Source organism: Neisseria polysaccharea (genome assembly GCF_963392925.1).
Taxonomy (GTDB): Bacteria; Pseudomonadota; Gammaproteobacteria; order Burkholderiales; family Neisseriaceae; genus Neisseria; species Neisseria polysaccharea.
In genome coordinates, this window is record NZ_CAUJNZ010000003.1 from 115,344 (window position 1) to 157,324 (window position 41,981).

A 41,981-nucleotide genomic window follows, 5' to 3' on the forward strand; every position below is an offset into this window, starting at 1 on the left:
TGATGAAGAATATCGGGTTTACGTTCATTAAAACAGCGCGCGAAACGGCGGCGGCGAAGAGGATGGGGACGGCGATGCGGCAGAGTTTCGGGTAGTCGAGCTTGGTAAAGCCGCTGTGCCACAGTCCGGCAGTCAGCCACACCATCATCACGCCGCCCGTCATACCGCCGAGGGTAATCAGATGCAATGGGGCGGAGGCGGGCAGGTTTTGCAGTTTCGCCGCGCCTGTCCACAAATAGCCTGCGGCGGCAAAGAGCTGGAGCAGGTAATAAGTGCGGACGTAGTGTTTGCGCAGGAGTTCGTGATGGTGAAGCTCACGCAGCTTGGCAAGCAGGATGAAGCCGACGGCGAGCGCGGTAAAACCGGCGGTTTGCGCAGGCAGCCAAAGTTCGGCGGCGGCGTGCAGCAGCAGGAAGGTGATGGCGATGTTTTTATAGACGGCGTTGGGGATGAATACGGGGTCTTTCAGACGGCATTCTTTCAACGCTTCCGCACCCAGCAAAACACTCACGCGTATGGAAACAAACATCACCGCCGCCATATTCAGATGCACTTGCGCACGCAACAGGTTCAAATCGCCGCTGACGGCATAGGCCGTCTGAAAAACTGTGAACGCGGCAAGCAGCATCAAGAGGGCGAAGTTGTCGGTGTTGCGGGCCAGCCAAATCAGCCAAGCACAGAACAGCAGCAATACCAGCCAATAGGCGGCAACGAAAAATGCGGCAAGTTGCGGTAAAAACGGCAATAAAACAGCCGCAACAAGCAACAACACCGCCATCAAAGTAGCGGCAGGTTTCAGGTTGCCCGAAAAACCCGTCCAATCCAACAAAGCCGCAGTCAAAAAACCGCCGTATGCCGCCGGCAGCATAAGTTCCAAGAAAATTTGGCGGTGCAGGACGATGGCGCCGGGGCTGATGAAAAACACCGACGCGCCGAGTATGGCAAGCACCGCCGCACCGACGAAAAACGGCCGCATGGGGTGGGTAAAAAATTTATTCATCGCTTGGCTTGATTCTGCATTGAAGATGCTTTCGGATTGCTTAATTGGCTTTGGGGAGTTTTAAGCCTGTGTACGTAATGTAATTAGGGTTTACTTACTCTAAAATATAATTAAATTTTTCTTCGAATCCATAATCCTCATCTTGTTTCTTAACTCTTTCTAGAACCTTTACTATTTCAATAAATATATTTTCTAATTGATTTTTTGAGAACATAGCATCTTTCCATACCAAAGTAATCGGTCGTTCTACATTTGTGCTTAATAAATCCCACAGAGCATCAAGATTGTTCCCATAATAATCTTGTATAGAAAATATTTTTGAAATTTGATTATGAAAATCTTGTTCCGTATAAATTTTACTACCGATAATCTCTAATTGCATAAGTTATACTCATATTTCCAAGTTCCAATTTGTATTGCAGAGATATAATAATCAGTTGTTATATATAGCAATCCATTATGGATTTATTGGGCGGACAGATTCGTACCTTTTACCGAAGAGGCAAGCCTGCGGTTTGCTTGCCCTCTCCCTAACCCTCTCCCACAGGGAGAGGGAATCGGGCTGTCGAGTCCGAGCATTCTCAGGTTTACCTGCCATCTAATTCCCAATCCTACGCGCCCTCTGATTTTCAGCAACCTGCTCCCCTCTCCCTGTGGGAGAGGGTTAGGGAGAGGGCAACGAACCGCAAGGTTCGTCAGATACTCAATGCCCGTATCATTCATATTATTGATATTATTGTTCGAATTGTATTATTTTCAATAATAATAAATAACCCTAAACCAATATAAATAACAGCCATTATCCAACGACTAAACTTCTCTACGATTTCACCAACACCTGAAATATTAGCCAATCTTTGTGCTGTATATACTAAAACAAAAATCAATATTAAAAATACAAGAAGAGTAACTAATAAGTCGACAAGATCTAAAGTCACAAAGTAAGGAACAAAAAGTCCAATATTATCTGCACCACAACTAGCAACTGTAACCAAAGCAACAATACCGACTAATTTTGACAACCCTTTTTCATCCAATTCTTTTTTAGCTCTTTTTTCGCCCTCACAATCGTCGTAAATAGCAACTTTAATACCTAAGTAAATCGGTATTAAACCTAATAAACCCAACACCCATTTTTCCGGAACATAATTTAAAACAAAAGCTAGAAATAAACTAACTAATATTAAAATTACAGAACCTAAATATTGTCCGATATAAATATCTCGATATTCTTTTCTAGTATTTGCTCTAGCAAAAAATATTAATAGTATTACCAACAAATCTACTGCTGTAGCAATATATAAAACAGCAGCAGTAATCACAGTCGAAAACATAAAGCACCTCATAATGAATCCCCTGCCCCCTTGGCACCACGCCTTCTTCAAAAGCCGAATCGCGTTCGGACAACAAATTCGTACCTTTCGCCGAAGAGGCAAGCCTACGGCTTACTTGCCCTCCCCCACGGGGCGAGGGGAATTGGGTTGTCAAACCCGAACATTTTCAGGTTTGCCTGCCATCCGATTCTCAATTCTACGGTTCTCTGATTTTCAGCAACCTGTTCCCCTCTCCCCGTGGGAGAGGGTTAGGGAGAGGGCGATTCGTCAGACACTCAAATCCCATCACTCATAATAATGAATCCCCTGAAACTTCCTTGCCACCACGGTTTCTTCAAAAGCCGAATCGCGTTCGGACAGCGGTGTGGGCAGGGTTATCACGTTTTGCACGTTCATGCCCTTAGTGGAAAGCAGCATGATTTCATGGCTCAGGCGTGAGGCTTCAAAGCGGTCGTGTGTTACCAGCATACACGCCATAGTCTGCCGCTCGATTTTTTCCACCAGCATGGCGACCAAAATATCGCGCAAATCGCGGTCCAAACCGACAAACGGCTCGTCCAGCAAGGCAAGGTCGCAGCCGCACAGCAGCAGGCGCAAAAACGCCACCCGTTTCGCCATACCGCCGGACAATTCGGTCGGATATTTGTTCAAATCGCCCGCAGTCAGCCCGACTTTCGCCGCCAGCGCGATGATTTCTCCTTCATCGGGTTTGTCCATAAAAATCGCGATATTCTGCATCGCGGTCAAGTTTTCCGGCAGGCGGTTTTCCTGAAACAGAAAACCCGTTTTGCGGAAAGTATTGCGTATCGTGCCCGATTTCGGCGTTTCCAAGCCCGCGATCAGCCGCAAAACCGTCGTCTTGCCGCAGCCGCTCGGCCCGAACAAGGCTTTCACTTCGCCATGTTGCAGGTTCAAACTGAAATCGCGCACGATGGGGTCGCGGAGAATTTCAAAACGCACGTTTTCAAGACAGAGCATCATCTCCTCCACGGCATAAACAAAATTTCCAAAGGCTTGGTAATCAGGTATTCAAACAGCGACACAAACACAATGACCAACACCACATAAGCCATCACCGTCGAAGTTTCCAACATCGCCCTCGCATCCGCAATCCGCGCCCCCACGCCTTCGCTCGCGCCCAAGAGTTCCGCCATAATCACCACCTTCACCCCCATCGCCGCCGCCACGCCGATACTGGAAATCACATAGCCCGTCAGGTGCGGGATATACAAATAACGGATTTTTTTCAGACGGCCCAATTTATAAGCGTCAAACAATTCCTCATGCTGCTTGTTCACGCTCGCCATCCCGACTGCCGCACTCGCAAACGTCAGCGGTGCAACCAACACAATGATGGTAAACAACACGCTCGGATTGCCGAAACCGAACCAAAACAGAGCCATTACCACCCAAATAATCGGCGGCATCGCCAACAAAATCGTAATCACAGGCTTAAGCAACGCCATCGCCGTCTTAAAACTGCCCGCTACCAGCCCCGCCGCCAATCCCGCCGCCAGCGCAACCGAAATCCCCACCACCGACCGCCACAGCGAAATCCCGATTTCGTTTTCCTGAAAATGTTTCAATAAATCCAAAGACTTTTGAAACACCTCCACCGGCTCAGGCAGCATAAACCCACCGAACACGGCACTGCCCCATGCCCACAACGCCACCACCACCATCGCCACACTCAGACCGGCAAAGCCGCTCCAAAGGTAGTCGATGATGTAAAACACCGCAGGCTGCGGTTTGCGGATTTTGTCGGTTTTAATCATGGTTTGGGTGTTGGTTTGTCGTTATGTTTTGGCAAGGATAGGCCGTCTGAAAAATCAGTTATCAGGATATTTGTATCCGACAGTTTGTTCAGCTATGCCGTAAAGTCGGATGCCGGAGTCTGACCCACGGTTACCACCCGCCGTCATTCCCGCGCAGGCGGGAATCCAGAAGTTTGACACTGCTGCAATTTTAAAACATTCCTGCAATATCAGAGACTGGATTCCCGCCTGCGCGGGAATGACGGCTTTTTGTGTACTGTTCTAACTATTATCTGATAGGCCGTCTGAAAAGAGTAGATCGGATACTCGTATCCGACAGCCCAGTTTAGCCGAAATATCGGATTCAAGAATCTGATCTACGCTGCTGATAATGTCCTTATAGCCCGTCTGAAAATGACAAGTCAGATTTCATGGTTACTCCACTATTTTCAGACGGCCTCTTTCCTCCTTTTAAGCCAAGAAGAACCCGTTATCCGGCAGCTTGCCGCCCAGAAGTTTCGGGTTGAACTGCATCAGGATTTCGTAAAACTTCAAAATCTCGTCCTTCACTTCGCTGCCTTTGGTTACCGTCAGCCGCGCACCGTCCAAGCCCATGACTAGGGCGGGTTCGGGGGCGGGGAGGTAGTTTTTGCCGATTTTCGCCGCGCTTTGGCGGTTGGCCAGTATCCAGTTGAGCGCGTTTTTCAAATCCTGATGGAAGAGTTCGAACTGCGCTTTGTGCGCGTGGAAATATTCTTCGTTGGCGATGATGCCTGCCATCGGAATCAGCGGTTTGGTGTCAAACGCCTGTCCCCATGCTTTTATCAAATCAAAGCCGCGCACGACGTTTACGCCCATGGTTTTGCCTTTGAGCAGGCTGGCGGTCGCCATCGGTTCGGGCAGGATGGCGGCGTGGTAGTCTTTGCTTAAAAACAGTCCGACTGCTTCGGGCGGCGTGGCGGTGTAAGTGATGCCGACTTTGTGTGCGTCGATTTTCAGTTTTTTCAACAAGGCTTGCAGCACGATGTCGGGCATATCGTTTTTAAACGGCACGAGGATTTTTTTGCCGACCAAGTCCTGCGGCGAGGCAATCGCGCTGCCTTTGCACATCAGTTGCGTGATGCCGTTGGTCAAAATATTTACCATACCGACTTTCTGCCCTTGGTTGCGCAGGTTTACACCGACATTGCTCGGACTCATCATCACTTTAAATTGCCCGCTCGCCACGCCCGCGCGCAGTTGGTCGGGCGAACGCCAGATTTTCAGCGACACGTCCGCCTGCTTTGCCAGCTTGCCTTGCAACGCCGCTACGGCGATGGTAACGCTGGGCATTGCCGGTGCGCCGTACACGGTAAATTGTTCTTTACCGGCAGCCAACAATGAAGGCGAAACGCCTGCGGCTGCCAGCGCGGCGGTCATTTTTAAGAAATCACGTCTTTTCAGTTCCATTTTTTATCTCCTAATTCTTAATAAGCCGGTGTGGCATTTTTTCAGACGGCATGGTTTTAAAATGCCGCGTGCAAACTCAACCAATATGTCCTGCCCGGTGCATACACCACGCTGGGCGACAGGGCGAGGACGTGGTCGCCGCTGATGTATTCGGCGTATTTTTTGTTGAACACGTTGTTCACACCCAAGCGCAAGCCGTATTTGTCTTTGATGTTCATGCCGGCATACACGTCGGCAACGGTAAAGCCTTTGGCGGCTTCGCGTTTATCTATGCCCAGACCGCTTGCGGCATCAAAATCGCCGCGCGTTTGTTTGGCGACAAAACGTGTTGCGGTGCCGATGTTGTAGCTGCCGTGGGCAAAGTAGTTTTTGTAGTCGGCTTGGACGGCTGCTTCAAACGGACGGATTTGATAGAGCGGCATGCCGTCGGTTTCGTTGTGCCCATAGTTGTAGGCGGCTTTGATGCCTGCCGCCCAATGCGGATTGAAGTTGTAACGCGCGTAGGCCTGCGCGGTAAACAATCGTGCGTCCACGTTGCGTGTGATGATGCCGCCGCCTTTGGAAGCAGTGCCGCTTTGTCCGTGTGCGCGGTCAAAAATAATCAGGTCTTTGACTTTGTCCGCCACAAGTGTGCCGCCCACGTTCCAGCCCGCGCCTGCGAGCGAGTTCATATAGCCGTTGTAGTAGTCGTTGCGGCTGTCGGCGGTGAGCTTGATGCGGTTGTGTTTTTCGGTTTTCAGCAGGGGATTGCCTGCGATGGCAGCGGTTGGGTTTGGGTTCATCAGCGCGCCGTTCATGCGGTTTTGTACGATGGCAGCAAGCGAGTTGAAGCGTTCGGTGTTGTCGCCGATGCGTTCTAAGTGAGCAAGGGAAACGCTGTATTTTTGCGTTTCAGACGGCGTGAAATCGTATTTGAGTTCGCCTGAGAAGGCATGACGGCGCACTTTGCCGTTGAAGTCGTAGCCGTAATGGGTTTTCCAGATTTGTTGTGATGAGGCGAAGGGGAAACCGGGTTTTATTGGGTTTTCAGGCTGTGCCGTATTTTTGCGAATGTCCGCTTCGTTGAGTTCGTAGCTTAAGCCCAAGCCCAGTTTGTGTCGGTCGTCAAACTTGTAAGACAGGGTATCGGCAATGCGCCAGCGGTCGAGGTGAACATCGGCGAAACGGTAGCCGTTGAGGAAGTCGCGCATGGGAGTGTGGGCGTTGCGCTCGCCGTTTTGGCTGTCGTTGCGGTAGCTGGCGGCGGCGGTGTTGTGGAATTTGCCGAAGTCTGCATCGTGTTTGAGCGAGAAGTCGTACACTTTGCGGTCAAGCTCTACGAACACTTGCTGCTGCGTATTGTTTTGACGCAGGGAGTAATTGTCGGCGCGGCGTTTGAGTTTGATGACGCCTGCTTCCGCGCTGACCGTATTGCTCAAATCGGCATTACCCCAACGCGCGTTGAGTTTGGCGATGTGGCGTTCGGTATCCAATGCGTCGTTGACGAACTGCGGCTGGCGGTCGTTGTTGATGTCGTTGTGCAGATAAGTGAGGCGGTATTCTTGATTTTCAGACGGCACGAAACCGAGTACCAAAGCCTGATTGAAGCGGCTGTATTTCCAATCGGTATCGCGCCCGCCGCCGTCTTTATAACCGTTGGCTTTGGTGTGATTGAGGTTGGTCACGCCGTAAATATTCGCCCCGCGTGCTTGCGCGGTAACGGAGTTGTAAAAACTTTTGCCGTAAAAGCCGCTGTTTGTCTTCAACGGACGGAAGGCTTGGTCTATGTTTTCGGTAACAAAGTAATGATCGCTGCGGTCGGTGCGGTCGAATTGGTTTTCGGGGAAATAGCCTTGCGCTGCGGTCAGGGCAATCGGTTTGGGAGGGGAGAAGGTTTTGACGGATTGTATTTCTTCAGTATTTGCCAGTTGTTCTGCCCAAGACGGAGCAACGGAAAAAACGGTCATCAAAGCCCATGTGAGAGTATTTAGTTTCATTTCTTATCTCATGATAATAATTATTATTTATTATCCTATTAAAAAAAATTTAAGTAAATAAGAAAATGATATAAAAAATTTCCAGATAACCGATACAACAGTTAGAACTTGGGCTTGGGAATATCACGGTAGATGAATTTGGAACCTCTGTCATGCTATTGTTTTTTATCGCAATTGAAAAAAACGCGAACCGAATAGTTCGCGTTTTTTCAGACGGCATCAATTATTTTTTGTCGTCTTTTACTTCTTCAAAGTCGGCATCTACGACGTCATCGTCTTTCTTTGCAGAAGCATTGGTTTGTGCGCTTTCACCTGCTTGGGCTTCGGCTTGCGCTTGAGCGTAAACCATTTCGCCCAGTTTTTGGCTGGCTGCACCCAAAGCTTCGGCTTTGGCATCGATAGCTGCTTTGTCGTCGCCTTTAACTGCTTCTTCGGCTTCTTTCAGCGCGGCTTCGATTTTTTCTTTCTCGGCTGCGTCGAGTTTGTCGCCGTAGTCGGCCAAAGATTTTTTCACAGAGTGAATCAGGGCTTCGGCTTGGTTGCGGGAAGCGACCAATTCAGTCAGCTTTTTATCTTCTTCGGCATTGGCTTCGGCATCTTTCACCATGCGTTCGATTTCTTCTTCGCTCAAACCTGAAGAACCTTGGATGGTAATGTTGGCCGCTTTGCCAGTGCCTTTGTCTTTGGCAGAAACGTGCAAGATACCGTTGGCGTCGATGTCGAAAGTAACTTCAATTTGCGGCACACCGCGAGGTGCGGGTGCGATGTCGCCCAAGTTGAACTGACCCAAAGATTTGTTGGCAGAAGCGCGTTCGCGTTCGCCTTGCAGTACGTGGATGGTTACTGCGCTTTGGTTGTCTTCGGCGGTAGAGAACACTTGCGACGCTTTGGTCGGGATGGTGGTGTTCTTCTGAATCAGTTTGGTCATCACGCCGCCCATGGTTTCGATACCCAAAGACAGAGGAGTTACGTCCAGTAGCAATACGTCGCTGCGGCCGCCGCTCAATACTTCGCCTTGGATCGCTGCGCCTACGGCAACGGCTTCGTCAGGGTTTACGTCTTTGCGCGGTTCTTTGCCGAAGAAGTCTTTAACGGCTTCTTGTACTTTCGGCATACGGGACTGACCGCCGACCAAAATCACGTCGTCGATGTCGCTGGTGCTCAAGCCTGCATCTTTCAATGCGGTGCGGCAAGGCTCGATAGAGCGGGCAATCAAGTCTTCAACCAGGCTTTCAAATTTGGCACGGGTGATTTTCATGGCCAAGTGTTTCGGACCGGTTGCGTCCATGGTGATGTACGGCAGGTTAATTTCGGTTTGCTGGCCGCTGGATAATTCGATTTTGGCTTTTTCGGCAGCTTCTTTCAGGCGTTGCAATGCCATCACGTCTTGTTTCAAATCAATGCCTTGCTCTTTTTTGAACTCAGCGATGATGTAATCAATGAGGCGTTGGTCGAAATCTTCGCCGCCCAAGAAGGTATCGCCGTTGGTTGCCAATACTTCGAATTGTTTGTCGCCGTCGAGGTTGGCGATTTCGATGATGGAAATATCAAAAGTACCGCCGCCCAAGTCATATACGGCTACTTTGCGGTCTTTGTTGTCGCCTTTGTCCATACCGAATGCCAAAGCGGCTGCGGTTGGTTCGTTGATGATGCGTTTTACGTCCAAACCGGCGATACGGCCTGCGTCTTTGGTAGCTTGACGTTGGCTGTCGTTGAAGTAGGCAGGGACGGTAATCACGGCTTCGGTTACTTTTTCGCCCAAGTAAGCTTCGGCGGCTTCTTTCATTTTACGCAGGACTTCTGCGGAAATTTGAGGAGGAGACAGCTCTTTGCCTTGTGCTTTTACCCATGCGTCGCCGTTGTTGGCTTTGATGATTTCGAAAGGCATGGATTCGATGTCGCGTTGGACTTCTTTGTCTTCAAATTTGTGGCCAATCAAACGTTTGGCAGCGTAAATAGTGTTTTTAGCGTTGGTTACCGCTTGGCGTTTTGCCGGTGCGCCGACGAGGATTTCGCCACCGTCCAGATAAGCGATAACGGATGGTGTGGTGCGTGCACCTTCTGCGTTTTCGATAACTTTGGTTTGACCGTTTTCGGAAATGGCCAAACAAGAGTTGGTTGTACCTAAGTCGATACCGATTACTTTTGCCATGTGGATACTCCTATTTGATTTTGCTTATTTTGAGAAATATGTTGGAACATTTTGTCCCGATGGGCTGTAAATAGGGCGGGCGGCGGGCTGTTTCAAGCTACAGCATGGTTATAAGTATATAACTTTATGAATATATTGGTTTTATATTTGATTTAATACATTTGGCTCCAATGCATTCAACATAATATTTCAAATGGCAGGCAGGTTTATTCATAGACGATGCCGGCGAGCATTTCCTGTTCGTTCAAGTTACCGTACTCTTTTTCCCAGTCGTGTGAAGACTCGATGATGTCGCATTCTTTGGAAAGGGAGACTTGTTCTGCATCCATATCTTTGGCGTTCAGCATGTTGAATTGTTCGCACAGGGATGCGGATAAAGTGATGTCGGGCTGTTTGGCTTCAGAACGGTTTTCTTGGAAGGCAAAGCAGAATGCGGTAAATGCCGCAGTATAGATAAGATATTTGACGGTTTTCTTCATTTTTCTATCCTTTTTCTGTCAATTCAGGATTAAACCTATAGAAAATCTGAAAAATTATGTATTGAGTAAGAAAAATCATACTTTAAATTCAGTTTATCATAGCTGTTCCGTTTTTGGGATAACTAAGGTAAAATATATTTCATGTTTACTTTAGATGATTGAATGAAGGGGAGTGGAAGGATATTTATGGAAACCTTTAAAGACAGACTGGTTTTTTTATGGAAAAGCGAAGCGAGGCAGGCAAAAATCGCATCCGATATTGAAATGACGATTGCGGGCTTCAGCAGGATATGGAATGAAGGTGGTCTGCCAAAGTCTGAAACATTGAAAAAAATCAAGCAGTTGAAGGGGTGTAGTATCGATTGGCTGTTGACCGGGGAGGGTAATCCGTTTCCGGATGAAGCCCCAAAAAAATCCCTTGCTTACGATACCTTGGGAAATGAAGTCGATACGGACGAGTTTGTCTTCGTGCCGAGATATGATATTCGGGCGGCTGCGGGATACGGGCAGTTTGTCGATCATGAGGAACCTGTATTTACAATGGCGTTCAGACGGCATTGGATTGAGAATTATGTTACCCGCGATACGAAAAACCTGTCTGTAATTTCCGTCAAGGGGGATTCTATGGAGGGGGTTTTGAATGACGGAGATTCGATTTTGGTCAATCATGGGGAAAATACGCCGAGGGATGGTCTGTATGTGTTGCGGATTAATGAAAACCTGTTGGTCAAACGCCTGCAAATCGTCCCCGGCGGGATAATCAACGTTATTTCCGCCAACGAGGCTTACCCTGCTTTTGAAATTAATTTGAATCATCCTGCCGATGATGTGGAAATCATCGGGCGGGTCGAGTGGTTCGGCAGGGCGGTTTGAGTCCGGGGCTTGAAATCGGGAGCGGTCAAACTTATCTGTAAGGCAGTTTCTTTTCAGGGAACAAGCCCCCGCTTGCCTTTGCAAGGGGTTTGAGAGAGAATGCGTAAATATTATATTAAGGAATCACACCATGTCGGACGAAAGCCCTATTATCTTTACTGACAGCTGCTGTACGAAAGTTGCCGATTTGATTGCCGAAGAAAACAACCCCGATTTGAAATTGCGGGTTTTTGTCAACGGCGGCGGCTGCTCGGGTTTCCAGTATGGATTTACTTTTGATGAAATTAAGAACGACGACGATTTTGAAATCGAGAAAAACGGTTTGGTCTTTTTGGTCGATCCGATGAGCTATCAATATCTGGTCGGTGCGGAAATCGACTATACGGAAAGTTTGCAGGGTTCGCAATTCGTCATCCGCAATCCGAATGCGGAAACAACCTGCGGTTGCGGATCGTCGTTTTCCGTATGACCGCTTGGTTTGTGTGATGCCGTCTGAACGTTCAGACGGCATTTTTACTTTTGGAAAATATATTATCGGGATGAATTCACATATAATCCGATTGTTTGAAGATGAATCGGGTTTCCCGAAAGGAACGGGCGGAACGGTATCAGGCGTATTTGTTCCCTTATGATTGAGATGAGTAAAGATTACCGAAACGATTTGTACGATGTATATGTTTCCTACCCGCCCCAAGTGGATCGCGGGCTTATCCGGGAGTGCCTCAGGGAGAATCTCGGCGAAGAAAAGGCGGAAGGATTGATCGAATCGCTCGATTCCAAGCCGCAAGTGCTGGTTGAGGAAAAATGCACTTGGGCGAAACGGGAAGAGTTGCATGATTATTTCAGCTATTTGGGTTTGGATATTATTACCCGGAGATATATGGAGTTGGAAACGGTCGTGCCGCCGGAGGAAGGAGAGGGCGAAGGAGAAGGCGCAGATGGGGAAATGCCCGAATATCTTGAACTTCATGGCGGGCGGGAAGATGATATTTCCGCACCTTCGCAACCCGAACCGCCGCCCCGCAATATCAAACCGCTGGTTTTCGGGCTGCTGATTGCCTTTTTGGGCTATCTGCTCGGTAAGATTTTTTGATTGTCCGATAAATGCTGTATTCGGGATTTTATATATGAAATGGTTGAAACGCCTGACGGTCATTGTCGGGACTCTTTACCGCTATCGGCTGGCAGGTTTGTGCGCTTCGCTGATGGGTAGCGGTTGGATATGCGCTCTGCTGAAAATGATGCCGCAGTCGTCCAAATTGAAAAACGAACCGCCCGCCGTCCGCCTGCGCCTTGCCTTGGAAAGCCTAGGGCCGATTTTCATCAAATTCGGACAGGTATTATCTACGCGCCCCGATTTGATTCCGCACGATTACGCCGTCGAACTGGCAAAGCTGCAAGACAAAGTGCCGCCTTTTGACGCGCGGCTTTCGCGTGAACAAATCGAAAAATCGCTGGGCCAGCCCATCGAAAAGCTGTATGCGGAATTTGAAACCGAGCCCGTCGCCAGCGCATCCATCGCCCAAGTACACAAAGCCCGCCTGCATTCGGGCGAACGAGTGGCTGTCAAAGTTTTGCGCCCCAACCTTTTGCCCCTTATCGAACAGGATTTGTCGCTGATGCGTTTCGGTGCGGCTTGGGTCGAACGCTTGTTTTCAGACGGCAGGCGTCTGAAGCCGCGCGAAGTGGTGGCGGAGTTCGACAAATACCTGCACGACGAGTTGGATTTGATGCGCGAAGCCGCCAATGCCGGACAGCTCGGACGTAATTTCCAAAACAGCAATATGCTGATTGTGCCCAAGGTGTTTTACGACTACTGCACCGGCGACGTGCTGACGATTGAATGGATGGACGGCACGCCGGTTGCCGACATCGCCAAACTCAAAGCAGACGGCATCGATTTGCACAAACTCGCCGATTACGGCGTGGAAATCTTCTTCACGCAAGTTTTCCGCGACGGTTTTTTCCACGCGGATATGCACCCCGGCAATATTCTGGTCGCCTCCGACAACCGCTACATCGCCCTTGATTTCGGCATCGTCGGCACGCTGACCGATTACGACAAACGCTATCTCGCCATCAACTTCCTCGCTTTTTTCAACCGCGATTACCACCGCGTCGCCACCGCCCACATCGAATCGGGCTGGGTGCCCGCCGACACGCGCGCGGAAGAGTTGGAAGCGGCTGTCCGCGCCGTGTGCGAACCGGTGTTCAACAAACCGATTTCGCAGATTTCCTTCGGCTTGGTGCTGATGCGCCTGTTTGAAGTCAGCCGCCGCTTCAATGTCGAAATCCAACCGCAGCTTGTGCTGCTGCAAAAAACGCTGCTCAACATCGAAGGCTTGGGTCGCCAGCTCAATCCCGATTTGGACTTGTGGAAAACCGCCAAACCGTTTTTGGTGAAATGGATGAACGGGCAGGTCGGTCCCAAAGCCCTTTGGCGCAACCTCAAAAACGAAGCCCCCGACTGGGCGCAAATCATTCCTTCATTGCCACGCAAAATCAATGACTTGGTCGATGAGGCGCGTCGGCAGGAAATGCGTGATGCTTATATTCATTTGGTCAAAGTGCAGCAACGGCAAAGCCTGTGGCTGGCGGCAATCGCGTTTGTTTTGCTGCTGATTTTGATTTTGAAATAGGCTTTGTCCGAATCATCGCCCGACTCCGCCCGTTTATAAGGAAACCGGTTATTTCCGGTTGCGTGGGAATCGGGTGTATCGAATAAAAGGCATTTTGTCCGACTGGCAAGTGCCGGCATCGGCGGCATATCAAGGCGCAGGCTTGAAGCGGGCAATGCCGTCTGAAGCCCGTTTGGCGTTTCAGACGGCATTGGTGCGGATATTCAAATCATAAAGTCGATTTCGGCAAACTGGATATTTTGATCCATATCCGCCGACGGGGTTTTGAGCGATCGCGCCACGGGTTTTGCGGGTACGCCGACAACCGTGATGGACGGCGGCACGTCTGAAACCACGACGCTGCCCGCCCCGATTTTGGCATTGCTGCCGATGCGGATATTGCCCAATATCGAGGCGTTTGCGCCGATCATCACGCCGTCGCCGATTTTAGGGTGGCGGTCGCCGCCTTCTTTGCCCGAACCGCCGAGCGTTACGCCGTGCAAAATCGAAATATTGTTGCCCAACACGGCGGTTTCGCCGGCAACAAAGCCGGTGGCGTGGTCAAGCATCAGTCCGTGTCCGAAATGCGCGGCGGGATGGATGTCCACCCCAAATACTTCAGACATCCGGTTTTGCAGGAAATAGGCCAGCGTTTTACGTCCGTTTAAGTATAGCCAGTGGTTGATGCGGTGTGCCTGAATCGCGTGAAAACCTTTGAAATATAAAAGCGGCAGCGAATATTCGTCGCAGGCGGGATCGCGTTCGTAGATGGCTTTTAAGTCTGCCTCGACGCATTTGCTGATTTGCTCATCGCTGCCCAATGCCTGCTGGTAGATTTCAAACAGCGCGCGCACGTCCATAATCGGGCTGCCGAGTTTGCTGGAAAGGTGGTAGGCAAGGACGGAGCCGAGGGACTCGTGGCGCAACACGGTTTGGTGCAAAAAACTTGCCAGCATCGGTTCGGCGGCGGCAGCAGCAGCGGTTTCTTCGCGGATGGTGTGCCAAAGGTCGAAACCGTTTGTGTTCAAATGGTTTTTTTTCATAATGGATGCCGTCTGAAAAGCATAAGGTCGGCGGTATCTTACCGTTTATATGGTTTTTGCGGTAGGGTATTCGGCGGCGGATGTGAAATTTCCTGCCTTTGCTTGAAGTTTCTTGAAAATGTCCTTATCTTGCGCGGGTAATAACCGGATTTTGATTTCCAATTTGTTTTAAGGGATACGATATGAGCGAACAGACACAGCAGCAAAACAGTGAAGAAGCGGTTGAAAATGTGGAGACGGTGGAAACCGTCGAGACAGTAGGAAATGCGGACGGTGTGCAGGAACAGGCTGCCGCCGAGCCGGCTTATGAGGATTTGCAGGCGCGGATTGCCGAGCTGGAAGCGCAGTTGAAAGACGAGCAGCTGCGTGCTTTGGCAAACGAGCAAAACCTGCGCCGCCGCCATCAGCAGGAAATTGCCGATACGCACAAGTTCGCCGGACAGAAGTTTGCCGTGGAAATGCTGCCGGTCAAGGATTATCTGGAAATGGCGCTTTTGGATCAGAGCGGCAATTTCGATGCGCTGAAAATGGGCGTGCAGATGACTTTGAACGAGTTGCAGAAAGCATTTGATGCCACGCAAATCAAGGAAATCAACCCTAAAGCGGGCGACAAGCTCAATCCGAATATCCATCAGGCGATGCAGGCGGTGGCCAGTGAGCAGGAACCCAATACCGTGGTCGGCGTGATGAAGAAGGGCTATACCCTGTCCGACCGCGTGTTGCGCCCGGCTATGGTTACGGTGGCACAGAAGGAAGCCTGAAGGCGTCTGGGGAATAATCTGATTTATTTCCTGAAGCGCGTTTTGCGTATGAACCGATTGAAGTAAAACGGCAATGCCGTCTGAACCCGCCTGTCGGGCTTCAGACGGCATTTTATAGTGGATTAAATTTAAATCAGGACAAGGCGACGAAGCCGCAGACAGTACAAATAGTACGGCAAGGCGAGGCAACGCTGTACTGGTTTAAATTTAATCCACTATATTCCGGCGTTAACGGTCAACCCGTATGCCGCCTGCCTGTTTTTCTTCATCCAGCTTTTTTTGCAGGGTGTCGCAAGGTGTGTCGCAGTCGCACATTTTTTTCATACCTAAAGCGGTAATGCCGCCGCAACTGCCTTTGATGGTGCGTTTGGAGAAAATATAGCCGACCGCCATACCGATGATGACGGTCAGGAAGATGCCGAAGGTGAGGAGCAGGGTTTTCATGGTGGTTCCTAATCGGTTTGTATGTTTAGCGGAGCAGTTTTTCAAATTCGGAAGACATCGCGGTGCGGTAGCCGCCTTTATCCCGGACAATCAGGAAAACGGCGAGTTTTTCGCGCTCTGCCAGCTTCAGGGCTTCGGTTTCGCCTAAAACAAATAATCCTGTGGATAAGCCGTCCGCCGTCATTGCACTGTCTGCGACCACGCTGATGGAGGCGAGGTTGTGGCTGATGGGCCGTTTGTTGTTCGGATTGATGATGTGGGAGAGGCGTTTGCCGCTTTTATCGACGTGGAAAATACGGTAATCGCCGGATGTGGCAAGCGAACGGTTGCTCAGCGGGACGATGATTTGCGTATTGCCGCCTTGGATGATATTGGGCTGTTCGATGCCGATGCGCCACGGTTCGCCGCGCGCGTTTTTGCCTTTGCCGTGCAACTCGCCGCCGATTTCGACCAGATAATTTTGAATGCCGTATTTTTCCAGTTCACCCGCAACTTTATCCACGCCGAAGCCTTTGGCAATCGAAGATAAATCCAAATAGGCCTTGGGGTGGGTTTTGCTCAAGGAAGCGTAATCTTTGTCTTGTTGCAAAATAATTTTGTCTATGCCCGTATAAGATGCCGCCTGTTTGATTTGTTCCGGTGTCGGTTCCCGGGTAACGGATTTGTCGGGACCGAATCCCCAAAGGTTGACCAAAGGGCCGACGGTTACGTCCAGCGCGCCGTGCGTCAGGCGGTTCAGGCGGACGGCTTCGGCGGTAACGTATGCGAAGTCGCTTGAAATGCGGAGGGGCTTGCCGGCTGTGTGTTGGTTGAACCGGCTGATTTCGGAGTCGGGCTGATAGGTGGACATTTGCCGGTTGACTTCTTTAAGCGCGTCATCGATGCGCTTTTGTATTTCGGCAGGTGAGGGGAGTTTGTCCCGATTATTTGAAAGGTATTTGACGGTATAGGTCGTGCCCATCGTTTCGCCTTGCAGGGTAACGGTTTGCGCGGTTTGTTCCGAACAGGCGTTCAGGAAGATAAAACTCAGGGCAAATATCAAGGCGCGGATAAAGTTCGGCAGGCGTGTTTCAGACGGCATAGTGTTTGACGGTTTTGGCAAATGGTTTGAATTATATCGCAAAACGGCCGATATGTTTCTATGCCGATGCCGTCTGAAGGGTGTTCGGACGGTATCGGATAAAAAAAGGAAGAAACCGAGGTTTCTTCCTTTTGTATTTGAGGTTGGGTTTTAACCGCCGAAATCGTCCAAGAGGATGTTTTCGTCTTCCACGCCCAAGTCTTTGAGCATTTTGATGACGGACTGGTTCATAATCGGAGGGCCGCACATATAAAATTCGCAGTCTTCCGGTGCTTCGTGGTTTTTCAGATGGTTTTCGTAAACCACGTTGTGAATGAAGCCCGTGTAGCCGTCCCAGTTGTCTTCCGGCAGCGGATCGGACAGGGCGACGTGCCACGTGAAGTTCGGGAATTCTGCTGCGAGTTGGTCAAAGTCTTCGACATAGAACATCTCGCGTTTGGAACGTGCGCCGTACCAGAAGGTAATCTTACGTTTGGAGTTCAAACGTTTCAACTGGTCGAAAATGTGGGAACGCATCGGAGCCATACCCGCACCGCCGCCGATAAATACCATTTCGGCATCGGTGTCTTTGGCGAAAAATTCGCCGAACGGGCCGGAAATCGTAACTTTGTCGCCGGGTTTGAGCGACCAGATGTAGGACGACATTTGTCCCGGAGGCGCATCAGGTACGCGCGGGGGCGGCGTGGCGATACGCACGTTCAGCATAATGATGCCTTTTTCTTCAGGATACGAAGCCATAGAGTAGGCGCGCAAAATCGGCTCGTCCACTTTGGAAACGTATTGCCACAAATTGTATTTGTCCCAGTCTTCGTGATATTCCTTAGGAATGTCGAAGTCTTTGTAGGCAACGGTGTGCGGCGGGGCTTCGATTTGGATGTAGCCGCCGGCACGGAAGGGGACTTCTTCGCCTTCGGGAATGGCAAGCTTGAGTTCTTTAATGAACGTGGCTTTGTTGTCGTTGGAGATGACGGTGCATTCCCATTTTTTCACGCCGAACACTTCTTCGGGTACTTCGATGTCCATGTCGGTTTTGACATTGACTTGGCAGGACAAACGGCAGCCTTCGCGCGCTTCGCGTTTGTTGATGTGGGACAACTCGGTCGGCAGAATGTCGCCGCCGCCGCTTTTCACGACAACGCGGCATTGTCCGCACGAGCCGCCCCCGCCGCAGGCGGAGGGGATAAAGATGCCTTCGTTGGCAAGCGCGCCCAAGAGTTTGCCGCCGGCGGGCATCGTCAGCTCTTTTTCGCCGTTGACTTTGATGGTGATGTCGCCTTCGCTGACCAGCTTGGATTTGGCAAACAGAATCATCAGTGCCAAAACCAAAACGATGACGGTAAACATCACGATACCTAAAATAATCTCCATACCGGTCCCTTTCTTATAACTGGATGCCGGAGAACGACATAAACGCCATCGCCATCAGGCCGGCGGCGATAAAGGTAATGCCCAAGCCTTTGAGGCCTTTGGGAGCGTCCGAATATTTCATTTTTTCGGTAATACCCGCCAAAGCGACAATCGCCAACATCCAGCCCAAACCCGCGCCGAAGCCGTACACGACGGATTCGCCGAAGTTATACTCGCGCTGCGCCATAAACGATACGGCGCCGAAAATCGCGCAGTTCACGGTAATCAGCGGCAGGTAGATGCCCAACGCGTTATAGAGGGCGGGGACGAATTTGTCCAAGAACATTTCCAAAATCTGCACCAAAGCGGCAATCACGCCGATGAAGGTGATGAATTTCAAAAAGGTCAAATCCACGCCTTCGACAATCGCGCCGTCTTTGAGCAGCGAGTAAACGAGTTGGTTGGCAGGGACGGACAGCCCGAGTACGAAAATTACCGCCACACCCAAACCGAATGCGGTGGATACTTTTTTGGATACCGCCAAAAACGTGCACATACCCAAAAAGAAGGATAGCGCCATATTTTCAATGAAGACGGATTTGATGAAGAGGCTCAAATAGTGTTCCATAGCTTATTCCTCCGCCTGTTCGGGTTTCCAGGTACGCAGTCCCCAAATCAAAAAGCCGATGATGAAGAACGCGCTGGGGGCGAGCAGGAAGAGACCGTTGGTCTGATACCAGCCGCCGTCCTGCACAGTTTGGAAAACGGTGTAGCCCAAGAGTTTGCCCGAGCCAATCAGTTCGCGGACGGTGGCGACGACAAGCAGCATCATCCCGTAGCCCGCGCCGTTGCCGATGCCGTCGATCAGGCTTTCCAGCGGCGGCTCTTTCATCGCAAAGGCTTCGGCGCGGCCCATCACGATACAGTTGGTAATAATCAGGCCGACGAATACGGAAAGCTGTTTGGACAATTCGTAGGCAAATGCCTGCAAGAGTTGGTCGACCAGCGTAACCAGCGACGCGATAATCGCCATTTGCACGATGATGCGGATGCTGTTGGGGATGTAGTTGCGTACCAGCGAAATGAAGAAGCTGGAAAAACCGGTTACCAAACTGACGGAAATACCCATCACGATGGCCGTCTGAAGTTTGGTGGTAACCGCCAAAGCCGAACAAATACCCAAAACCTGCAAGGCAATCGGGTTGTTGTCGATAAAGGGTGAAAACATTAAGTGTTTCAAGCGTTTCATATCAGCCATTATTGCGCTCCTGCTGATTTCAATTTGTTCAGGTAGGGGATATAGCCGTTTTCGCCGAACCAGTAGGCGAACGAACCTTGCACGCCTTTGGATGTCAGCGACGCGCCGGAGAGGGCATCTACGCCATGTTCTTTGTCCGAACCCGCGCCTTTGCCGACGTGCAGGGCGAGTTTGCCTTGTCCGTCAAACAGTTTTTTGCCGACGAATTTTTGCTGCCACAAAGGATTGCCGATTTCGCCGCCCAAGCCCGGGGTTTCGCCTTGTTCGTAGTAGGTAATGCCATTGATGGTGTTGCCGTCAGGTTGGATGGCGACGAAGCCGTACATAACAGACCACAAACCGTTGCCGTGCATAGGCAGGATGATTTGCCCGATTTTGCCGTCTTCACCTTTTACCAAATAAACCTCGGTGTATTTGGCACGGCTTTTGATGCCTGCCAAATCGTCTTCGGGTTTGATGCGGATGCTTTGCGCGGGGTCTTTGCCTGCGATGCGCGCGCTGAAGTCTTTCGGCGCGTCTTTCACATATTCGCCGGTCGCCAAGTCCACGACACGTTGCTCGATACGCTCGGCAAAGGTTTTGCTGATGTCGGTGTTTTTATCCATCAAACCGGCCACGCTCAAAATATAGCCTTGTTTATCTTGGAGTTTTTGTTTTTCTTGGATGGGTTTCAAGCCGACGACCGCACCCGCCACGATGACCGAGCAAATCAGGCTGACCGCCAACACCACAATCAGCGTGCCGCTGAAGCTGTCTTTATCGAATTTCTTAGCCATTGCTGCGCGCCTTTCTGCGTTTGATGTTCGCTTGTGCGACGAAATAGTCGAAAATCGGGGCAAACAGGTTGGCAAACAGAATCGCCAACATCATACCTTCGGGGTAAGCCGGATTGACCACACGGATCAATACGCACATCACACCGATAAGCGCGCCGTACCACCATTTGCCGACATTGGTAAAGGAAGCGGAAACAGGGTCGGTCGCCATAAACAGCATACCGATGGCGAAGCCGCCGACGACCAGATGCCAGTACCAAGGCATGGCAAACATAGCGTTGGTGTCCGAACCGATAAAGTTGAACAGCGAAGACATCGCAATCATACCGATCATCACGCCGGCAATAATGCGCCAAGAAGCGATGCGGGCAAACACGATAAACGCGCCGCCGATTAAGAGTGCCAAAGTGGAGACTTCGCCGATGGAGCCGGGCAGTTTGCCGATAAACGCATCCATCCAAGTGATGGTTTGACCGGTTACGGCGTTTTTCAGGCCGTCTGCACCGTGTGCTGCCCATTGCGCCAGCGCGGTTGCGCCGGAATAGCCGTCAACCGCCGTCCAAACCGCATCGCCGCTCAAGTTGGCAGGGTAGGCGAAGAACAGGAAGGCACGGCCTGCCAGCGCAGGGTTCATGAAGTTTTTACCTGTACCGCCGAATACTTCTTTCGCAACCACAACGCCGAAAGAAATACCCAAAGCCGCCTGCCACAGCGGCAGCGTGGGCGGAACGATCAAAGCAAACAGAATCGAGGTAACAAAGAAACCTTCGTTGATTTCATGTTTGCGCACGGTGGCGAACAAAACTTCCCAGAAACCGCCGACAATAAATACGGTCGCGTAAATCGGCAGGAAGTAAATCACGCCGAACAGCATTTTGCCCAACACGCCCGCTTCAGACGACATATTGATGCCCAAAGCGTTGGCAAGGGCGTAGTGCCAGTCGTTGGCGATGCTTTGTTGCAGCAAATCGGGCGTTAAGGCACCGAATGCCTGCGCGCCGACGTTGTACATGCCGTAAAACATGGCGGGGAACAAAGCCAGCCACACCAAAATCATCATGCGTTTGGAGTCGAGCGCGTCGCGGACGTGCGCCGCTTTGCGCGTTACCGCGCCGGATGTGTAGAAAATCGTCGCCGCAGCTTCATAGAGGGCATACCATTTTTCATGTTTGCCGCCCGGCAGGAAGTGCGGTTCGATTTTTTCCAGAAAATGTTTTAAGCCCATAGTCAGCCTTCCTTCTCGATGGTTTCCAGCACCTTGCGCAACAGCGGGCCGTATTCGTATTTGCCCGGGCAGACGAAGCTGCACAAAGCGAGGTCTTCTTCGTCCAATTCCAAGCAACCCAAAGCCTGCGCGCTGTCGGTGTCGCCGACGATTAAATCGCGCAAAAGCAGGGTAGGCAGGATGTCCAAGGGCATCACGCGCTCGTAAGTGCCGATCGGTACCATGGCGCGGTCGCCGCCGTTGACGGCTGTGTTGAACTTGAAGAGTTTGTTTTTCAGGAAATGGCCGAGGGTTGTGCGCGTGATGGAGTATTTGTCCGGTTGTGGCGAAACCCAGCCGAACAGCTCTTTGCTGCGGCCTTCTTCGATAACGGAAATCTGATTGTGGTAGCGGCCGAGGTAATCGTGCGCGCCTTGTGCAATCGCGCCGTTCAATACTGAGCCGGAAATCACGCGGTTGTCTGCATCAACCAATTCGCCCGCAGTAATTTGCGATACTTTCGCACCCAAAACGGTACGCAAGAGGCGTGGTTTGTTGACTTGAGAGCCACCCAAGGCAATCACGCGCTCGGTGTTCAGACGGCCTGTTGCAAACAAACGGCCAATGGCAATCACATCTTGATAATTGATGGTCCAAACAGTTTTGTTCGCACCGACTGGCTCGATGAAATGAATGTGCGTGCCACTCAAACCGGCAGGATGCGGGCCGCCAAATTCATGAGTTTCGATGTTGGCAGCGTTTTCAGACGGCACGTCTGCGCCTGCTGCTTTACACACATGGATTTTACGTTCGGTCAGACGGCTCAACACCAGCAGACCTCGTCTGAAATCCTCGGCGGCTTCTTTGATAACGACCACAGGGTCTGCCGCCAGCGGATTGGTGTCCATCGCATTGACGAAAACGGCGAACGGCTCGGCATCGACGGCAGGGATTTTGCTGAACGGACGGGTGCGCAGCGCAGTCCACAAACCGGATTGAATTAGGTTGCGGCGCACTTCTTCACTACTCAATTTTGCCAACGCATCGGGCGCGTAGCGTTCAAACTCGATTTCGTCGTTGCCTTCTACGGCAATCACGACTGACTGAAGTACGCGCTTTTCACCACGATGGATGGCTGCGATTTTGCCTGAAGCCGGCGCAGTAAACACCACGCCCGGATTCTTTTTGTCTTCAAACAGCACTTGGCCTTTTTTGACGGCTTCGCCTTCCTTGACTTTCATCGAGGGACGCATACCGGCATATTCTTCGCCAAGCAACGCGACTTCGGTAATGGCCGGCCCGTCATAAATGACTTGCTCCGGTCTGCCCGCGATGGGCAGGTTTAGACCTTTTTTGATTTTAATCATAGATTTGCATTACTTGTGATGGTTAAGGTAAAAACGGCGTGTTTTTGATACGGTGTCGCGGGGCATCAAAAGCATTGAATAAATTAATGTAGCAAAGTGTTAGATTTTATCAGGAATTGTACCTGTTTGTCAGATTTGCTGCTTTTTTCCTTGCGGAAGCCGTTTTTATAGTGGATTAACAAAAACCAGTACGGCGTTGCCTCGCCTTGCCGTACTATTTGTACTGTCTGCGGCTTCGTCGCCTTGTCCTGATTTAAATTTAATCCACTATAATTGTCGGAAGGGGGAATATCGATTTGATTATGCCGGAATTTAAAATGCCGTCTGAAGGTTCAGACGGCATGGTGCTTACAGCAGTTTGAAAACGAAAAAGACAAGGGTATGTACGATGAAGACGGGTATCAGGAAGGCGACCGACCACATCATATAGCCGAAGAAAGTCGGCATCGGTACGCCGCGCTGTTCGGCAATGGCTTTGACCATAAAGTTCGGCGCGTTGCCGATATAGGTCAGTGCGCCCATGAATACCGAACCCATAGAAACCGCCAGCAGGGTATGAAACAGAGGCCCCGTCATCAAGGCTTGGGCATCGCCGCCCGCCATATTGAAAAACACGAGATAAGTGGGCGCGTTATCCAAGAATGCCGACAATATGCCGCTCATCCAGAAATACATCGTATTAATCGGATGACCTGCCGTATCGTGAACCAGCGATACTACCCCGCCCAGCGCGCCTGCCTCGCCTGCTTTCAGAATGCTCAGGACGGGGAAGATGGTGATGAAGATGCCGAGGAAGAGTTTGCCCACTTCGGCGATGGGTTCAAAGTTGAATTCGTTGCCTGCGCGGACTTGTTTGGGCGTGATTGCCATAGATACGGCGGTCAATACAATCAGGATGACATCGCGGACGAGGTTTTGCAGGGCGTAACGGCTGCCGAGGATTTCAAATCCCGAGTGTTCGGGTTTCCAAAGGCCGGACATTAGAACCGCGCCGACCACGCCCGCAAGCAGGAGGAAGTTCCATTTGCCGAAGATGGCGATTTTTTCGGGTTTTTCCTGTTGTGCCGGCATATCTTGTGCAATGCGTTCCTGTTTGAAGAAACGGTTGTCGATGAAATAGAAGGCAGCAAGCAGGATGACGGTGCTGATCAGGACGGGGGCAAGCATATGTTTGACCGTCCACATGAAATCTACGCCTTTGAGGAAGCCGAGGAAGAGTGGGGGGTCGCCCAAAGGGGTCAGGCCGCCGCCGATGTTTGCAACCAGGAAAATGAAGAAGATGACGATGTGCACGCGGTGGACACGGTTTTGGTTGGCTTTCAGCAAAGGGCGGATCATCAGCATTGCCGCGCCGGTCGTACCCATAATTGAAGCCAGTGCCGTGCCGACGGCAAGCAGGGCGGTGTTGAGCTTGGGTGTGCCGTTCAAGTCGCCCCAAACCAAAATGCCGCCTGAAATGGTGTACAGGGCAAGTAGCAGCAGGATGAAGGGGATGTATTCTTCAACGAGTGCGTGTGCGACGGTATGGATACCGGCGGACGCGCCAAAAACCAAACTGAACGGGATGAGGAACAGCAATGTCCAAAAGGCGGTGATTTTGCCGTAATGGTGATGCCAGGTATGCGAAAAAAACAAGGGACCCAATGCGATAGACAGCAAAATCAGGGCAAAGGGCAGACCCCACAGCAGGTTTAGGTTTGCGCCGTCCAAATCTGCGGCGTAAACCGATGCCGGGAAAAGCATTAGTGAAAACAGGGGTAGGTGGCGCATCGTGTTTCCTCGATTCAAGCGCTGCCTTGCGCGGCGCGCGGGAGTGATACAGGCTTCGTGCCGCCCGGACATAGGCGGACTGTGCTGCCTGTTTGTTTTTGAAAAAAGTTTTCCGATTGATTGTAAAGTAAATAATCAGGATAAACCAGTTTCCCAAACCGGAAGGCGGCGGGAAGGCGGATTGCCGTGCTTGGGAATATATGTTCTTTTTGATAAATAATTTTATTTAAAACAAATAAATATATGTCTTTAATAAATAATCTATCGAAAACGAAAAATGAATTTATTTTAACATATATTTGCAATGAAACAGGTTTGCCCCACCCGTTTGTTTGCCCTTATCCCTTTCAGACGGCATTCAAGATTCGGGCCTGCGCCACATCCATATGGCGACAAGGGAACAAAAAACCGATGAAACCGCCCCGACCCACCAGCGTTGGGGAAACTGCCAAAACATCATCAGACAGGATGCGGTCATCATACTGATGGCGAAAATCTTGGCTTTGCGCGGCACTGCGCCGTTTTGTTCCCAGTTATGAACCATCGGACCGAAATAGCGGTGCCGGTGCAGCCAGCGGTGAAAACGCGGGGATGCCTTTGCCCAGCAGGCGGCGGAGAGCAGTACGAACGGCGTGGTCGGCAACAGCGGCAAAAAAATGCCGATGATACCCAACAGCAGGGAAATGCAGCCGCAAATAATCAATAGATAACGTATCATTTTCCAATCCGGTCTTTATCGGAGACAAACAGGTATTGTAAGAATCCCGCCCGTTTCTATCCGCCGTGCCGGTAGGGAAAATGGGGAGGAAGGTCTTATTCCTACAACAGATGGTTGAGTGGTAGGGATGTGGTATGTTTGATTTCTTTTAAAACGAAACTTGATTGGGCATCCTGTACGCCGTGGTGGGATAAAAGAGTGTCAAGAACGAAATGGGAGAACGCGCTCATGTCGGTAAAAAATGCTTGAAGCAGGTAGTCGGTCTCTCCCGTCAGCGCGAAGCAGCTCAAAACTTCCGGCCATTTTCGAACCGATGCGGCAAAATCTTCCCGCGCGTCTTTTGCTTTGCTGATGGAAACGCGGATAAATGCCTGAAGTCCCAAGTTGACAGATTCCGGAGACAGCAGCGCGGCATATTGGCGGACGATGCCGGCATCTTCCAACTGCTTCAGACGGCGCAGGCACGGAGAAGGCGAAAGTGCGACACGTTCGGACAGTTCGACATTGGTCAGCCTGCCGTTTTCCTGGAGAACCTGTAAGATTTTAATATCGGTTTTGTCTAAAGTGAGTTGGGGCATATTTGCGTTCCGTTTTAAGGAATTCGGATTGTCTGTCCGTATGTTTGCGGCAATCCGCGTAGATGGAGACCATATTAACATATAAAAAGTTATACCGTCATCCGGGACAAATTTTGTTTTCGGAAAATCATGTGAAAACAGAGGCGGTCGGTTTGCATCTCTTTAAGACGGCTTGCCCAAACCGCCGATTCAAGACATAATCGGGAAATGTGCAGGAGAGAGCTACACCCGATTACGCGTAGCCGCCGAAGGCGCAGATGCCCTTAAATCGCTCAGGCAACAGGGACTGCACATTGAAATAAAACATCTGGAGAGCGGCGTTTCCCAAAGATACGCCCACCGAAGGGGAGAAGGCCGTCTGAACCACCATTCAGACAACCGCGCAAAGCAGTGAGCAGACTGGTTTGCCATCATGCGGATACGGCCGAAAATCTCAGGTTCAAGGACAGATAGGGTCATCCGCGCACAGGTGCGCGGGCGGCATCTGAACAAAAAATCCGGAGAAACTTGAGAATGACTACTCTGAAAACCACCCCATTTCATCAAGCCCATCAAGATGCAGGCGCGAAGCTAGTAGATTTTGCCGGCTGGGAGCTGCCCATCCATTATGGTTCGCAAATCGCCGAACACGAAGCCGTGCGCACCGACGCCGGTATGTTTGACGTATCCCATATGCTTGTTACCGACGTAGCAGGCGCAAATGCCAAAGCCTTTTTCCGCAAATTGATTGCCAACGATGTCGCCAAGCTCGCTTTTGTCGGCAAAGCCCTTTATTCCGCTTTGCTCAACGACAACGGCGGCGTGATTGACGACTTGATCGTTTACCGCACCAATGAAGCTGAAACCCAATATCGCATCGTGTCCAACGGCGCGACCCGCGAAAAAGACACGGCGCAATTCCACAAAGTCGGACAAGAGTTCGGCGTTGCCTTCAATCCGCGCTACGACCTCGGCATGCTCGCCGTACAAGGCCCGAAAGCCATCGAGAAACTCCTGACCGTCAAACCCGAATGGGCAGATGTCGTCCGCAACCTCAAACCGTTCCAAGGCGCGGATTTGGGCAACGACTGGTTTGTCGCCCGTACAGGCTATACCGGAGAAGACGGCGTCGAAGTGATTCTGCCGAGTACTGAAGCCGTCGCATTCTTCAAAGCCCTGCAAGCAGCAGGCGTACAGCCTTGCGGCCTCGGCGCGCGCGATACCCTGCGCATGGAAGCCGGTATGAACCTCTACGGCAACGATATGGACGACGACACCAGCCCGCTCGAAGCAGGTATGGGTTGGACGGTTGATTTGAAAGACGAAAGCCGCGATTTCGTCGGCAAAGCCGCCTTGCTGGCATTGAAAGAAAAAGGCGTTACCGTCAAACAGGTCGGCCTGTTGCTCGACAAAGGCGGCATCCTGCGCGCGCATATGGAAGTGTTGACCAACAAAGGCAAAGGCGAAACCACCAGCGGCGTATTCTCTCCAAGCCTGAAACAATCCATCGCCATCGCCCGCGTGCCGAAAGACTTTGACGGCGATACCGCCAAAGTGCTGATTCGCGGCAAAGAAGTGGACGTACGCGTACTGAAGCTGCCGTTCGTCCGCAACGGTCAGAAACAGTTTAATTGATGCGGTTTCAGACGGCATTTTCATTTCATATGCCGTCTGAAAGCAGGTTTTAATTGTTGTCCGATACGGACGTTTGTAGAAAGCCTTGAACAAGGTATCTGTGGATATTGATTCATATAGATGCCGTCTGAAAATAACCCCTACCAATGGAGAATCAAACCATGAGCAACAACATCCCGGCCGAACTGAAATACGTTGCCAGCCATGAATGGCTGCGCCTTGAAGAAGACGGTACCATCACCGTCGGTATTACCCACCACGCGCAAGAGCTGTTGGGCGACATCGTGTTTGTCGAGCTGCCCGAAGTCGGCGCGAACCTTGCCGCCGAAGAGCAAGCCGGTGTGGTTGAGTCTGTAAAAGCCGCATCTGACGTGTATGCGCCGATTGCGGGCGAAGTCGTTGCCGTCAACGATGACTTGCCCGGCGCACCTGAAACTGCCAACAGCGATCCTTACGGCGCAGGCTGGTTCTTCAAAATCAAACCTGCCAATCCTGCCGATTACGACAGTCTGCTGACTGCCGAACAATACGCGGGCGAAGTGGATTAAACCGCCCGGCTGCTCGACGGCAACCGCCGGACAAACGGAAACTGCACCTTCAGACGGCATTTTTGCGGTCGGAGGTGCAGTTTTTTGTCCGTGTTTTAAGGAAGCAGTTAGGCTATAATAACGGCCTATATTCATCTTTACCGATTTTTTCATGCAACTTACCGCCGTCGGACTCAATCATCAAACCGCACCTTTAAGCATACGGGAAAAGCTGGCGTTTACCGCGGCCTGCCTGCCCGAAGCCGTCCGCAATCTTGCCCGAAGCAATGCGGCAACGGAGGCGGTAATCCTTTCTACCTGCAACCGCACCGAGCTTTACTGCGTCGGCGATTCGGAAGAAATCATCCGATGGCTTGCCGATTACCACAGTTTGCCGATTGAAGAAATCCGTCCGTATCTGTACACGCTGGATATGCAGGAAACCGTGCGCCATGCCTTCCGAGTTGCCTGCGGGCTGGATTCGATGGTGTTGGGCGAGCCGCAGATTTTAGGACAGATTAAGGATGCGGTCAGGGTTGCTCAAGAGCAGGAAAGTATGGGTAAGAAACTCAATGCCCTATTCCAAAAAACCTTTTCCGTTGCTAAAGAGATCCGTACCGATACCGCTGTCGGCGAGAACTCGGTTTCCATGGCTTCCGCTTCCGTCAAGTTGGCAGAGCAGATTTTCCCCGACATCGGCGATTTGAATGTCTTGTTTATCGGTGCGGGTGAGATGATTGAGTTGGTTGCTACTTATTTTGCTGCTAAAAACCCCAGATTGATGACGGTTGCCAACCGGACGCTGGCGCGTGCACAGGAGTTGTGCGACAAGCTCGGTGTTAACGCCGAACCGTGTCTGCTGTCCGATCTGCCTGCCATTCTGCACGATTACGACGTGGTAGTTTCTTCAACGGCGAGCCAGTTGCCCATTGTCGGCAAAGGCATGGTGGAGCGTGCATTGAAACAAAGGCAGAGTATGCCGTTGTTCATGCTTGATTTGGCGGTGCCGCGCGACATTGAGGCGGAAGTCGGCGATTTGAATGATGCCTATCTTTATACGGTGGACGATATGGTCAATATCGTCCAAAGCGGCAAGGAGGCAAGGCAGAAGGCCGCCGCCGCCGCCGAAACGCTGGTGTCCGAGAAGGTTGCCGAATTTGTCAGGCAGCAGCAGGGCAGGCAGAGTGTCCCGTTAATCAGGGCATTGAGGGATGAGGGAGAGAAAGCGCGCAAACAGGTCTTGGAAAATGCGATGAAACAGCTTGCCAAAGGCGCAACGGCAGAAGAGGTTTTGGAACGGCTGTCCGTCCAACTGACCAACAAGCTGCTGCATTCACCGACCCAAACCTTGAATAAGGCGGGGGAAGAAGATAAAGATTTGGTTCATGCCGTCGCGCAGATTTATCATTTGGACAAATAACGGTGCGCCGGAAAAGGATGCCGTCTGAAGGGGTTTCAGACGGCATATTTTTGTGCCGCCTGACAACATCGTGAAATCCCACATTATATCGATGTAATTACAAAGTATTATCCCGTATGCGGATTGGTTTTAAGATTTGTAAATTTGATTTGCATCAAAAAATCGCCGATAGATGATTCATATAATATCAATATTAAAGAGTATCGGTATATCGGGGATAGCTATGTCCTGTTTTTCAATCCGGCGTATGTCTGCGTTTCGGGCGCGGATAACGGCGTTTTTTGCCGCTTTTGTCTTTTTGACGGCGGCACTGCCCGCTTATGCGGAGCGTCTGCCTGATTTTCTGGCGAAAATACAGCCTTCGGAAATCTTTCCGGGGGCGGACCGTTACGGCAAACCGGAAGGTAAGCCCATGGTCGCCCGCGTTTACAAAGGCGACGAGCAGCTCGGTCTGGTCTATATTACAACCGATGTGGTTAATACGCGCGGTTATTCGAGCAAACCGATCGATACGCTGATGGCGTTGGCAAACGACGGCACGATAGCAGGGGCGAAACTGGTCGACCATCACGAACCGATTATGCTGATCGGTATCCCGCAGTCGCGTGTCGATAAATTCATCGACAAATATATCGGTCTGAACTTTATTAAAAATCCGCCGACTCCGGGCGTGGCGCCGGGCGACATTATCAGCGGTGCGACTGTTACGCTGATGGTGATTAACGACAGCATCCAGCGTTCGTACAAGGTCATTGCCAACCAATACCGTCTGGGTTCGGACAAGGCCCTTCAGACGGCATCCGTTTCCGATGTTCAGGAAGCCGCGCCTGCGGCAGAAACCCGTCCGCGCCGTATGGCAAATCCCGACAAGCAGGATATTTTGTCTTGGGACGAACTTTTGAAACAAAAGGCCGTCGGCCATCTGCATATCACGCTCGATCAAATCAACAAACTGTTTGAGAAAGGCGGCAAGGCCGGCGTGGCCGATCACGCCGAACAGGGCGATCCTGACGATACCTTTATTGATTTGTATGTTGCCTTGGTCAGCCAGCCTTCCATCGGTAAAAGCCTGCTGGGTGAGGACGGCTGGGCACATCTGCAAAAACGGCTGAAACCCGGGCAGCAGGCGGTTTTGGTTGCCGGAGAGGGCCGTTATTCTTGGAAAGGTTCGGGCTATGTGCGCGGCGGTATTTTCGACCGTATCGAGATGATACAGGGGGAGAACAGCTTCCGTTTTACCGATGCCCAACACGAACGCGTCGTCGCGCTGTCTGCCGCCGGTTCGCCGCGTTTTAAAGAAGTTTCTTGGTTTACCATCCCTGAAGGCGTAGAGTTTGACGGTGCGGAGCCGTGGCGTCTGCAATTAATGGTTCAGCGCGTCTTGAGCGTAAACGATAAAGCCTTCGTTACCGCCGATTTGGATTACGAATTGCCCCAAGGTTATTACGTCGACGACCCTAAAGCGCCGCCCGTGGAAATCAGCGCGCCTGTCGAAGCCGTACCTGCCGCGGCATCCGATACCGCTTCAGACGGCATTGCCGAAGATGCGTCAGCTGAAAACGGTGTATCCAACCAATTATGGAAACAGATTTGGAAAGCGAAACAGGGGCAGATTATCGTTGTCGGCATTGCACTGACCATATTGTTACTGGTGTTTTTGTTCCAAGACTGGATTGTGCGTTACGAAAAATGGTACGACCGCTTCCGCCTCGCCTTTTTGACCTTCACGCTCTTCTATATCGGCTGGTATGCGCAGGCACAGCTTTCGGTCGTCAATACGCTGACGCTGTTTTCCGCCATCCTTACCGAATTTCATTGGGAATTCTTCCTGATGGATCCGATTGTATTCATCCTTTGGCTGTTCACGGCTGCAACCATGCTGCTGTGGAACAGGGGAACGTTTTGCGGTTGGTTGTGTCCGTTCGGCTCATTACAGGAATTGACTAACCGGATTGCCAAAAAACTGGGTGTGAAACAGATTACCGTGCCGCATATGCTGCATACCCGCTTGAGCGTCATCAAATACCTGATTTTCTTCGGGCTTTTGGCAATTTCGCTATATGATTTAGGTACGGCGGAAAAATTTGCAGAAGTCGAACCGTTCAAAACGGCGATTATCTTGAAATTTGTACGCGAGTGGTGGTTTGTCGCCTTTGCCGTTGCTCTTCTGGTTGCAGGGCTGTTTATCGAACGTTTCTTCTGCCGTTATCTGTGTCCGTTGGGAGCCGGTATCGCGTTGCCGGGCAGATTCCGCGTGTTTGATTGGCTGAGACGTTATAAAATGTGCGGTAATCCCTGCCAAATTTGTACGCATGAATGCCCTGTACAAGCGATTGCCCCGGAGGGAGATATCCATCCGAACGAATGTATCCAGTGTCTGCATTGCCAAGTCATGTACCACCACGATACGCGCTGTCCGCAAGTTGTGGCAGTGAATAAGAAAAAACAAAAACAGGCTGCTGCAAAATCAGGAGAATTGGAAAGTGTCTCCAAGCAGCCGCAGGAACAGGTTGTCCATTTTGTCAAACCCGAAACGGCGCAATCTGAAAAATAAGCATACGGGGAAAGCCTGAAGCCAAAGTGTCAGGCAGACAGGGTTTCCCCGGAAGGATAATAAAATTTTTTCCCATCGGCTTGCCGTCTGAAAACCGGTTTGCCGTATTTTATCCAAGGAGTGTTGTATGTCAGACGAAAAATTAGAACAAAACGGCTTGAGCCGTCGTTCATTCTTAGGTACGGCCGCTGCTTCCGGTGCAGGTATTGCCGGTGCAGGTTTGTTGGGTTTGGCGGGTTGCTCTAAAGACGGCGAACAGGCTGCCGCTTCTGGTGCCGCCCCTGTCGCCAAGGAGCATGGTGAAGCCAAACCAGGTCAACTGTCTTCCGAAGTCGGTCCGGGCGAACTCGACCAATATTACGGCTTCCTTTCCGGCGGTCAGTCCGGCGAGATGCGCCTGATTGGTCTGCCTTCCATGCGCGAACTGATGCGTATTCCCGTGTTCAATATGGACAGCGCGACCGGTTGGGGACGTACCAATGAGAGCTTGAAAGTCCTCAACGGCAATATTACCGAAGAAACCCGTAAATTCTTACAAGACAGCGGCCTGCGCTGCTATCCCAACGGCGACCTTCACCACCCGCACTTGTCGTTTACCGACCAAACTTATGACGGCCGCTATGCCTATGCCAACGACAAGGCAAACAACCGCGTCTGCCGCGTGCGTCTGGATGTGATGAAGGCCGACAAAATCATCGACATCCCTAATGCTTCAGGTATTCACGGTCTGCGTCCGCAACGTTATCCGAAAACCGGTTATGTCTTTGCCAACGGCGAACACATTACTCCTGTTAGTGGCGTAGGCAAACTGGATGATGCAAAAACCTGGAATGCCGTGTACACCGCTATCGACGGCGAAACCATGGAGATCGCATGGCAAGTATTGGTTGACGGTAACCTGGACAATGGCGATGCCGACTATCAAGGCAAATATTCTTTTGCCACCTGCTACAACTCCGAGCGCGCGCTGACCGTACAAGGTGCGTCTTCCAACGAGCAGGACTGGTGCGTCGTTTTCGACCTGAAAGCCATCGAAGAAGGCATCAAAGCGGGCGACTTCAAAGAAGTTAACGGTGTGAAAATGCTGGACGGTCGCGCTGAAGCCAAATCCAAATACACGCGTTATATCCCTGTGCCGAACTCTCCTCACGGCTGTAACGCAAGCCCTGACGGTAAATACATCATGCTCAACGGTAAACTGTCTCCAACCGTTACCGTATTGGATGTCAGCAAACTGGACGATTTGTTTGCAGGCAAAATCAAAGAGCGCGATGTGGTCGTAGCCGAACCGCAACTGGGTCTTGGCCCGTTACACACTGCATTTGACGGTCGCGGCAATGCTTATACGACATTGTTTATCGACAGCCAAATGGTGAAATGGAATATTGACGATGCGATCAAAGCCTACAAAGGCGAGAAAATCGATCCGATCAAACAAAAACTCGACGTTCACTATCAACCGGGCCACAACCATACGACCATGGGCGAGACCAAAGAAGCCGACGGTCAATGGCTGGTGTCTTTGAACAAGTTCTCTAAAGACCGCTTCTTGAATGCCGGTCCTTTGAAACCCGAGTGTGACCAATTGATCGACATCTCCGGCGACGAAATGCGTTTGGTACACGATAATCCGACTTTTGCCGAACCGCACGACTTGTGTTTGGTTGCCGCGTCCAAACTGAACCCGGGCAAAACTTGGGACCGCAAAGACCCGTGGTTCTGGCAGGATGCTTTGGAACAGGCGAAAAAAGACGGTGTTGAGTTGGAAAAAGCCGCCAAAGTCGTACGCGAAGGCAACAAAGTACGCGTGTACATGACTGCCGTTGCGCCTGCATTCAGCATTCCGCAGTTTGAAGTGAACCAAGGCGACGAAGTAACCGTTTACGTTACCAACGTCGAAACCATCGAGGACCTGACCCACGGCTTCACTTTGGAAGGCTACGGCATCGCTATGGAAATCGGCCCGCAAGCCACTTCTTCCGTAACCTTCAAAGCCGTCCGTCCGGGCGTGCACTGGTACTACTGCCAATGGTTCTGCCACGCATTGCATATGGAAATGTCCGGTCAGATGATTGTTCATCCCAAATAATGCGGCCTGACGGCTGAATATTGAGAATGCCGTCTGAAGGCAACAGGTCTTCAGACGGCATTTATAGCCAAACCGCTTGCCGTACCGTTTCAGGCGGTTTCGCTATAAAAACAGGCACATTTGAATGATGCTTTATTTTGTTCGGCCATACCGAACGAAACAGAGGGACACTATGCACACATCCGCGCTCCGTATATGGCTGAAGGCCGTGCTGATACTTGCCGCCGGCAGCATTTTTCAGACGGCATCGGCAGCCGTCGTCCACGTTTCCCCGCAAGACAACCTTGCCGAAATTTTTGCCCGCGCCCAGGCGGGCGATACGCTCAAACTGGCTTCCGGCGTATATCAAACCAAACTTTATATCGACAAACCGATTACGATTGAAGGACCTGCCGACCGTTCTGCAACCATCGAAGGGGACAGGAGCGGGCGTACCATAGCCATACACGCGCCGGACGTAACGCTCCGCAACCTGACCGTTACCCGTTCCGGTATGAGCCTGCCTGCAATGGATGCCGGTATTTATCTCGAAGAAACCGCCCCGCGCGCCCTGATTGAACACAACAATATTTTGGATAATTCGGTCGGCGTATATCTGCATGGTTCTGCCGATGCGATGGTGCGCGAGAACAAAATTGTTGGCGATGCGACTTTGCGCGTGAACGAGCGCGGCAACGGCGTTACCGTTTGGAACGCGCCCGGCGCGCAGGTCGTCGGCAACGATATTTCCAAAGGCCGCGACGGCATTTTTTCCAATACCAGCACGCACAACACCTATAAAAACAACCGCTTCAGCGATTTGCGTTTCGCCGTCCACTATATGTACACCAACGACAGCGAAGTCAGCGGCAATATTTCCGTGGGCAACAATATGGGCTATGTGCTGATGTTTTCCGAGCGGCTCAAAGTATTCGACAATATTGCCGTCGGCAGCCGCGACCAGGGCATCATGCTCAACTATGTCAACTATTCCGATATTCACGACAACATTATCAACAAGGCGGGCAAGTGCGTATTCGCCTACAATGCCAACTACGATAAACTTTTCGCCAATCATTTTGAAAACTGCCAAATCGGCATACACTTTACCGCCGCCATCGAAGGCACGTCCCTGCACGACAATTCCTTTATCAACAACGAAAGCCAGGTCAAATACGTCAGCACGCGCTTTCTCGACTGGAGCGAGGGCGGACACGGCAACTATTGGAGCGACAACAGCGCGTTCGATTTGAACGGCGACGGCTTCGGAGACAGCGCGTACCGCCCCAACGGCATTATCGACCAAATCATCTGGCGCGCACCCGTATCGCGCCTCTTGATGAACAGTCCCGCAATCAGCATCGTCAAATGGGCGCAGGCGCAGTTTCCCGCCGTTTTGCCCGGCGGCGTGGTGGACAGCAAACCGCTGATGAAGCCTTATGCCCCCAAAATCCAAACACGCTATCAGGCAATGAAGGACGAGTTGCTCAAAGAAGCCGAAACGCGGCAGTCGGAATGGGGCAGGGCGGAAAACGGTTCTTTGAACTAGTCTGCTTCAGACGGCATCCGGATTCAAATGCCGTCTGAAAACACAAAAGGAACAACCATGACCACACATCATGTCGAATTGAGGAATGTCACCAAACGCTTCGGGGCGCAAAAAGCCGTCAACCAAGTCGATTTGGTTTTGAAGGCAGGAGAAAGCGTCGGGCTTGCCGGACACAACGGCGCGGGCAAGTCCACCATTATGAAGCTGATACTCGGGCTGATTACCCCGACCGAAGGCGAAGTGATGCTTTTGGGCGAACGTACCGGCAGCAAAGCGGGGGCGCGGCTTCGCAGCCAAATCGGCTACCTGCCCGAAACTGTTGCGCTGCACCCTTCGCTGACCGGCATCGAAACGCTGGACTTTTACGCGAAACTTAAAAAACAGCCGCTCACACAAAACCGGGGGCTGCTTGAGCGCGTCGGTATTTCACAGGCGGCACACCGCCGCGTCGGCACTTATTCTAAAGGTATGCGCCAACGCCTTGCCTTGGCACAAGCCCTGCTGGGCGAGCCCAAAGTCCTGCTGTTTGACGAACCGACAACCGGCCTCGACCCTGCATCACGACAAATGTTTTACGAAGTCGTGCGCGAACTTAACGGGCGCGGCGCGACCGTATTGCTCAGTACCCACGCCCTGGCCGAGTTGGACGGACACGCCGACCGCATTATCGTGATGAAAAACGGCGTTAAGGTTGCTGACGGCAGTATGGACGAATTGCACGTCCAAAGCGGACTGCCGCTGACCGTCAATATCCGCCTCAATGCACCGCGCACCTTGAGCAGCCGCTGGCAGCCGCTTTCAGACGGCATTTCTTACCGGGCGCAATGTCAGGCGGAAGAACGTATGAATCTTTTGGGCGAATTGGGCAGCCTGTCCGACCTTGCCTATCTCGACATCCACACGCCGACGCTCGACGAAATGTATGCACAGTTCTTGAAAAGGGAGGACGTATGAACCCTGTTTGGATTATTACCGGCAAAGAAGTCCGCGACAGCCTGCGCAACCGTTGGGTGCTTGCCGCCGCCCTCCTGCTTGCCGCACTCGCCCTTTCTTTGGGTTTTCTCGGCAGCTCGCCCACTGGTTCGGTCAAGGTCGACCCGCTGACCGTTACCGTCGTCAGCCTGTCGAGCCTGTCTATTTTCCTGATTCCGCTGATTGCGATGCTGCTCTCCTACGATGCACTGATTGGGGAGATTGAGCGCGGTACGATGGCGTTGCTGTTGAGTTATCCCATTTCGCGCAACCAAATCCTTGCCGGCAAGTTTGTCGGACACCTCATCATCCTCGCCCTTGCCACCACGGCAGGCTACGGATTGGCAGGCATTACGCTGCAACTTGCCAACGGCAGTTTCGACATCGCCGCTTGGAAACCCTTTGCCCTTCTGATTGCCGCCAGCGTGATTTTGGGTGCGGCTTTTCTGTCTATGGGCTACTTGATTAGTGCGAAAGTCAAAGAGCGGGGGACGGCGGCCGGTATTTCCATCGGTGTGTGGTTGTTTTTCGTCGTCATCTTCGATATGGCGCTTTTGGGTATTCTGGTTGCCGACTCGAAACAGGTTATCACCGCGCCTGTCGTTGAAACCGTGCTGCTGTTCAATCCTACCGACATTTACCGCCTGCTCAACCTGACCGGTTACGAAAATACGGCCATGTATGCGGGTATGGCGGGTTTGAGCGGACAAATCAGCCTGACCGTCCCCATTTTGCTGACTGCGCAGGTTTTATGGGTTATCATTCCGCTTGTTTTGGCAGCCGGAATTTTTAGAAAGCGACAAATATGAAGAAAACCCTGTTGGCAATTGTTGCCGTTTTCGCCTTAAGTGCCTGCCGGCAGGCGGAAGAGGCGGCGCCTCCTTTACCTCAGCAGATTAGCGACCGTTCGGTCGGACACTATTGCAGTATGAATCTGACCGAACACAACGGCCCTAAAGCCCAGATTTTCTTGAACGGCAAACCCGATCAGCCCGTTTGGTTCTCCACCATCAAGCAGATGTTCGGCTATACCAAGCTGCCCGAAGAACCCAAAGGCATCCGCGTGATTTACGTTACCGATATGGGCAATGTTACCGATTGGACAAATCCCAATGCCGATACGAAGTGGATAGATGCGAAAAAAGCCTTTTATGTCATTGACAGCGGTTTTATCGGCGGTATGGGTGCGGAAGACGCGCTGCCGTTCGGCAACAAAGAGCAGGCTGAGAAATTTGCAAAGGATAAAGGCGGTAAGGTTGTCAGTTTCGACGATATGCCTGATACCTATATTTTCAAATAAATCCAAACAAAAATGCCGTCTGAACGTTGAAGCCAAGGTTCAGACGGCATTTTTTATAGTGGATTAAATTTAAACCAGTACAGCGTTGCCTCGCCTTGCCGTACTATTTGTACTGTCTGCGGCTTCGTCGCCTTGTCCTGATTTAAGTTTAATCCACTATATTACGGGTTCAAACGGGGCAGGTTTGAACAACGGCCCCATTCCTTATTCCTGACCGGGCGTAACGGCGGAATAAGGTTCACATCCCGCCGTAATTCGGCCCGCTCGCGCCTTCGGGACAAATCCAAGTGATGTTTTGCGTCGGGTCTTTGATGTCGCAGGTTTTGCAGTGGACGCAGTTGGCGGCGTTGATTTGCAGGCGCGGACTGCCGTTTTCTTCGACGATTTCATACACACCCGCCGGACAATAGCGCGTTTCGGGCGAGGCGTATTCTTTATAGTTCACGTCTATCATCGTTTGCGGATTGTTCAGCACCAAATGGTCGGGCTGGTTTTCTTCGTGCGCGAGATTGGCAAGGAAGACGCTGCTCAAGCGGTCAAAGGTCAACACGCCGTCGGGTTTCGGATAATCAATCGGTTTGCACGCGGCGGCTTTTTTGAGCTGCTCGTTGTCTTTGCCGTGATGTTTCAAGGTCCACGGGGCTTTGCCTCTGAAAATCATCTGGTCGATGCCGGTATAAAGCGAGCCGAGGTAAACGCCCCATTTGAATGACGGACGGACATTGCGCGCGGCATAAAGCTCTTGATACAGCCAGCTTTGTTCAAACAGTTTTTGATAGTTTTCCGCTTCTTTGCCGCTGTTAAAGTTTTCCACTTCTTCAAGGTTTTCCAATAAGGGGAACACGGCTTCGGCGGCAATCATAGCGGACTTCATCGCGGTATGGATGCCTTTGATGCGCGGCATATTGAGGAAACCCGCCGCGTCGCCGATTAAAACGCCGCCTTTGAACGAGAGCTTCGGCAGGCTTTGCAAACCGCCTTCAATCAGCGAACGCGCGCCGTAAGCAATACGGCGGCCGCCTTCGAAGGTTTTGCGGATTTCGGGATGGGTTTTGAAACGTTGGAACTCTTCAAACGGCGACAGATACGGGTTTTGATAGTCCAAACCGACCACGAAACCGACGGCGACTTTATTGTCGTCGAAATGGTAAACAAACGCGCCGCCGTAGGTTTTGCTGTCCAGCGGCCAGCCTGCGCTGTGTATCACCAAACCGGGCTGATGCTGTTCGGACGGCACTTCCCAAACTTCTTTAATGCCCAAGCCGTAAGTTTGCGACTGGCTGTTTTGGTCGAGTTTGAAGCGTTCGATGATTTGCTTGGAAAGCGAACCTCGGCAACCTTCGGCAAACAGGGTTTGCCGCGCCCAAAGTTCCATACCGGGCTGGAAACTGTCGGTCGGCTTGCCGTCTTTACCCACGCCCATATTGCCGGTCGCAATGCCTTTGACCGAACCGTCTTCGTGATACAGCACTTCGGCGGCGGCAAAGCCCGGATAAATTTCCACGCCCAAATTTTCCGCCTGCTCCGCCAACCAGCGCACGACTTCGCCCAAGCTGGCGATGTAGTTGCCGTGATTGTCGAAATTCGGGGTAACAGGCAGATTGAACGCTTTTTTCTCCGTCAGGAACAACACCTTGTCCTGAGTTACCGTGCGCGTCAGCGGCGCACCTTTCTCTTTCCAATCGGGAATCAACTCATTCAGCGCAATCGGATCGATAACCGCACCCGCCAGCGAATGCGCACCTGCTTCAGAACCTTTCTCCACCACGCAAACGCTGATTTCGCGCCCGTTTTGTTCGGCAAGCTGCTTGAGTTTGATGGCGGCGGACAAACCCGACGGGCCTGCGCCGACAATCACGACATCGTATTGCATACTGTCGCGGGTGATGGATTCTGTCATGGCGGTTCCTGTATGTTTGTTATCGATTTTAAAGCGGGCAATTATACAACGTAGACAGTCGCTTACCAAATAAAACAATGCCGTCTGAAACGGCTTCTCAGGCATTCAGACGGCATTTGCCCCCATATGGTCAAAGATATTTTTTATCCGGCAGTTGCGCAAAGAGGCAGTCATATTCTTTTTTCAGTTCGGGGAAATTTTTGACAATTCTGCCAATTTTATCGAATTCAATCAGTAGGATTTGACGGACAGTTTCTGCGTATCTTGAATCGGTCTGCCTTTCCATCAGCGGTACGAGGTAGGTAAGCAGATTGTGAAGGTAATCGGTCAGCCTGTGGTCGGGTAGGGCGGTTGTCAGACTTCCTTTTCTGCGGTGGTAAATAAAAAAGGGAATGTCAACCTCCAAGATTTTTCCGCCTGCAATCAGAAATTCAGAGATGAAAACCATATCTTCCCCAAAACGCATACCGTTGCGATAGGTAACACCCGTAGCGACAAGGTGGCGACGGTCAATCATAAAGCACATATTGTGTAGAGGCCAGTGATGAGGCAGACTCTGCATCAATATCCCCTGCATAGATGAGATTTTCCCATTGTGCTGTTCTTTAAATTGAAAAACGGGCTTACACCTCAACATATTTTTCCCCTCTTCATAAGGAGGACGGAGATATACGCCTTTAATCGCTTGAAGTCCGTTATCTTGAGCAAGTCTTGCCCACAAACCGAAATCTATGGGGTAAAGTTCGTCATCGGGGTCTAAGAACATAATGAAATCCCCCGTTGCAAGTTTTAATCCGGCATTGCGTGCCGCCGCCACGCCCCTGTTTTGGCTGCTGACAACGGTAATGAAGGGATATTGGTGCATATATTTCGCCAAGATTTCCGCACTGCCATCTGTCGAACCGTCATCTATCAGAATAATTTCTTTGCGAACCGTTTGACGCAATATGCTTTCGAGCGCGCGGGGGATATAGGGTGCAACATTATAGACGGGCAGGATGAAGCTGATACTGGGTAGATTATCGGAGGTTGCTTTATCGTTGGAGTACATCTGAATCCTTAATTTGTTGTAAAAGGCGAAGTATGCAGATGGGCAACTTTAGGATATGGCCTGCATACAAAATCCAAAATGCCGCACTTATCTGCAAGTGCGGCATTTTTACTATAGGCTGTGTTCCAATAGGTATTAATGGCGGAAGATCACCATTGATAGCCGACAGCCGCTCCAAATAACGGTTTTTTGGTATTGTTGCCGGAGAAATTGAACGAAGCACCTGCCTTCAGGATTACTTTGCCGTTATCTGAGAGGCTGGAGTAACCGATTGCAAGAGCCTGTTCGCCGTTGTAGTGTGCCGTAGAAGCAGATACCATCGAGTGTCCCGCATAAGTCGGTTGAGGAAGGAGTGCGATCGCTCCTGCTTTGGCGATACCGCCGTTCATTGATTTATCCAACTTGTCGACTTTTTGCTCTATAGAGGAAATCCGTTCAGAGGAGGACATATTGTTGATTTTCTTTTTCCCATTTTCGGAAAGGGTTAGAGTTAGTCCTGAAGTTTCCTCTGAATATTCAATTTTAACGTCTGATCCAGACTCAATTCTATTAGGTAAACCTTGAATAAATTCCTCAAGCTTTTTATCAATCTTTTCAGGTACGTGGTTATACAGTTGATACAGTTGATCTCCGGTAACCGCATCAGTCGATTCCGAATAAATCCCACCCTTTGCAATGTTGGTAATCAGGGTGCCATTGCCGTTATAGCCGATGGGAAACGGCCCACGTGTAATAACGTTCTCCGGATCGTATGTATCTTCAACTGTTTGTTTATTGTCATCATCAGTTATTGGGTTTTCTATCTTCAGCTTTCTGACCGACGTTGCCGCACTGTCGTCAGCCTGAGCGTATGGCACGGCGGATATGCCGATTCCTGTGGCTGCTGCTGTGAGGATGAGTTTGGATATTGCCGTATGTTTTTTGTCGGAGTGGGTCATGATTGTATCGATTAGAGTAAAGTTAACGTAATCCTCCGATTATATATTCAGACCCTTACTCTGTAAATAATACGTTGTATTATTTTATCCATTTTTTTTTTTTTTT

The 41,981-nt window shown here is 51.1% G+C and carries 40 protein-coding genes, 1 pseudogene and 1 riboswitch (1 of these 42 only partly in view); of the genes and pseudogenes, 17 read left to right on the plus strand and 24 right to left on the minus strand.

The genetic code is table 11. The annotated features are described in order from the left end of the window. The 9 genes from RDY34_RS03070 to RDY34_RS03110 form a co-directional block, all read right to left on the minus strand. A protein-coding gene (locus RDY34_RS03070) for an NnrS family protein (RefSeq protein ID WP_308074379.1) crosses the window boundary here: on the minus strand, positions 1-1,000 show its 5' portion. Its footprint begins 98 nt before the window's first position; 1,000 of the gene's 1,098 nt are visible here — the first part of the coding sequence; its start codon is at positions 998-1,000; the stop codon falls past the left edge of the window. Between the two features lie 94 nt (positions 1,001-1,094). After that, positions 1,095-1,382: a barstar family protein gene (locus tag RDY34_RS03075; RefSeq protein WP_003712505.1), complete on the minus strand. Its 288-nt coding sequence runs from the start codon at positions 1,380-1,382 to the stop codon at positions 1,095-1,097. A 337-nt stretch (positions 1,383-1,719) separates the two neighbouring features. Beyond that, positions 1,720-2,334, minus strand: coding sequence for a CadD family cadmium resistance transporter (locus RDY34_RS03080; RefSeq protein ID WP_003703682.1), 615 nt, complete (start codon positions 2,332-2,334; stop codon positions 1,720-1,722). 285 nt (positions 2,335-2,619) lie between these two features. Continuing rightward, a complete protein-coding gene (locus RDY34_RS03085) occupies positions 2,620-3,312 on the minus strand; it encodes an ATP-binding cassette domain-containing protein (RefSeq protein WP_192879943.1) in 693 nt (230 codons plus the stop codon). Next, positions 3,312-4,109 (minus strand): ABC transporter permease, encoded by a 798-nt coding sequence (locus RDY34_RS03090; RefSeq protein WP_308074378.1) that lies wholly within the window; start codon positions 4,107-4,109, stop codon positions 3,312-3,314. The genes RDY34_RS03085 and RDY34_RS03090 overlap by 1 nt, the downstream gene beginning before the upstream one ends. Before the next feature lie 450 nt (positions 4,110-4,559). Next, entirely contained in the window at positions 4,560-5,537 is a 978-nt protein-coding gene (locus RDY34_RS03095) for an ABC transporter substrate-binding protein (protein ID WP_308074377.1), read from the minus strand. Positions 5,538-5,593: 56 nt separating this feature from the next. Beyond that, on the minus strand, positions 5,594-7,513 hold the full coding sequence (locus RDY34_RS03100; RefSeq protein WP_308184456.1) for a TonB-dependent receptor: 1,920 nt from the start codon (positions 7,511-7,513) through the stop codon (positions 5,594-5,596). A 223-nt stretch (positions 7,514-7,736) separates the two neighbouring features. After that, on the minus strand, positions 7,737-9,665 hold the full coding sequence (gene dnaK, locus RDY34_RS03105) for a molecular chaperone DnaK (RefSeq protein ID WP_308073506.1): 1,929 nt from the start codon (positions 9,663-9,665) through the stop codon (positions 7,737-7,739). 206 nt (positions 9,666-9,871) lie between these two features. Further along, positions 9,872-10,144 (minus strand): hypothetical protein, encoded by a 273-nt coding sequence (locus RDY34_RS03110; RefSeq protein WP_003753852.1) that lies wholly within the window; start codon positions 10,142-10,144, stop codon positions 9,872-9,874. Between the two features lie 186 nt (positions 10,145-10,330). Here RDY34_RS03110 and RDY34_RS03115 point away from each other — a divergent pair, with 186 nt between their 5' ends. The 6 genes from RDY34_RS03115 to RDY34_RS03140 all read left to right on the plus strand — a co-directional run bounded on the left by RDY34_RS03115 (position 10,331) and on the right by RDY34_RS03140 (position 13,870). Then, positions 10,331-11,017: a S24 family peptidase gene (locus RDY34_RS03115; RefSeq protein ID WP_308073505.1), complete on the plus strand. Its 687-nt coding sequence runs from the start codon at positions 10,331-10,333 to the stop codon at positions 11,015-11,017. A gap of 130 nt (positions 11,018-11,147) precedes the next feature. Then, a complete protein-coding gene (gene erpA / locus RDY34_RS03120; RefSeq protein ID WP_002233615.1) occupies positions 11,148-11,486 on the plus strand; it encodes an iron-sulfur cluster insertion protein ErpA in 339 nt (112 codons plus the stop codon). A 16-nt stretch (positions 11,487-11,502) separates the two neighbouring features. Beyond that, the gene (locus RDY34_RS03125; RefSeq protein ID WP_003709540.1) at positions 11,503-11,649 is read left to right on the plus strand and encodes a hypothetical protein; all 147 of its coding nucleotides are present in this window, start codon (positions 11,503-11,505) and stop codon (positions 11,647-11,649) included. Then, the gene (locus RDY34_RS03130; protein ID WP_196428740.1) at positions 11,646-12,110 is read left to right on the plus strand and encodes a peptidase; all 465 of its coding nucleotides are present in this window, start codon (positions 11,646-11,648) and stop codon (positions 12,108-12,110) included. Before RDY34_RS03125 ends, RDY34_RS03130 begins: the two co-directional genes overlap by 4 nt. A gap of 34 nt (positions 12,111-12,144) precedes the next feature. Beyond that, a complete protein-coding gene (gene ubiB / locus RDY34_RS03135; protein WP_308073504.1) occupies positions 12,145-13,656 on the plus strand; it encodes a ubiquinone biosynthesis regulatory protein kinase UbiB in 1,512 nt (503 codons plus the stop codon). 73 nt (positions 13,657-13,729) lie between these two features. Beyond that, on the plus strand, positions 13,730-13,870 hold the full coding sequence (locus tag RDY34_RS03140; RefSeq protein ID WP_192881964.1) for a hypothetical protein: 141 nt from the start codon (positions 13,730-13,732) through the stop codon (positions 13,868-13,870). On the opposite strand, the gene cysE is transcribed toward RDY34_RS03140, so the two are convergent. Next, the gene (cysE, locus tag RDY34_RS03145; RefSeq protein ID WP_002231927.1) at positions 13,860-14,678 is read right to left on the minus strand and encodes a serine O-acetyltransferase; all 819 of its coding nucleotides are present in this window, start codon (positions 14,676-14,678) and stop codon (positions 13,860-13,862) included. The genes RDY34_RS03140 and cysE overlap by 11 nt on opposite strands. Positions 14,679-14,860: 182 nt before the next feature. Here cysE and grpE point away from each other — a divergent pair, with 182 nt between their 5' ends. Beyond that, entirely contained in the window at positions 14,861-15,439 is a 579-nt protein-coding gene (gene grpE, locus RDY34_RS03150; RefSeq protein WP_301912428.1) for a nucleotide exchange factor GrpE, read from the plus strand. 62 nt (positions 15,440-15,501) lie between these two features. Continuing rightward, positions 15,502-15,660: pseudogene (locus RDY34_RS03155) on the plus strand (IS5/IS1182 family transposase); the annotation flags it as partial. A gap of 7 nt (positions 15,661-15,667) precedes the next feature. Here RDY34_RS03155 and nqrM read toward each other — a convergent pair. The 11 genes from nqrM to RDY34_RS03210 all read right to left on the minus strand — a co-directional run bounded on the left by nqrM (position 15,668) and on the right by RDY34_RS03210 (position 25,982). Continuing rightward, positions 15,668-15,883, minus strand: coding sequence for a (Na+)-NQR maturation NqrM (gene nqrM, locus RDY34_RS03160; protein WP_002214367.1), 216 nt, complete (start codon positions 15,881-15,883; stop codon positions 15,668-15,670). Between the two features lie 25 nt (positions 15,884-15,908). After that, positions 15,909-16,964, minus strand: a complete 1,056-nt coding sequence (locus RDY34_RS03165) for an FAD:protein FMN transferase (protein ID WP_308184457.1) — start codon at positions 16,962-16,964, stop codon at positions 15,909-15,911. 150 nt (positions 16,965-17,114) lie between these two features. Next, positions 17,115-18,332 carry an NADH:ubiquinone reductase (Na(+)-transporting) subunit F gene (nqrF, locus tag RDY34_RS03170; protein WP_127202103.1) on the minus strand — a complete coding sequence of 406 codons (1,218 nt, stop codon included), beginning with the start codon at positions 18,330-18,332 and terminating at the stop codon, positions 17,115-17,117. Positions 18,333-18,345: 13 nt separating this feature from the next. After that, complete coding sequence (gene nqrE / locus RDY34_RS03175) at positions 18,346-18,939, minus strand: NADH:ubiquinone reductase (Na(+)-transporting) subunit E (RefSeq protein ID WP_002223986.1); 594 nt, start codon at positions 18,937-18,939, stop codon at positions 18,346-18,348. Between the two features lie 3 nt (positions 18,940-18,942). Further along, on the minus strand, positions 18,943-19,569 hold the full coding sequence (locus tag RDY34_RS03180; RefSeq protein WP_003709559.1) for an NADH:ubiquinone reductase (Na(+)-transporting) subunit D: 627 nt from the start codon (positions 19,567-19,569) through the stop codon (positions 18,943-18,945). Beyond that, positions 19,569-20,345: a Na(+)-translocating NADH-quinone reductase subunit C gene (locus tag RDY34_RS03185; protein ID WP_003753877.1), complete on the minus strand. Its 777-nt coding sequence runs from the start codon at positions 20,343-20,345 to the stop codon at positions 19,569-19,571. The genes RDY34_RS03180 and RDY34_RS03185 overlap by 1 nt, the downstream gene beginning before the upstream one ends. Continuing rightward, positions 20,338-21,570 carry an NADH:ubiquinone reductase (Na(+)-transporting) subunit B gene (locus RDY34_RS03190; protein ID WP_308074373.1) on the minus strand — a complete coding sequence of 411 codons (1,233 nt, stop codon included), beginning with the start codon at positions 21,568-21,570 and terminating at the stop codon, positions 20,338-20,340. Before RDY34_RS03190 ends, RDY34_RS03185 begins: the two co-directional genes overlap by 8 nt. 2 nt (positions 21,571-21,572) lie before the next feature. Beyond that, a complete protein-coding gene (locus tag RDY34_RS03195) occupies positions 21,573-22,916 on the minus strand; it encodes a Na(+)-translocating NADH-quinone reductase subunit A (protein ID WP_308074372.1) in 1,344 nt (447 codons plus the stop codon). 348 nt (positions 22,917-23,264) lie between these two features. Further along, positions 23,265-24,686, minus strand: coding sequence for a sodium:proton antiporter (locus tag RDY34_RS03200; RefSeq protein WP_308073498.1), 1,422 nt, complete (start codon positions 24,684-24,686; stop codon positions 23,265-23,267). A gap of 358 nt (positions 24,687-25,044) precedes the next feature. Further along, positions 25,045-25,404: a YbaN family protein gene (locus tag RDY34_RS03205; protein ID WP_003753889.1), complete on the minus strand. Its 360-nt coding sequence runs from the start codon at positions 25,402-25,404 to the stop codon at positions 25,045-25,047. 101 nt (positions 25,405-25,505) lie between these two features. After that, positions 25,506-25,982 carry an Lrp/AsnC family transcriptional regulator gene (locus RDY34_RS03210; RefSeq protein WP_003753890.1) on the minus strand — a complete coding sequence of 159 codons (477 nt, stop codon included), beginning with the start codon at positions 25,980-25,982 and terminating at the stop codon, positions 25,506-25,508. Between the two features lie 202 nt (positions 25,983-26,184). Next, a riboswitch (glycine riboswitch) is annotated at positions 26,185-26,281 on the plus strand. A 214-nt stretch (positions 26,282-26,495) separates the two neighbouring features. Here RDY34_RS03210 and gcvT point away from each other — a divergent pair. The 9 genes from gcvT to RDY34_RS03255 all read left to right on the plus strand — a co-directional run bounded on the left by gcvT (position 26,496) and on the right by RDY34_RS03255 (position 37,986). After that, a complete protein-coding gene (gene gcvT, locus RDY34_RS03215; protein ID WP_308074371.1) occupies positions 26,496-27,596 on the plus strand; it encodes a glycine cleavage system aminomethyltransferase GcvT in 1,101 nt (366 codons plus the stop codon). A 161-nt stretch (positions 27,597-27,757) separates the two neighbouring features. After that, a complete protein-coding gene (gene gcvH / locus RDY34_RS03220) occupies positions 27,758-28,144 on the plus strand; it encodes a glycine cleavage system protein GcvH (protein WP_025456893.1) in 387 nt (128 codons plus the stop codon). Between the two features lie 151 nt (positions 28,145-28,295). Then, positions 28,296-29,543 carry a glutamyl-tRNA reductase gene (gene hemA, locus RDY34_RS03225; protein WP_003753897.1) on the plus strand — a complete coding sequence of 416 codons (1,248 nt, stop codon included), beginning with the start codon at positions 28,296-28,298 and terminating at the stop codon, positions 29,541-29,543. 247 nt (positions 29,544-29,790) lie between these two features. Next, positions 29,791-32,097, plus strand: coding sequence for a 4Fe-4S binding protein (locus tag RDY34_RS03230; RefSeq protein ID WP_308074370.1), 2,307 nt, complete (start codon positions 29,791-29,793; stop codon positions 32,095-32,097). Positions 32,098-32,224: 127 nt separating this feature from the next. After that, entirely contained in the window at positions 32,225-34,186 is a 1,962-nt protein-coding gene (nosZ, locus tag RDY34_RS03235; RefSeq protein ID WP_308073494.1) for a TAT-dependent nitrous-oxide reductase, read from the plus strand. Positions 34,187-34,358: 172 nt separating this feature from the next. Beyond that, entirely contained in the window at positions 34,359-35,714 is a 1,356-nt protein-coding gene (locus RDY34_RS03240) for a nitrous oxide reductase family maturation protein NosD (RefSeq protein WP_308074369.1), read from the plus strand. A 57-nt stretch (positions 35,715-35,771) separates the two neighbouring features. Continuing rightward, complete coding sequence (locus RDY34_RS03245) at positions 35,772-36,668, plus strand: ABC transporter ATP-binding protein (protein ID WP_003753908.1); 897 nt, start codon at positions 35,772-35,774, stop codon at positions 36,666-36,668. Then, positions 36,665-37,495 carry an ABC transporter permease gene (locus RDY34_RS03250; RefSeq protein ID WP_003753910.1) on the plus strand — a complete coding sequence of 277 codons (831 nt, stop codon included), beginning with the start codon at positions 36,665-36,667 and terminating at the stop codon, positions 37,493-37,495. Before RDY34_RS03245 ends, RDY34_RS03250 begins: the two co-directional genes overlap by 4 nt. Next, positions 37,492-37,986 (plus strand): nitrous oxide reductase accessory protein NosL, encoded by a 495-nt coding sequence (locus RDY34_RS03255; protein WP_308074368.1) that lies wholly within the window; start codon positions 37,492-37,494, stop codon positions 37,984-37,986. Before RDY34_RS03250 ends, RDY34_RS03255 begins: the two co-directional genes overlap by 4 nt. Positions 37,987-38,224: 238 nt before the next feature. On the opposite strand, the gene RDY34_RS03265 is transcribed toward RDY34_RS03255, so the two are convergent. From RDY34_RS03265 to RDY34_RS03275, 3 genes are all read right to left on the minus strand, one after another. After that, on the minus strand, positions 38,225-39,886 hold the full coding sequence (locus tag RDY34_RS03265; protein WP_308027187.1) for an electron transfer flavoprotein-ubiquinone oxidoreductase: 1,662 nt from the start codon (positions 39,884-39,886) through the stop codon (positions 38,225-38,227). Between the two features lie 130 nt (positions 39,887-40,016). Then, positions 40,017-40,937: a glycosyltransferase family 2 protein gene (locus RDY34_RS03270; protein WP_308074367.1), complete on the minus strand. Its 921-nt coding sequence runs from the start codon at positions 40,935-40,937 to the stop codon at positions 40,017-40,019. Positions 40,938-41,086: 149 nt separating this feature from the next. Next, complete coding sequence (locus RDY34_RS03275; protein WP_308073488.1) at positions 41,087-41,875, minus strand: YadA C-terminal domain-containing protein; 789 nt, start codon at positions 41,873-41,875, stop codon at positions 41,087-41,089. Positions 41,876-41,981: the final 106 nt, after the last annotated feature.

Bases quoted from the DNA above. Each gene is read 5' to 3' on its own strand.
- RDY34_RS03075 (WP_003712505.1), bottom strand. From the start codon at position 1,382: ATGCAATTAGAGATTATCGGTAGTAAAATTTATACGGAACAAGATTTT.
- RDY34_RS03080 (WP_003703682.1), bottom strand. From the start codon at position 2,334: ATGTTTTCGACTGTGATTACTGCTGCTGTTTTATATATTGCTACAGCA.
- RDY34_RS03085 (WP_192879943.1), bottom strand. From the start codon at position 3,312: ATGCTCTGTCTTGAAAACGTGCGTTTTGAAATTCTCCGCGACCCCATC.
- RDY34_RS03090 (WP_308074378.1), bottom strand. From the start codon at position 4,109: ATGATTAAAACCGACAAAATCCGCAAACCGCAGCCTGCGGTGTTTTAC.
- RDY34_RS03095 (WP_308074377.1), bottom strand. From the start codon at position 5,537: ATGGAACTGAAAAGACGTGATTTCTTAAAAATGACCGCCGCGCTGGCA.
- RDY34_RS03100 (WP_308184456.1), bottom strand. From the start codon at position 7,513: ATGAAACTAAATACTCTCACATGGGCTTTGATGACCGTTTTTTCCGTT.
- dnaK (WP_308073506.1), bottom strand. From the start codon at position 9,665: ATGGCAAAAGTAATCGGTATCGACTTAGGTACAACCAACTCTTGTTTG.
- RDY34_RS03110 (WP_003753852.1), bottom strand. From the start codon at position 10,144: ATGAAGAAAACCGTCAAATATCTTATCTATACTGCGGCATTTACCGCA.
- RDY34_RS03115 (WP_308073505.1), top strand. From the start codon at position 10,331: ATGGAAACCTTTAAAGACAGACTGGTTTTTTTATGGAAAAGCGAAGCG.
- erpA (WP_002233615.1), top strand. From the start codon at position 11,148: ATGTCGGACGAAAGCCCTATTATCTTTACTGACAGCTGCTGTACGAAA.
- RDY34_RS03125 (WP_003709540.1), top strand. From the start codon at position 11,503: ATGCCGTCTGAACGTTCAGACGGCATTTTTACTTTTGGAAAATATATT.
- RDY34_RS03130 (WP_196428740.1), top strand. From the start codon at position 11,646: ATGATTGAGATGAGTAAAGATTACCGAAACGATTTGTACGATGTATAT.
- ubiB (WP_308073504.1), top strand. From the start codon at position 12,145: ATGAAATGGTTGAAACGCCTGACGGTCATTGTCGGGACTCTTTACCGC.
- cysE (WP_002231927.1), bottom strand. From the start codon at position 14,678: ATGAAAAAAAACCATTTGAACACAAACGGTTTCGACCTTTGGCACACC.
- grpE (WP_301912428.1), top strand. From the start codon at position 14,861: ATGAGCGAACAGACACAGCAGCAAAACAGTGAAGAAGCGGTTGAAAAT.
- nqrM (WP_002214367.1), bottom strand. From the start codon at position 15,883: ATGAAAACCCTGCTCCTCACCTTCGGCATCTTCCTGACCGTCATCATC.
- RDY34_RS03165 (WP_308184457.1), bottom strand. From the start codon at position 16,964: ATGCCGTCTGAAACACGCCTGCCGAACTTTATCCGCGCCTTGATATTT.
- nqrF (WP_127202103.1), bottom strand. From the start codon at position 18,332: ATGGAGATTATTTTAGGTATCGTGATGTTTACCGTCATCGTTTTGGTT.
- nqrE (WP_002223986.1), bottom strand. From the start codon at position 18,939: ATGGAACACTATTTGAGCCTCTTCATCAAATCCGTCTTCATTGAAAAT.
- RDY34_RS03180 (WP_003709559.1), bottom strand. From the start codon at position 19,569: ATGGCTGATATGAAACGCTTGAAACACTTAATGTTTTCACCCTTTATC.
- RDY34_RS03185 (WP_003753877.1), bottom strand. From the start codon at position 20,345: ATGGCTAAGAAATTCGATAAAGACAGCTTCAGCGGCACGCTGATTGTG.
- RDY34_RS03190 (WP_308074373.1), bottom strand. From the start codon at position 21,570: ATGGGCTTAAAACATTTTCTGGAAAAAATCGAACCGCACTTCCTGCCG.
- RDY34_RS03195 (WP_308074372.1), bottom strand. From the start codon at position 22,916: ATGATTAAAATCAAAAAAGGTCTAAACCTGCCCATCGCGGGCAGACCG.
- RDY34_RS03200 (WP_308073498.1), bottom strand. From the start codon at position 24,686: ATGCGCCACCTACCCCTGTTTTCACTAATGCTTTTCCCGGCATCGGTT.
- RDY34_RS03205 (WP_003753889.1), bottom strand. From the start codon at position 25,404: ATGATACGTTATCTATTGATTATTTGCGGCTGCATTTCCCTGCTGTTG.
- RDY34_RS03210 (WP_003753890.1), bottom strand. From the start codon at position 25,982: ATGCCCCAACTCACTTTAGACAAAACCGATATTAAAATCTTACAGGTT.
- gcvT (WP_308074371.1), top strand. From the start codon at position 26,496: ATGACTACTCTGAAAACCACCCCATTTCATCAAGCCCATCAAGATGCA.
- gcvH (WP_025456893.1), top strand. From the start codon at position 27,758: ATGAGCAACAACATCCCGGCCGAACTGAAATACGTTGCCAGCCATGAA.
- hemA (WP_003753897.1), top strand. From the start codon at position 28,296: ATGCAACTTACCGCCGTCGGACTCAATCATCAAACCGCACCTTTAAGC.
- RDY34_RS03230 (WP_308074370.1), top strand. From the start codon at position 29,791: ATGTCTGCGTTTCGGGCGCGGATAACGGCGTTTTTTGCCGCTTTTGTC.
- nosZ (WP_308073494.1), top strand. From the start codon at position 32,225: ATGTCAGACGAAAAATTAGAACAAAACGGCTTGAGCCGTCGTTCATTC.
- RDY34_RS03240 (WP_308074369.1), top strand. From the start codon at position 34,359: ATGCACACATCCGCGCTCCGTATATGGCTGAAGGCCGTGCTGATACTT.
- RDY34_RS03245 (WP_003753908.1), top strand. From the start codon at position 35,772: ATGACCACACATCATGTCGAATTGAGGAATGTCACCAAACGCTTCGGG.
- RDY34_RS03250 (WP_003753910.1), top strand. From the start codon at position 36,665: ATGAACCCTGTTTGGATTATTACCGGCAAAGAAGTCCGCGACAGCCTG.
- RDY34_RS03255 (WP_308074368.1), top strand. From the start codon at position 37,492: ATGAAGAAAACCCTGTTGGCAATTGTTGCCGTTTTCGCCTTAAGTGCC.
- RDY34_RS03265 (WP_308027187.1), bottom strand. From the start codon at position 39,886: ATGACAGAATCCATCACCCGCGACAGTATGCAATACGATGTCGTGATT.
- RDY34_RS03270 (WP_308074367.1), bottom strand. From the start codon at position 40,937: ATGTACTCCAACGATAAAGCAACCTCCGATAATCTACCCAGTATCAGC.
- RDY34_RS03275 (WP_308073488.1), bottom strand. From the start codon at position 41,875: ATGACCCACTCCGACAAAAAACATACGGCAATATCCAAACTCATCCTC.